Origin of the sequence: Flavobacterium faecale (assembly GCF_048320115.1) — a bacterium.
GTDB lineage: Bacteria > Bacteroidota > Bacteroidia > Flavobacteriales > Flavobacteriaceae > Flavobacterium > Flavobacterium faecale_A.
The window spans coordinates 519,043-576,713 of the sequence record NZ_CP182943.1; the positions used below are offsets into that span (position 1 = coordinate 519,043).

The 57,671-nt window shown below is 34.7% G+C and carries 54 protein-coding genes, 2 tRNA genes and 2 rRNA genes (1 of these 58 running past the window's edge); 32 read left to right on the forward strand and 26 right to left on the reverse strand.

What is annotated here, in order from left to right; genetic code table 11:
• From ACNH59_RS02000 to ACNH59_RS02010, 3 genes are all read right to left on the reverse strand, one after another.
• Positions 1-107, reverse strand: the start of a protein-coding gene (locus ACNH59_RS02000) for a hypothetical protein (protein WP_418263787.1). Its footprint begins 124 nt before the window's first position; 107 of the gene's 231 nt are visible here — the first part of the coding sequence; it begins with the start codon at positions 105-107; its stop codon lies beyond the left edge, outside the window.
• A 117-nt stretch (positions 108-224) separates the two neighbouring features.
• Positions 225-1,133, reverse strand: a complete 909-nt coding sequence (locus ACNH59_RS02005; protein ID WP_418263788.1) for a prohibitin family protein — start codon at positions 1,131-1,133, stop codon at positions 225-227.
• Between the two features lie 36 nt (positions 1,134-1,169).
• A complete protein-coding gene (locus tag ACNH59_RS02010; protein ID WP_418263789.1) occupies positions 1,170-2,543 on the reverse strand; it encodes an MATE family efflux transporter in 1,374 nt (457 codons plus the stop codon).
• A gap of 216 nt (positions 2,544-2,759) precedes the next feature.
• Between ACNH59_RS02010 and ACNH59_RS02015 the strand changes: the two genes are divergently transcribed.
• Positions 2,760-3,275, forward strand: a complete 516-nt coding sequence (locus ACNH59_RS02015) for a hypothetical protein (RefSeq protein ID WP_418263790.1) — start codon at positions 2,760-2,762, stop codon at positions 3,273-3,275.
• 136 nt (positions 3,276-3,411) lie between these two features.
• Here ACNH59_RS02015 and lpxK read toward each other — a convergent pair whose 3' ends face one another.
• On the reverse strand, positions 3,412-4,428 hold the full coding sequence (gene lpxK, locus ACNH59_RS02020) for a tetraacyldisaccharide 4'-kinase (protein ID WP_418263791.1): 1,017 nt from the start codon (positions 4,426-4,428) through the stop codon (positions 3,412-3,414).
• Positions 4,429-4,493: 65 nt separating this feature from the next.
• On the opposite strand from lpxK, the gene ACNH59_RS02025 reads away from it, so the two are divergent.
• The 5 genes from ACNH59_RS02025 (at position 4,494) to ACNH59_RS02045 (ending at position 10,578) form a co-directional block, all read left to right on the forward strand.
• The gene (locus ACNH59_RS02025; RefSeq protein ID WP_418263792.1) at positions 4,494-5,588 is read left to right on the forward strand and encodes a Nif3-like dinuclear metal center hexameric protein; all 1,095 of its coding nucleotides are present in this window, start codon (positions 4,494-4,496) and stop codon (positions 5,586-5,588) included.
• Between the two features lie 3 nt (positions 5,589-5,591).
• Complete coding sequence (locus ACNH59_RS02030) at positions 5,592-6,371, forward strand: zinc ribbon domain-containing protein (protein ID WP_418263793.1); 780 nt, start codon at positions 5,592-5,594, stop codon at positions 6,369-6,371.
• A gap of 39 nt (positions 6,372-6,410) precedes the next feature.
• The gene (locus ACNH59_RS02035; RefSeq protein ID WP_418263794.1) at positions 6,411-7,259 is read left to right on the forward strand and encodes an alpha/beta hydrolase; all 849 of its coding nucleotides are present in this window, start codon (positions 6,411-6,413) and stop codon (positions 7,257-7,259) included.
• An 82-nt stretch (positions 7,260-7,341) separates the two neighbouring features.
• Positions 7,342-8,154 carry a 23S rRNA pseudouridine(2604) synthase RluF gene (rluF, locus tag ACNH59_RS02040; RefSeq protein ID WP_418263795.1) on the forward strand — a complete coding sequence of 271 codons (813 nt, stop codon included), beginning with the start codon at positions 7,342-7,344 and terminating at the stop codon, positions 8,152-8,154.
• Between the two features lie 189 nt (positions 8,155-8,343).
• Positions 8,344-10,578 (forward strand): response regulator, encoded by a 2,235-nt coding sequence (locus tag ACNH59_RS02045; protein ID WP_418263796.1) that lies wholly within the window; start codon positions 8,344-8,346, stop codon positions 10,576-10,578.
• Positions 10,579-10,585: 7 nt separating this feature from the next.
• Here ACNH59_RS02045 and ACNH59_RS02050 read toward each other — a convergent pair whose 3' ends face one another.
• The 13 genes from ACNH59_RS02050 to argS all read right to left on the reverse strand — a co-directional run bounded on the left by ACNH59_RS02050 (position 10,586) and on the right by argS (position 25,237).
• The gene (locus ACNH59_RS02050; protein WP_418263797.1) at positions 10,586-10,729 is read right to left on the reverse strand and encodes a hypothetical protein; all 144 of its coding nucleotides are present in this window, start codon (positions 10,727-10,729) and stop codon (positions 10,586-10,588) included.
• Between the two features lie 164 nt (positions 10,730-10,893).
• Positions 10,894-11,724 (reverse strand): T9SS type A sorting domain-containing protein, encoded by an 831-nt coding sequence (locus tag ACNH59_RS02055; protein WP_418263798.1) that lies wholly within the window; start codon positions 11,722-11,724, stop codon positions 10,894-10,896.
• Between the two features lie 152 nt (positions 11,725-11,876).
• Complete coding sequence (locus tag ACNH59_RS02060) at positions 11,877-12,440, reverse strand: phage tail protein (RefSeq protein WP_418263799.1); 564 nt, start codon at positions 12,438-12,440, stop codon at positions 11,877-11,879.
• A gap of 29 nt (positions 12,441-12,469) precedes the next feature.
• Positions 12,470-13,405 carry a methionyl-tRNA formyltransferase gene (locus ACNH59_RS02065; RefSeq protein WP_418263800.1) on the reverse strand — a complete coding sequence of 312 codons (936 nt, stop codon included), beginning with the start codon at positions 13,403-13,405 and terminating at the stop codon, positions 12,470-12,472.
• Positions 13,406-13,697: 292 nt separating this feature from the next.
• Positions 13,698-13,982: a hypothetical protein gene (locus ACNH59_RS02070; protein ID WP_418263801.1), complete on the reverse strand. Its 285-nt coding sequence runs from the start codon at positions 13,980-13,982 to the stop codon at positions 13,698-13,700.
• Positions 13,983-14,242: 260 nt separating this feature from the next.
• On the reverse strand, positions 14,243-14,989 hold the full coding sequence (locus ACNH59_RS02075) for a LytR/AlgR family response regulator transcription factor (RefSeq protein WP_418263802.1): 747 nt from the start codon (positions 14,987-14,989) through the stop codon (positions 14,243-14,245).
• Between the two features lie 590 nt (positions 14,990-15,579).
• Positions 15,580-17,220, reverse strand: coding sequence for an ATP-binding protein (locus ACNH59_RS02080; protein ID WP_418263803.1), 1,641 nt, complete (start codon positions 17,218-17,220; stop codon positions 15,580-15,582).
• A gap of 109 nt (positions 17,221-17,329) precedes the next feature.
• Entirely contained in the window at positions 17,330-17,782 is a 453-nt protein-coding gene (locus ACNH59_RS02085; RefSeq protein WP_418263804.1) for a hypothetical protein, read from the reverse strand.
• 165 nt (positions 17,783-17,947) lie between these two features.
• Complete coding sequence (locus ACNH59_RS02090) at positions 17,948-18,835, reverse strand: bifunctional 5,10-methylenetetrahydrofolate dehydrogenase/5,10-methenyltetrahydrofolate cyclohydrolase (protein ID WP_418263805.1); 888 nt, start codon at positions 18,833-18,835, stop codon at positions 17,948-17,950.
• 145 nt (positions 18,836-18,980) lie between these two features.
• Positions 18,981-20,342 carry a signal recognition particle protein gene (gene ffh, locus ACNH59_RS02095; RefSeq protein WP_418263806.1) on the reverse strand — a complete coding sequence of 454 codons (1,362 nt, stop codon included), beginning with the start codon at positions 20,340-20,342 and terminating at the stop codon, positions 18,981-18,983.
• A 134-nt stretch (positions 20,343-20,476) separates the two neighbouring features.
• Positions 20,477-21,376: a mechanosensitive ion channel family protein gene (locus ACNH59_RS02100; protein WP_418263807.1), complete on the reverse strand. Its 900-nt coding sequence runs from the start codon at positions 21,374-21,376 to the stop codon at positions 20,477-20,479.
• 2 nt (positions 21,377-21,378) lie between these two features.
• Complete coding sequence (locus ACNH59_RS02105; RefSeq protein ID WP_418263808.1) at positions 21,379-23,268, reverse strand: mechanosensitive ion channel domain-containing protein; 1,890 nt, start codon at positions 23,266-23,268, stop codon at positions 21,379-21,381.
• A gap of 190 nt (positions 23,269-23,458) precedes the next feature.
• Entirely contained in the window at positions 23,459-25,237 is a 1,779-nt protein-coding gene (gene argS, locus ACNH59_RS02110; protein WP_418263809.1) for an arginine--tRNA ligase, read from the reverse strand.
• A gap of 459 nt (positions 25,238-25,696) precedes the next feature.
• Here argS and ACNH59_RS02115 point away from each other — a divergent pair, with 459 nt between their 5' ends.
• The 6 genes from ACNH59_RS02115 (at position 25,697) to ACNH59_RS02140 (ending at position 30,159) form a co-directional block, all read left to right on the forward strand.
• A complete protein-coding gene (locus ACNH59_RS02115) occupies positions 25,697-26,251 on the forward strand; it encodes a hypothetical protein (protein ID WP_418263810.1) in 555 nt (184 codons plus the stop codon).
• Between the two features lie 8 nt (positions 26,252-26,259).
• Complete coding sequence (locus tag ACNH59_RS02120; protein WP_418263811.1) at positions 26,260-27,384, forward strand: hypothetical protein; 1,125 nt, start codon at positions 26,260-26,262, stop codon at positions 27,382-27,384.
• Positions 27,385-27,751: 367 nt separating this feature from the next.
• Positions 27,752-28,432 carry an Abi family protein gene (locus ACNH59_RS02125; RefSeq protein WP_418263812.1) on the forward strand — a complete coding sequence of 227 codons (681 nt, stop codon included), beginning with the start codon at positions 27,752-27,754 and terminating at the stop codon, positions 28,430-28,432.
• A 343-nt stretch (positions 28,433-28,775) separates the two neighbouring features.
• Positions 28,776-29,075: a nucleotidyltransferase domain-containing protein gene (locus ACNH59_RS02130; protein WP_320889726.1), complete on the forward strand. Its 300-nt coding sequence runs from the start codon at positions 28,776-28,778 to the stop codon at positions 29,073-29,075.
• Positions 29,068-29,421, forward strand: coding sequence for a DUF86 domain-containing protein (locus tag ACNH59_RS02135; RefSeq protein WP_418263813.1), 354 nt, complete (start codon positions 29,068-29,070; stop codon positions 29,419-29,421). Before ACNH59_RS02130 ends, ACNH59_RS02135 begins: the two co-directional genes overlap by 8 nt.
• A gap of 336 nt (positions 29,422-29,757) precedes the next feature.
• Entirely contained in the window at positions 29,758-30,159 is a 402-nt protein-coding gene (locus ACNH59_RS02140) for a lysozyme inhibitor LprI family protein (protein ID WP_418263814.1), read from the forward strand.
• Positions 30,160-30,284: 125 nt separating this feature from the next.
• On the opposite strand, the gene ACNH59_RS02145 is transcribed toward ACNH59_RS02140, so the two are convergent.
• Both ACNH59_RS02145 and ACNH59_RS02150 read right to left on the reverse strand, forming a co-directional pair.
• Positions 30,285-31,292 carry a 3-oxoacyl-ACP synthase III family protein gene (locus ACNH59_RS02145; protein WP_418263815.1) on the reverse strand — a complete coding sequence of 336 codons (1,008 nt, stop codon included), beginning with the start codon at positions 31,290-31,292 and terminating at the stop codon, positions 30,285-30,287.
• Between the two features lie 349 nt (positions 31,293-31,641).
• Positions 31,642-32,586 carry an ABC transporter ATP-binding protein gene (locus tag ACNH59_RS02150; protein ID WP_418263816.1) on the reverse strand — a complete coding sequence of 315 codons (945 nt, stop codon included), beginning with the start codon at positions 32,584-32,586 and terminating at the stop codon, positions 31,642-31,644.
• Positions 32,587-32,698: 112 nt separating this feature from the next.
• Here ACNH59_RS02150 and ACNH59_RS02155 point away from each other — a divergent pair, with 112 nt between their 5' ends.
• Positions 32,699-33,292, forward strand: coding sequence for a hypothetical protein (locus ACNH59_RS02155; RefSeq protein WP_418263817.1), 594 nt, complete (start codon positions 32,699-32,701; stop codon positions 33,290-33,292).
• 60 nt (positions 33,293-33,352) lie between these two features.
• On the opposite strand, the gene ACNH59_RS02160 is transcribed toward ACNH59_RS02155, so the two are convergent.
• Together ACNH59_RS02160 and ACNH59_RS02165 are read right to left on the reverse strand one after the other, a co-directional pair.
• Entirely contained in the window at positions 33,353-34,048 is a 696-nt protein-coding gene (locus ACNH59_RS02160) for an OmpA family protein (RefSeq protein ID WP_418263818.1), read from the reverse strand.
• 16 nt (positions 34,049-34,064) lie between these two features.
• Positions 34,065-34,541 (reverse strand): hypothetical protein, encoded by a 477-nt coding sequence (locus ACNH59_RS02165; RefSeq protein WP_418263819.1) that lies wholly within the window; start codon positions 34,539-34,541, stop codon positions 34,065-34,067.
• A 181-nt stretch (positions 34,542-34,722) separates the two neighbouring features.
• Here ACNH59_RS02165 and htpG point away from each other — a divergent pair, with 181 nt between their 5' ends.
• The 8 genes from htpG (at position 34,723) to ACNH59_RS02205 (ending at position 42,943) form a co-directional block, all read left to right on the forward strand.
• The gene (gene htpG, locus ACNH59_RS02170; protein WP_418263820.1) at positions 34,723-36,609 is read left to right on the forward strand and encodes a molecular chaperone HtpG; all 1,887 of its coding nucleotides are present in this window, start codon (positions 34,723-34,725) and stop codon (positions 36,607-36,609) included.
• Positions 36,610-37,031: 422 nt separating this feature from the next.
• Positions 37,032-37,217: a hypothetical protein gene (locus ACNH59_RS02175; protein ID WP_418263821.1), complete on the forward strand. Its 186-nt coding sequence runs from the start codon at positions 37,032-37,034 to the stop codon at positions 37,215-37,217.
• A 41-nt stretch (positions 37,218-37,258) separates the two neighbouring features.
• On the forward strand, positions 37,259-37,384 hold the full coding sequence (locus tag ACNH59_RS02180) for a hypothetical protein (RefSeq protein ID WP_418263822.1): 126 nt from the start codon (positions 37,259-37,261) through the stop codon (positions 37,382-37,384).
• A gap of 805 nt (positions 37,385-38,189) precedes the next feature.
• Positions 38,190-38,465, forward strand: a complete 276-nt coding sequence (locus tag ACNH59_RS02185) for a hypothetical protein (protein WP_418263823.1) — start codon at positions 38,190-38,192, stop codon at positions 38,463-38,465.
• 382 nt (positions 38,466-38,847) lie between these two features.
• Positions 38,848-40,335 carry a DUF4339 domain-containing protein gene (locus ACNH59_RS02190; RefSeq protein WP_418263824.1) on the forward strand — a complete coding sequence of 496 codons (1,488 nt, stop codon included), beginning with the start codon at positions 38,848-38,850 and terminating at the stop codon, positions 40,333-40,335.
• A gap of 16 nt (positions 40,336-40,351) precedes the next feature.
• Positions 40,352-40,876 (forward strand): hypothetical protein, encoded by a 525-nt coding sequence (locus tag ACNH59_RS02195; RefSeq protein WP_418263825.1) that lies wholly within the window; start codon positions 40,352-40,354, stop codon positions 40,874-40,876.
• 228 nt (positions 40,877-41,104) lie between these two features.
• On the forward strand, positions 41,105-42,649 hold the full coding sequence (locus ACNH59_RS02200; protein ID WP_418263826.1) for an IS1182 family transposase: 1,545 nt from the start codon (positions 41,105-41,107) through the stop codon (positions 42,647-42,649).
• A gap of 147 nt (positions 42,650-42,796) precedes the next feature.
• On the forward strand, positions 42,797-42,943 hold the full coding sequence (locus tag ACNH59_RS02205) for a hypothetical protein (RefSeq protein WP_418263827.1): 147 nt from the start codon (positions 42,797-42,799) through the stop codon (positions 42,941-42,943).
• On the opposite strand, the gene ACNH59_RS02210 is transcribed toward ACNH59_RS02205, so the two are convergent.
• Positions 42,935-43,117 (reverse strand): hypothetical protein, encoded by a 183-nt coding sequence (locus ACNH59_RS02210; RefSeq protein ID WP_418263828.1) that lies wholly within the window; start codon positions 43,115-43,117, stop codon positions 42,935-42,937. The two genes, ACNH59_RS02205 and ACNH59_RS02210, sit on opposite strands and share 9 nt — an antisense overlap.
• A 66-nt stretch (positions 43,118-43,183) precedes the next feature.
• Here ACNH59_RS02210 and ACNH59_RS02215 point away from each other — a divergent pair, with 66 nt between their 5' ends.
• The 11 genes from ACNH59_RS02215 (at position 43,184) to ACNH59_RS02265 (ending at position 52,865) form a co-directional block, all read left to right on the forward strand.
• Positions 43,184-43,387: a hypothetical protein gene (locus tag ACNH59_RS02215; RefSeq protein ID WP_418263829.1), complete on the forward strand. Its 204-nt coding sequence runs from the start codon at positions 43,184-43,186 to the stop codon at positions 43,385-43,387.
• 304 nt (positions 43,388-43,691) lie between these two features.
• Entirely contained in the window at positions 43,692-44,294 is a 603-nt protein-coding gene (locus ACNH59_RS02220; protein ID WP_418263830.1) for an REP-associated tyrosine transposase, read from the forward strand.
• A gap of 227 nt (positions 44,295-44,521) precedes the next feature.
• Positions 44,522-44,863, forward strand: coding sequence for a type II toxin-antitoxin system RelE/ParE family toxin (locus ACNH59_RS02225; RefSeq protein WP_418263831.1), 342 nt, complete (start codon positions 44,522-44,524; stop codon positions 44,861-44,863).
• Positions 44,864-44,865: 2 nt separating this feature from the next.
• Positions 44,866-45,156: a helix-turn-helix domain-containing protein gene (locus tag ACNH59_RS02230; RefSeq protein ID WP_418263832.1), complete on the forward strand. Its 291-nt coding sequence runs from the start codon at positions 44,866-44,868 to the stop codon at positions 45,154-45,156.
• A 508-nt stretch (positions 45,157-45,664) separates the two neighbouring features.
• Positions 45,665-46,063, forward strand: coding sequence for a DUF2721 domain-containing protein (locus ACNH59_RS02235; RefSeq protein WP_418263833.1), 399 nt, complete (start codon positions 45,665-45,667; stop codon positions 46,061-46,063).
• A gap of 121 nt (positions 46,064-46,184) precedes the next feature.
• The gene (locus tag ACNH59_RS02240; RefSeq protein WP_418263834.1) at positions 46,185-47,570 is read left to right on the forward strand and encodes a DUF1800 domain-containing protein; all 1,386 of its coding nucleotides are present in this window, start codon (positions 46,185-46,187) and stop codon (positions 47,568-47,570) included.
• 12 nt (positions 47,571-47,582) lie between these two features.
• Positions 47,583-48,749: a DUF1501 domain-containing protein gene (locus ACNH59_RS02245; RefSeq protein ID WP_418263835.1), complete on the forward strand. Its 1,167-nt coding sequence runs from the start codon at positions 47,583-47,585 to the stop codon at positions 48,747-48,749.
• A gap of 62 nt (positions 48,750-48,811) precedes the next feature.
• Positions 48,812-49,702, forward strand: coding sequence for an EamA family transporter (locus ACNH59_RS02250; RefSeq protein WP_418263836.1), 891 nt, complete (start codon positions 48,812-48,814; stop codon positions 49,700-49,702).
• A 178-nt stretch (positions 49,703-49,880) separates the two neighbouring features.
• A complete protein-coding gene (locus ACNH59_RS02255; RefSeq protein WP_418263837.1) occupies positions 49,881-50,159 on the forward strand; it encodes a DUF2805 domain-containing protein in 279 nt (92 codons plus the stop codon).
• Between the two features lie 95 nt (positions 50,160-50,254).
• Positions 50,255-52,111, forward strand: a complete 1,857-nt coding sequence (locus ACNH59_RS02260) for a peptidase M61 (protein ID WP_418263838.1) — start codon at positions 50,255-50,257, stop codon at positions 52,109-52,111.
• 40 nt (positions 52,112-52,151) lie between these two features.
• A complete protein-coding gene (locus tag ACNH59_RS02265; RefSeq protein WP_418263839.1) occupies positions 52,152-52,865 on the forward strand; it encodes a DUF4369 domain-containing protein in 714 nt (237 codons plus the stop codon).
• 1,130 nt (positions 52,866-53,995) lie between these two features.
• On the opposite strand, the gene rrf is transcribed toward ACNH59_RS02265, so the two are convergent.
• From rrf to ACNH59_RS02285, 4 genes are all read right to left on the reverse strand, one after another.
• Positions 53,996-54,105, reverse strand: a 5S ribosomal RNA gene (gene rrf, locus ACNH59_RS02270).
• 183 nt (positions 54,106-54,288) lie between these two features.
• Positions 54,289-57,171, reverse strand: a 23S ribosomal RNA gene (locus tag ACNH59_RS02275).
• Between the two features lie 193 nt (positions 57,172-57,364).
• Positions 57,365-57,438: transfer RNA gene (locus ACNH59_RS02280), tRNA-Ala, on the reverse strand.
• 101 nt (positions 57,439-57,539) lie between these two features.
• Positions 57,540-57,613, reverse strand: a tRNA-Ile gene (locus tag ACNH59_RS02285).
• Positions 57,614-57,671 lie beyond the last annotated feature (58 nt).

Here is a 57,671-nt window from a genome sequence, read left to right on the forward strand (position 1 = left end):
TCATCATCTTTTAGGTTAATAATGAATCTTGGGTAATCTAAGTGAATGATAAAAATATCGTCTGGACAATCGGTGTTGTCACCTAGTAAAAATTTTGGTAATTCCATTTATGAGTTATGAGTTATAAATTATGAGTTATGAGTTACAGAATAAAAATCAATCCCGAAATATCGGGACGTTAATCCTAAATAAAAAATCCTGAATCCTTAATCTTAAATCCTTAATTATTTATCTGACAATATAATCGGCGCACCACCTTTACCGTTCATAAAAATAATTTTGGTATTAGGCGAAGCTGCTAATTCTTTTTGTGCTTTTATAGTTTCGTATTGCAATTGTTTATCGGTTAGACCCAATGAAATAATCCTTTGGTAATCAGCGATACCTTGTGCTTCCACTCTTTTACGTTCCGCCTCTTGTTTTTCTTTCTGGAGCACAAATTGCATTTTTTGCGCATCTTGTTCCGCATTGATTTTACTTTCGATTGTTGTTTTAACCGATGCGGGTAAGTTGATATTTCGAATCAACAACTGCTCCAAAATCAAACCTCTTTGCTTAAAATCAGCTTCAATACTTTTAAAAATCCGATTTTGAAACTCATTCCTTTTAGTAGAATACAATGCTACAGCATCATAATAAACAGCGTTGTCCCGAATACGCGTTCTAGTCACAGGACGCACAATTTTATCGATATAATTAACACCAAGTCCTTTTAAAATCTTGGGAGCATCAGTAGGCATCACTTTATACAAAACCGTCAAATCAATCACCACTTCAAGTCCATCATTAGACAAAACGCGAATGGCATCATCTCCCTCTTGGGCACCTTCTGCGTGATCAGCAGACATGGTGTAATTTTGAGTTTGCACATCAAAAATAGTGACGTCCAATAAGGGATTTATCAGATGCAAGCCACTTTCCAAAATATCAGGGTATACATTTCCATACAAAGACTTGACACCTACTTTCCCCGCATCAACCTGCTGAAAAGCGGTAGCAAAAACACCAACCAAGGCCAATAAAAAACCAATAATTCTGAAAACATTCGAAAATTTAGTCAAAGGACCAGGATTAGCATTGACAGAATAACTCACGATTATTAAGACGATGCCTATCAAGATAAATGCTACCATATTATACTATTTAAGGAGATTAAAACTTCATTTCACTTATTGATTTACAATCAACTTTTTAGTCAAATGATTGAAGCGAAGATACAAAAATAAAGCGGCTGTTGTTAATCCCGCCAAAAGTCCTAACCAAATTCCGATTGCTCTTAACTCGGTATACAAACCCAACCAAATACAAATAGGGAAACCTACTACCCAATAAGCGACAAAAGTAATATACATGGGTATCTTTACATCTTGCAATCCTCTCAAAGCACCTAACATCACTACTTGAATTCCGTCCGAAATTTGAAAAACAGCAGCTACAAGTAACAAATTCGATGCAATTTGTAAAACCTCTGTATTTTGAACAAGATCTGTTAAGCTGTCATTATCCACGAACCAATTGGGCAAATAATCGTGAAACAGCACAAAGAAAACTGCAAAGAACATTTCGAGTAAAATGGCTAACAAAAATATAGACAAAGCCACAATACGGAGTCTTTTATAATCTTTCAACCCTTTTTGGTTTCCTACTCTAATCGTTGCCGCAACACTCAATCCCATGGCAAACATAAACGTGAAGGAAGCCAGACTTAACGCAATTTGGTTTGCCGCCTGATTGGCAATTCCCAATCGACCAGATAACCAAACGGCACCTGTAAACAATCCAACTTCAAAAAACATTTGCATGGCCGATGGCGCACCAAGCTTGATAATTTCAACATTAACAGCTCTCTGAATCTTTTTTATTGAAAAACCTTCAAAAAAAGGATGGAATTTGGCATTATTCTTCATTTTGTAATGCAAATAAACCAGCATCACAAATCGAGAGACCAAGGTTCCTACAGCAGCCCCCATAAAACCCAATTCGGGAAAAATCCAAAATCCGTAAATTAAAACATAATTCAACACTACATTTATCACGTTACCCCATAAAGTTGCCCACATCGAATATTTAGTCTCACTCATCCCGTCGGCAAATTGCTTATACCCTTGAAATACGATTAAAGGCACCAAGGAAAAAGCAATAACATCCAGAAATGGTTTGGCTAAAACAACCACATTCTCTGGTTGCCCCATCAGGTTCATAAAAGGCTTTACAATCAATAGTAATCCAAAAAGCACTATCCCTAATATAGAACACAAATACAATCCATGATGAAAAGCCGTTCTCCCTTCTGAAATGTCTTTTTTTCCATCAGCTGCAGCGGCCATGGGTGTAATAGCTGTTGAAAATCCTATTCCCAATGACATGGCAACAAAAACCAAACTATTGGCCAAGGAAGCAGCTGCTAATTCAGTGGCACCAATATGACCCACCATCACATTATCAACAATTCCAACGATGGTATGACCTAACATTCCAATAATAATAGGATAAGCTAATTTGAAATTATATGAAAATTCTTGGGTGTAAGTAGATAAATTCAATTGTGTTTTTTTTGAGAGCGCAAAGGTAAGCAGAAGCTTTTAATTTCATTAACTATTAACATTATATCATTAGGAAATGATTTAGCCTCCTTTTACTCATCTAAAAATTATATAACAATCCGCATAAATCCTATAACACTGCTTTTAAACAATGCAATACATTTGCCTAGAAGATTCATTCAGCTAATCTTAAAATTATTAATCAAAATAGAAATTATGAAAATGACTTTAAATTTTAAAAACACAACTTTAGCCGTGTTTGCTTTATTATTAAGTGCAACTACTTTTGCACAACAAAAAACAACTCCAGATTACGACCAAGGTTTTCGTTTAGGATTTGGATTAAATGCCGGAGTCCCTACCAATGAAGACTTCTACAACTACGCCCTTGGTGCCGATGCCCGATTACAATACGATTTATCCAAAAAAACATCTTTGATTTTAACCACCGGTTTTACCAACTTATTTGTGAGTAACGACCGTAAAGACCTTGGCATTGTTCCAGTAAAAGCAGGATTCAAGGCTTTTGTTTGGGAAGATCAATTTTATGTTTTAGGAGAAGTTGGAGGTGCTTTTGCAGTAACAAACAAATCCAATCAACACACTTATTTGTTTGCACCAGGAATTGGCTATGCAACCAAATACATTGACGTAAGTTTACGCTACGAAGGATACACCGAATACGACACCAATCAAATCGCTTTGCGTTTGGCTTACGGATTTAAGTTGTAAAACAGCGTTTGGGTGAAAAAATTTTGTGCAGACAATAGATTCTGCAGATTTACTCTCAATAGTTATGATACAAAAAAAATCAACCTTGCCTAATAACTGACAAGGTTGATTTTTTTTTCAGAATAAGTAGTAAAATTTACTTATAGCTCTTTACAAATGCTAAAACGGAATTTTCAAATGGATCAGCATTCGCCAATAATCGACTTTGAATAGGCAAATAATAGAGCTGTTCCTGCAGAATACTATCTTTCAAACGCACATAATCTTTTTCGGTTGTGATGATGTTTTTTCCTTTAGCTTTATCCTGAATCGAACGCAAATCATTATCCGAAAAATGATGGTGATCGGGGAAGGTCAAACAAATATCTCTTTCATTTTTCAAATATTCAAAGAATGGTTTAGGTTTTGCGATTCCAGCTAATAAGACCTTTTCTTGAGTTTTCAGTGATTCTACATCAATTTGATTTGATATTCCATATACCACAGAATCATATTGGATAGTTGAAAAGTACAATTCTTGACTGGAAGCTAAATTGAGTTTATTGGCAATCTGGTTTTGTTCTTCAACTGAAAGTGTAGCTGGACATTTAGTGACTACCACAATTTTGGCTCTTTTGCCACCAGTCCTACTTTCACGCAAATTCCCCATGGGCAACATAAAATCATCTGCATACAAATCGCCATAGGCCGTCAATAAAATATACAAGCCTGCTTGTACTTTACGGTGTTGAAACGCGTCGTCAAGCAGAATGATTTCAGGTTTTGTTTTTTGCGAAAGTAATTGTTCAATACCGTTCGTTCGATTGGCATCTACTGCTACTTGAATTTTTGGAAATTTTTGATAATACTGAAAGGGTTCGTCTCCTAAAATCAAAGCATTGGCGTTTTCATTCGCCAATACAAAACCTTTGGATTGTCTTTTATAACCTCTACTCAAAGTGGCTACTTTATAAGAATCACAAAGCATTCGAACTAAATATTCAATTTGAGGCGTTTTTCCTGTTCCACCAACACTCAAATTCCCAACAGCAATAACAGCTAAATCAAAAGAAGTAGATTTTAAAATTCCTTTGTCAAAAAGGAAATTCCTAACAGCAGTAATTAGCCCATAAATTAAAGCAAACGGGAAAAATATTTTTCGTACCAATTTCATATTACGAAAGTAGAATAAATTATCTTTGAAATAAATTGTTTCAAGCCTTAAAAAGTATAAAAATAATGAAAATACAAAAAATCCTTTCTGTACTCGAAGAGATGGCGCCACTTGGTTATGCCGAAGATTTTGACAATGTAGGTTTGCTAGTAGGTGATGCTAATGCAGAAGCCACTGGTGTTTTGGTTTGTCATGATGCTCTTGAAACTGTGATTGAAGAAGCAATTTCCAAAAATTGTAATTTAGTAGTCTGCTTTCATCCAATACTTTTTTCGGGACTTAAAAAAATTACAGGTAAAAACTATGTAGAACGTGCCGTTATCAAAGCTATCAAAAATGATATCGCAATTTATGCCGTGCATACTGCATTGGACAACCATAGCGAAGGTGTCAATAAAATATTTTGTGAGGCATTGGGACTTTTAAACACCAAAGTTTTAATCCCGAAATCAAACTACATCAAAAAACTAGTCACCTACACCATTCTCGAAAATGTAGAAAAACTGCGAAACGCCTTGTTTGACGCTGGTGCTGGCAATATTGGCAACTATGAAAATTGCAGTTTCAATAGCAAAGGAATCGGAACTTATATGGGCAATGAGCATAGTAGTCCCGAGATTGGCGCTCGATTTGAATTTGTTGAAAGTGACGAAATTAAGATTGAAGTAACTTTTGAAAAGCACTTAGAAACTAAAATACTCAAAGCATTATTCAGTAATCATGTGTATGAAGAAGTGGCTTATGAAATTTACGACACCCAAAACAAACATCAGAACATTGGTCTAGGGATGATTGGCGAATTAGAAAAACCAATGAGCGAAAATGAATTCTTGCTTTTTGTAAAATATAAAATGCAAGCTGACGGTATTCGCCATTCCGCTTTATTAGGCAAAGAAATTAAAAAAGTAGCCGTCTTAGGTGGTTCAGGAAGTTTTGCTATCAAGCAAGCAATATCAGCTGGAGCGGATGCTTTCTTGACCGCTGATTTAAAGTATCATCAATATTATGAAGCCGAGAACCAACTAATTTTGGCAGATATTGGACATTTTGAATCAGAACGTTATACAAAAAACTATATTGTTGAGTATCTTAGAAAAAAAATCCTTAATTTTGCAATCATTTTATCTGAAGAAAATACAAATCCAGTTAAGTACTTATAGAATATGACGAATACGAAAGAATTAAGCGTTGAGGAAAAGTTAAGAGCGATTTATGATTTACAATTAATCGACTCTAGAATTGACGAAATTAGAAACGTGAGAGGAGAACTTCCTCTAGAGGTAGAGGATTTAGAAGATGAAGTAGCAGGCTTAACTACACGTTCTGAAAAATTAAAAAGTGATCTTGAGGTTATTGAGGACCAAATCAAAGCAAAGAAGATTGCTATTGACGACCATAAAGAGTCTATAAAAAAATACACCAAACAACAAGAAACGGTTCGTAACAACCGAGAATTCAACTCTTTGACTAAAGAAGTAGAATTTCAAGAACTTGAAATTCAATTGGCTGAAAAGCAAATCAAAGAAATGAAAGCTTCAATCGAACATAAAAAAGAGGTGATTGCTCAATCTAAAGAAAGATTAGAATTGAAATCAAACCACTTAAAACATAAAAAAGCAGAATTAGATTCTATTTTATCTGAAACAGCTAAAGAAGAAGCGTTCTTATTAGAAAAATCAGAAGAATTTAGAGCTCAAATTGAGCCACGCCTTTTGGCTGCTTATGACCGTATACGTTCAAGTGTTCGTAACGGATTAGCAGTAGTTTCAATCGAAAGAGGTGCTTCTGCTGGTTCTTTCTTTACAATTCCACCACAAACACAGGTTGAAATTGCTTCAAGAAAGAAAATCATCACTGATGAGCATTCTGGAAGAATCTTAGTTGACAGTTCACTTGCTGAAGAAGAAAAAGAAAAAATGGAAAATTTATTTGCCACTTTCTAAAATCAATATAAGCCACGCCTCAAAGCGTGGCTTTTTTTCATGAAAAAAGTATTCTATTTTATTTTTACCAAGTCCATAGGATTATACCTTAACTTATTAAGTTTTGCTTTCCCTCAAAAAGCAAACCAAAAGGCTTTTGACCTTTTTAGCCAACCCCGAAAAGGCAAGTTATCTCCTGATAAACTTCCTAAAACACTTTCTAAAGCGATTTTTAAATCCATCTCTTACCAAGGAGAATCCATTGCTACTTATACCTGGAAAGGCAACGACACAGTCATTTTACTCGTACACGGATGGGAAAGCAACTCCTCCAGATGGAAAAAAACCTTACCTTATCTTCAAGCAACAGGCTGTACTATTATTGCTTTAGATGCTCCAGCACATGGTCTTTCGGGTGGAAAAGAATTCTCTATCCCTAAATACGGTGAATGGATAAACGTACTTGTTCAAGAATACCACCCTAAATATCTTATTGGTCACTCTTTTGGCGGTAAAGCAAGTTTGTACTACCAAGCCCATTACGAAAACCATTCTATCGAAAAGACCGTGATCTTAGGAGCACCTGATGAATTCAAAACCATTCTTTACAATTACACCGATTTACTAAGTTTAAAATCCTCCATTATCAAAGGATTAGAAGCAAAATACGCTACGGTATTTCAAAAAGAATTAGACCAATTTACAGCGAAACATTTTGCTTCTAAAATCAAAACTAAAGGACTTATTGCCCACGACATCCACGACACCATTGTCCTTTTTGACGAAGGAAAAAAAATCGCAACTGCTTGGGAAAATGCTGTTTTTATACAAACAGAAGGATTAGGTCATGCCTTGCACGACGAAGACTTATACCAGCAAGTAATCGCTTTTTTATTTGAAACCGAATAAAAAACACTTTTTTAAAAGTTGATTCACTTTCATTTTCAACAGTCGTAGTTTAGGATCGAACTAATTTTGTTATTTTTGCACAATGGAAGATAATCTAAAAAGACTCAATAAATTCATTGGCGAAACAGGATTCTGTTCTCGACGTGAAGCCGACAAATACATTGAACAAGGGAGAGTTACTATTAATGGCACTGTTCCAGAATTAGGAACCAAAGTAGCTCCTGATGACGAAGTACGTATTGACGGCAAATTGATTCGGGAAAGTCGGGAAAAACCAGTTTACCTTGCTTTCAATAAACCTGTGGGTATTGAATGTACGACAAACTTAGAAGTACAAAATAACATTGTAGATTACATCAATTACCCCAAACGTATTTTCCCAATTGGACGACTAGACAAAGCCAGTGAAGGGTTAATTTTTATGACTAATGATGGAGATATTGTCAATAAAATTCTCCGCGCTCGAAACAACCACGAAAAAGAATATACCGTTACTGTAAACAAACCCATTACCGATAGATTTATCGAACGCATGGGCAATGGTGTCCCAATTCTGGATACCGTTACGCGAAAATGCAAGGTGGAACAAATTTCGAAATACACCTTTAAAATCATTTTGACTCAAGGGTTGAATCGTCAAATTCGTCGTATGTGTGAATATTTAGGTTACGAAGTTACCGCTTTGAAACGTATTCGGATTATTAACATCTCGTTAGATATTCCTCTAGGCCGCTACCGCGATTTGACCGATGCCGAAATCAAAGAACTTAACGAATTAATTGAACCTTCGAGTAAAACAGAAGAGGCCAGCTTACCCAAAATAGAACCTACCAATAGGAGAACAGAATTCATCAAGAAAAATGATCCGAGATTCAGAAAACGTGGGGATTATTAAAGAGTAACAGCTCTATAGGACTACAAAAAAGGAAAGCTCTGTTTTTCTTTTTTGCAGTCCAATTTCCAACTGTCTCAGCATTTGCATTTTAAAAGCTGAAAACAATTCGTTAACCTTTTCTTCGAATTCTTTTAATCTATTATCTATAGCATCCACATAATTTTGCGTACATAATTTAATATGTCGCAATTGAAATTTTCACTTCCAAATGTTCGTGATTTTAGAATTCAAATCTTTTTATCGTTCACAATAATGATTATTTTAATCATTATTTGGTTTCTATTTTACCTTGCCATTGACCGTAAAATCGACCATCTAAATGATTTTAGCTATAAATCTTATCGTGTTTCTCAAGACTTCAGCACCAATATAAAAAGATTTCAAACTTTTTTACTCTACGGGTACAAAGAGAAAGATTTTTATATTCAACAGAATCAAAAAGACCTCAAACAATACATTTCTAATTTAAAAAAACAACGGCAAGAAGTTGATTTAATCTATAAGGAATCCAAGGATCTCAACATTGAAATAAATCAAGAAGATACTTTTAAATTATTTACAAAACTAGATAGCCTCACCGCTACCATTCATGAATACAAAAAAATAGCCTTAATTCGTGGTTTTAAAGATTACGGAATTGAAGGCAAAATGCGTGAAAAAGCACATTTATTAGAAAAGGAAAAAAAATTAAAAAGCTCCATCATTTTGCAATTTCGACGCCATGAAAAGGACTTTTTATTGCGTTCTGAAAAAGCGTATATCCAAAAATTTGAAGACCTTTATAACAGCACCATTGCTGCTGATGAAATAGACACACAAACCAAAAAAACCATCAAAGCCTACAGGAGCCACTTTGAAAATCTAGTTTTACTAGGTGGTATTTTAGGAGACAATCAAAACCAGGGTTTGAATGGGAAAGCAAACCGATTGCACGACGAAATAGAAAATTTATTCCAACAAATAATCAATCATAACGAAAACAGAATCAACCATCTAAAAACAGTTCTGTTTTATTTCCAATTAGGACAAACATTTTTAATGATTGTGATTGCTTTACTATTATGTTTGTATATTTCTAAATATTTCACCAAAGACATCAAATTGCTTTCTTTGGATATTTCTAATTTTATTCTTTCGAACTTCAAAAAAAACACAGCAAGCATTGCACACCAATCTTCTATCAAAGAAGTAGATTTTTTACTAAAAAGTTACAATGTTCTAAAAGAACAACTAACCGAAAATTTAGAATCGCTACATAAAACGACAGAAGCTGCCCATAATACCGCGAAATTTAAAACGCAATTTCTCGCTAATATGAGTCACGAAATCCGATCGCCCTTGAATGGGGTCATTGGGATGTTAAACATTTTAAAAACAAGTCCTTTAAACAGCGAACAATCAGAGTATATCGAAATTGCTGAACATAGTGCCGACCACCTTATAGGAATTGTCAATATGATATTAGACCATTCTAAAATGGAAGCTGGCAAAATGAAACTGGAAGAACATCCTATCCATTTAAAAAAAGAACTATCAAAATTAATTCGGCTGTTTGAATACCGTATCAAGGATAAAAATATTGCCTTAGATTTTAATTTTGACGACGCCATCATTAACAACATTCTTTGTGACAATTTAAGACTACAACAGGTTTTGATTAATTTATTAGACAATGCAATAAAATTTACTTCTGAGGGAGTAGTCAAGCTAGAAGTGCAATTGGTTCAAAAAAAAGACAATCTTCAATATTTGAACTTCAAAGTCATGGATTCAGGCATTGGCATTGATGCTAAAAAAACTGAACAACTACTCCTGGCCTTCGAACAAGCGGATTTAACCACTACTAGAAAATACGGCGGAACAGGACTTGGCTTGACCATTTCAAATCAACTGATTTTACTAATGGGAGGAAGTAAATTAAATATTATTTCCCTAGAAGAAGGCGGCTCCAGTTTTAGCTTTGACATACCCTTTAAACTAAACAACAATTCAATACTTATTGAAAATATTGATCCAATTGCTAATCCTGTACAAGATATAACAGTTCATAAAGCTTTAATTGTTGAAGACAACATTATTAATCAAAAGGTATTGCGGAAATTATTAGACAAGTTAGGCATACCAACAGACATTGCTAATAACGGAAAAGAAGCCGTTACTCTATTTAATCAAAATGAATACGATATCATTTTCATGGATTTACACATGCCAGAAATGGATGGATTTGAAGCCACGAAAAAAATTCACGAGTCAATGAAATACAAAATAAAAAATATCCCTATCATTGCCGTGACTGCAAGTGCCTTTGACGAAGACAAAATCAAAGCAATTGCTAATGGCATGGACGATTTTGTAACCAAACCTATTGTTTTAAAACACCTAGAAGAAACCATTGCTAAGCAAATGCGACTGAGAGAAGCTTAACCTTTTTTTAGGTCATCAACAAAAACTCAATTGAAAGGACAAAAAAGACAATCAATAATACAATTGTACTTAAAACATTAACCTTAACCAATACACCCATTTCAGACAAAGAAGCGGATATCAAATGTAGTTTTAGAAAGTATTTTTTCATCTTAAAGTGATTTAATACTTTAAAACTACTTCATAAAAATAGCTGTTATCAAAAACATGTCACAAGAGCCTTATTGAATGTCATAAGGTTGTTTTATGATGCTATTATTTTAAACAACAAAGACTGCCCGAAGACAGTCTTTTGTTTTTTAAAGTTAAAAACAATTAGTGCTTAATAATTATTTTTTGTGACGGTAAAGCATTATTTTTTGATTTAACAAAATAAATACCATCATTCAATTCTGAAACAGTAACAGGATTAGCGCCTTCAACAATTGAAACCGTTTTTACAACCTGACCTAAAACATTACAAATTTCAAAATCACCTACAATTTGTGAGCCTATATTTAGTATATCATTAGCTGGATTTGGAGAAATAACAAATTGATTATTTGGTTTAAAATCATTAACTCCTAATGATGCTGGAGCAGTTAGATTTGCAAGTCTGATATTTCTTAACTCAAAATTACTAATACCACCAGATCCCTTAAAATCGATAGTAATTTCTATCTTGGCTACATTTGTTACAGTAGATGCTCCAGTAAAAATATTCAATATGGAATGATTAGCCGTAGTAAAACTAACATCTGCCTGATAAGTAGGCGTTAAAGAATTCCAAGTAACCATAGTATTATCTTTTTTAGTAAAAATAATTTTGGTAACTGAAGGCTCCAATGTTGAAGCACCAGTAAAATTCCCCCATATCATATCAACAACATCAAATGACCCAACATTAACACCATTTCCTTTTATAGTAAAAGTAACAGAGCCTGTTCCTGACACCGAAGGATAAAACAGATTAGGTTCGAATTGCATGTTATTACTAATTTCTATATTAGCACCTGTAGGGCTTGTAGTAATTATTTTATGACCAGAATTATTTCCTGAATCTGCACCTCCACTACCTGTAAAAGAATAGGTAGTTTGAGCTGACAAATTGCTACAAAAAAGCAATATAAGAGTAAACATAGAAACTAAAAGAGTAATTTTTTTCATAGTATTTAATTTTTAATTATTGGGATTCATTATTAAAGTCATTACATAAAACGTTACATTATTTTAAATGCAATGATTATAGGATACATTCAAAAACAAAGACTAGAATAACAATCAGAAGTTTTCTTATTGCTAGTCTAGTCTATAAAAAATTAACTTCTAGAAGGAAACACTCCTTCTAAAGCAATAATATAATTTACAGTTAAATAAGGAGACATATTATTAATAGGTTGATTCCCTCCATTATTACCTACAGTTACACTTACAGCATTTGAAGCCATGGCTGTATTTGCTGCCGCTGTGTAAATATTAGAATCTACAAAAGTAGCTCTTTCAACAGCAGTTTTCCCAGCTGCCAAAACATTACCTGCAGGGTCATTTGTCGTTCCATCAGCAGTTGAAGCTTTAATTGTCCCAGTTGCAATATGGTTATGAGAGGGCATTTGAGCAACATTCAAAATATTTATTTCTGCTCCTCCATTTTGTCCAAGTCTATAATCTGACAACCCTGGTCCTTGACCTGGATGCATGGAAACTCTCCCTCTTAAATCGGGTAAAGCAAATGATACACGACCATCACCTCCATAAATTGTTCCTAAAATTGAAAAAAGAGCCTGATTCTGAGCAATAGGCAAAATTTGCCCTTCACAGAAAGCCCAACCTCTTGGTGCAAAATTACCCCCAAACATTTTAATTTCTCCTATAAATGGATCCATAGTTTTTAAATTTTAATATTATTAATTTATTATTTACTTGTAAAACAGTGCCCTGTTTGAACACCTAAAGCGACATACTTTGTACCTGAAAGTACTCCTGCATCAGAACTCATCACATTAATTTGTAATATTTGTCCATCCATACAATTCACAAAAAGACCTTCAGTTGGGTGAGCATGTACAATTTCCCCATTTGTTTTTGATGTTTTACTTACTTGATTCCTAATGGATGTAACTTCCATTATTTTAATCACACCTCCTTGATAAAACGTTCTCGCTCCTCCAAATTTGGGATTGCATGCATTGACCAATTGTTCAATTTCAGTAGCAGTTTGTAACTCCCAATCTATTGTAGTGTCTTCTACCGATGGCTTAGGATTGTAAACCGCATTTACTGTCATTTGCTCTTTATAACTCACTCCTTGCGTTATTTTTTTTATTACTTGAGAAACCAAATCACCTAACTGTAAACTCAATTTAGAAAAAACCATTCCGTAAGTTTCCCCTAAAACTATAGCTGATTTAGATTCTAACAAAACAGGTCCTGCATCCCATTCCCTGGTAATTTTATGTATCGTTACATACGCTTCTTTTTCTCCCTTTTTTAAAGTCCAAAACACAGGATCTCCACCTCGATTTTGAGGTAATTGTCCAAAATGAATATTTAAAAAACCATAGCGTGGTATCTCTAAAATTTCAACTGGAATTTTGATGCCAAATCCACACACAATAACCAAATCCACAGATTGTTGTTCTAAATAGACTTTAAAATCCGTTTTAACATTAGACTGGTTGATTTCAAAAGTAGAAAGACCGCTCATTTTTATCCCGTTTTTCCAATATAACGAAACTTCATCCTCATAATCCAACTGTTGAAAGCAAACTGATTGCAACAAATTAGACTTTAATAAATATTGATATATTGTTATACATGTTGGAAAATTACCAATAAGCATTACTTTCATTTCTATATTTTTAATTAAAAATCGACTGCTACAATTTCAATTATACTTATGATTTGTTCCAAACATCTTTTCATTCTTTAAAATCAACATCAGTAGATTAAATACGTTTTTTATAGATAAAAGTCAAAAATACACAATTAAAGTAAGAATAATCAATTGTTTTTAAATAAAAAACAAAAGCACAACACTAATTTCACACAGAGCTAACATGTAATTAATCTTACACACTGATACAAAGAGGAATAGAATCATTAAAATGATTCTATTCCTTATTCTTATAGCTAAGAAAAAATTAGATTCTTACAATTCCGGTTATATGTGGTTGACCTTCTAGCGGAGCATAAATCTCAACTATTGCTTCCCAAATCACTTCTGAAGGTGCCATAGAAGCATTGCATTTGTAACGGTAGTTTGTTCCTGCAACAATTTGAGTAGACACTGCGGTAGGCGTATAACTCACACCTACAAAACCTTTCAATGCTTGATTAAAAATCTCTTGATCTTGTGGAGTCAATGCATGAAACGCTGACCATCCTCCTACTAATGTTGTTTCTTGAACTGGGGCTTGATTTAACATAATAATTATTTTTTGTTTTCCTACTCTTTAGGATTTTCGGATACCTCCCCGTTTTTTATAGTGGTTTCTGAACTCCACTTTGCTATATCTTAAAATTGAAATCGTTTCTTTAATTTGACTGGAATAAAATTAATCATAGCATAAGCAGACTTGGATAAAAATGGCATGAAGTACCAATTTCTTGTTATAAGATTTTCAAAAAAGAGCAAAAAAAAATCCCTCATCAACTGATGAAGGATTCGTAAATGGTAGTAGCACTTCTATTTTAAAATGCGAAATTGATTTGCAAAGTCTTTGTACTTGTCACTCAACAACACTTTATGATTATTTTGCAACAGAATCAAATTGTCTTGGGGAACAATCTCTATAATTTTTTCGACATTCACCAAGAAATTGCGGTGGGTACGATTAAAAATCTTTGGATCTAAAAGTTCCATGATTTTAGTCAACGACATCATTACTACAAACTTTTCCGTCTCGGTCACAATATTACAATAGCGATCCTCCACCTCAACATATAAAATAGATGTAAGCAGTACTTTCTTTAAAGTTTTATTCTTTTTTATAAAAAGGAAGTCATCGGCGATGACTGTATTTTGATCTTCGCTTAAAAAAACATTAGGTTGCTTATAGAATTTTTCAACAGCCATTTCTAAAGCATAGAGTATTTCTAATTCATTAAACGGTTTCATTAAAAAACTAAAAGGCTGTGCGAGTTTTGCCCGTTCAAATATTTGTCTGTCCTTTGAACTTGTTAAAAAAACAAAAGGTTTGGATGCATTAGGAACTAGATTAATCGTTTCGGCAAAATTAATTCCGTCTGGATTTCCATTCAAGAAAACATCAATGACCACAATATCTACAGGGTTATTATAAAATAATTCTAAGGCTTCGGCATTCGTTTTCGCCACACCTACTACGGCATAATTATTTTCTAATAGTACTTCTACCAGAGCATCACTCTCGGCAGGAGTATCTTCAATAACCAACACATTAATAGTATTCATCCGTCATATTTTAGTGAATTCATTTCTTGTCCAAGCGTCACAAATATAAAGAAACTTTAGCCTTCTCACTAATTAGAATGCGGAATTATGGGCTTTGGTTAAAAAAAACAATCTATAAATATCGTAAATTCGTTCATTTAAATTTTCGATAAAAAATGATTTAAAAAAATTAGTGCAATTGAATTTTTAAAATTCTGTAATTCTATCTAATAAAATATTTTTAACCGCATGAGACGCCAAGAATCATTTTAGCTTGTCCTTAAAAACGCAATGAACACAAAGCTTTGCGAACCTTGCGTTATAGTTTGTGTAATTTGTCTTAAAAAATTAGCAACTCTTTGTCAAAGTCCCAAACGCACTTTTTCTAAATTTGTGCTAATTTGTGTAATTCGTGTCTAAAAAACTGACGCATTTACCATGACTCATTTCGAGGTATATTTTTTTTCAAAACACGCAATATAAAATGACTTTATTTGAATATTTCTACATCTATTTCCCTTCTTGAGAAAGGCTAGAGGTTTGTTTTCATTAAATATTTGCAAATCCGTTATTTATTACAAAACGTCAATAGTAGAGAAAAACAGCCAGTATTAATCAGCAACCCCAGGCAATCTAAATTGTATTATCATCTTAGTCCCCACATTTATCACCGACTCAATATCAAATTTACCGCCATTTCTTTCGATCAAACTTTTACACAACTGCATGCCCAATCCTGTTCCTACACCTTCTTCTTTTCCTTTTTTAGAAAGCAAAACGGTAGGCTGTAACAATTCTAGACGTTTTTCTTCTGGCATGCCTGTTCCTGAATCTTCAACAACAAGGCTAACACAACCATCTTCAACTGGTTGCGAATATACTTTTACCGTTCCGTTTTCAGGGGTAAACTTAATCGCATTATCCAATACATTGCGTAGAATAATCTTAAAAGAATCGGTATCGACAAAAACAAAAACGGAACTGTTCACTTTGTTTTCAAATGCAATCCCTTTATTTTTCATAATGGGTTCGTAATTGTAAGCAACTTGATTCACTAAGGATAATAAATGCGCCGATTCTTGATAAAAAAAAGATTGTTGGGTTTGAAGCAACGCCCAGTTTAACAAATTATCCAGTAAATTATAAGCTCCATTAGCAATAGCACTATTGGTCTCTAACTGATTATGTAAAGCTGAATAATCTCCTGTAGAAAGATTTTTTTGAAGCTTACTATTGCTGCTTTTTAGCGCATTTACCGAAGAACGCAAATCATGACTTACTATCGAAAAAAGTTTGTCTTTAGTCGCATTCAAATCATCTAAAATGGCTTTTTGTGCAGATATAATTTTATTTTGTTTTATTTTTTGACGGTAAAAATAAGCAGCGCCAATTAACAACAACAGCATTAATGTCATTGACGACAACAGTCCTTTGCGCTCTGCTAAACGCGTTTTATTTTCAGCTGTAAGTACGTTTACTTCTTTTTGCTTTTGTTTGACTGCAAATTTCTTTTCCAGTTGAGCGACCGCCCACACTTTATTTTGGTCGTTAAGAGAGTCCTTCCATTGGTCAAACTCTTTACGATAAGCAATAGCTTTAGATAAACGATTGCGGTTTTCTTCTACAACTGCCATATTTAATGCAGCTTCTTTTTTAGTGGTAAATGATTTTATGTTCTGAGCCAAATGATAAGCTTTTTCAAAATATGGAATTGCTTTGTCATCTTTATATTGTTCATAATACAAAGTTCCCAAATTTTGATAAAGCATAAATAACCTGAACGAATCTTTATTTTTTTCTTCTATTTCCTCGTATTTAAGCAAATATTCTTCTGACAAAGCAAACTTTTTCAAATGCAAATAACATACCCCTAAACTATTTAAATTATCTTTATGTAGATAAGAGTAGTATTGATTGGTACTATCTTTTTGAATAGCCAAAAAAACGGGAACAGCCTCTTTGTATTTTTCTTGCTGGATTAAAGAAGTACCTAATCTATATTTGGTAATTGGAGCAAAAACAAAATCTGATGAAATCTTTAGCAACTCTAATTGTGCCTGTTTAAAGATTTTTTTTTGATAAAAAGCAGTTCCCCTCATAAAATGAGAATAATTATTTAACCCCGTATTTTTAGACTGTGCCAAATGTCTAGCAGTATAATACAAAGTAGAATCCCACTCTTTTTTAATATAAAAAGAATGGGATTTTATAAAGTCTTTTTCTTTAGGATAGATTTTAATTATTTTCTGCATTTCCTTTCCCACCAAATAATCCGTAGATTCTTCCTGAGAAAATAAAATGATCGGTAATAAATAAAAGCAAAAAAAGATTTTTTTAATCATTTTAAAAAACAAAAATTTATTAAGGTTGATTCACCACGGTTGTTGTCCCTCGAGAGGCAACAGGATCTGTATCCCATAAAAAAGTTTCCACAGTATGAACCATACTTAGCGACACCCCTTCAGGAAGTCCTTCTGTACTGGCTTCAAAATTCACCTCATAAGCTTTAAAATTTTTAGCTTCTGTTTCTGGCAAATCATAACTGATAAAAAACTGCAGTTGAGGAGTTCCTACATTACTAATCACATACAATTGATTTACGGAAAGCGTTGGGGCAGGCTGAGCCGCGTCAATAAAAACAACTGCACTAATACATATTTCAGAATGGGTTGGATTATTACAAGCTTCCACCAAAGCTGGCAAAGGAGTTTTAGATCGTGGTTCTGAAAATGAAATTTGGCCACTTAATTTTACTTCTACATTACTAAGTGCAATTCCTGGAGGATTCGAGGTGTAAACAGCTGCTGTTGGCATTTTTATTTAGAGTTTTAAAGTTAATAATCAGAATGACAATTCACCATTCTTTTCCTACCAAATATAAAGCTAAATTATCTAAGTAATAAAATTTTCCCTTGTTTAAAATCAAAACCTACTCCTACTTAATCAAAAAAAACCTACTCGTAAAGTAGGTTTGATTATTTATTGATTCTTTCGAGCCCTTATTTTTCGAGCTAATAGTGTGTTTTTTAACAGCATAGCAATTGTCATCGGACCAACACCACCTGGAACTGGCGTAATAAACGATGATTTTGGGCTAACCTCAGCAAAATCAACATCCCCTTTAATCACATAACCTTTTGGATTTGAAGCGTCTTCTACTCTGGTAATCCCCACATCGATAATCACAACACCGTCTTTGACCATATCTCCTTTTAAGAATTCTGGCACTCCCAATGCCGTAACAATAATATCGGCATTTTTGGTATATTCTGCCAAGTTTTTGGTTCTACTGTGCACCAAAGTAACTGTAGAATCTCCAGGATATCCTTTGCGGCTCAACAAAATACTCATAGGACGACCTACAATATGGCTACGACCAATAACAACGGTATGTTTTCCTGAAGTTTCTACTTTGTAACGCTCTAACAATTCCATAATTCCAAACGGAGTAGCAGGCAAGAATGTTTCCATTTCTAGTGCCATTCGTCCAAAATTAGTTGGATGAAAACCATCTACATCTTTTTCAGGGTTGATAGCTAAAAGGATTTTTTCTTCATCGATATGTTTAGGCAATGGCAACTGAACGATAAATCCGTCTAGGTTATCATCCGTGTTCAATTCGTGGATTTTATCCAACAACTCTTGCTCTGTAATTGTATCTGGCATACTCACTAAGGTAGATTCAAAACCAATTTGTTGGCAAGAACGTACTTTGCTTCCTACATAAGTCAAACTGGCACCATCATTCCCTACAATTACAGCCGCTAAATGAGGTACTTTTTCTCCATTAGCTTTCATTTGCAGCACTTCAGCAGCAATTTCGTTTTTTATATCGTCTGATGTTTTTTTTCCGTCTAGTATTTGCATTGTTTTTTTGTTTAAAGTTTAGAAGCTTAGAAGTTTAAAATCTTGAATGATTTTAAAATAAACTTCATAGAACAATTAAGGTAATATTAAAAATTGGAGTTCAAAACTTTAAACTAATTTAAACTTTTAAACCTTGAACTAATTATTATCTCATTCCTGGCATACCTCCCGGCATTCCGCCTTTCATACCACCCATCATTTTCATTAGGTTTTTACCTCCTGGCCCTTGCATCATCTTCATCATTTTGCTCATTTGGTCAAACTGTTTCATCAATTGATTTACTTGTTCCACTTTGGTTCCTGAACCTTTCGCGATTCGGGCTTTGCGTTTCACATCAATTATTGCAGGTTTTTTTCTTTCAATTGGTGTCATCGAGTAGATAATGGCTTCGATATGTTTGAACGCATCGTCTTCAATTTCTACATCTTTCATGGCTTTTGAAGCACCTGGTATCATTCCGACCAAGTCTTTCATATTACCCATTTTCTTTACTTGCTGAATTTGAGTTAGGAAATCGTCAAAACCAAATTCATTTTTAGCAATTTTCTTTTGTAATTTTCTAGCTTCTTCTTCGTTGAATTGCTCTTGTGCTCTTTCCACTAACGAAACAACGTCTCCCATTCCAAGGATACGTTCAGCCATACGCACCGGATAGAATACATCAATAGCATCCATTTTTTCACCTGTACCTACAAATTTAATCGGTTTGTTAACGACTGTTTTAATAGACAACGCCGCACCACCACGAGTATCTCCGTCTAACTTCGTTAAGATAACTCCATCAAAATTTAAGATATCATTAAAAGCCTTAGCAGTATTCACCGCATCTTGACCCGTCATCGAGTCCACAACAAATAAGGTCTCTTGTGGTTTAATTGCATCGTGTACACGAGCAATCTCGTCCATCATTTCTTGATCTACTGCCAAACGACCAGCGGTATCGACAATCACCACGTTAAAGCCATTGGCTTTAGCATGCTTGATAGCGTTTTGAGCTATTTCAACTGGATTTTTATTTTCTGGTTCTGAGTACACCTCAACACCAATCGAATCTCCTACTACATACAATTGTTGGATTGCAGCAGGACGGTAGATATCACATGCCACTAATAGTGGTTTTTTATTCTTTTTTGTTTGCAGATAATTCGCCAACTTTCCAGAGAAAGTCGTTTTACCAGAACCTTGCAATCCTGACATTAGGATTACGGTTGGCGCTCCCGAAAGATTGATTCCAGCAACATCACCCCCCATTAATTCGGTCAATTCATCTTTAACCAATTTAACCAATAACTGACCCGGCTGTAGTGTCGTCAACACGTCTTGACCAATCGCTTTTTCTTTTACTCTAGCAGTAAAGTCTTTGGCAATTTTAAAGTTAACATCGGCATCTAATAAGGCACGACGCACTTCTTTCAAGGTATCTGCAACGTTTACTTCGGTTATTTTTCCATGCCCTTTAAGTATGTGAAAGGCTTTGTCCAGTTTATCGCTTAAATTATCAAACATAATTTTATCTTTTTTGAAGTGCAAAGATAATACAAAGTTCCTTAGGTACAAAGGTTCTAAGTTTCAAACACAAACAAAAAAGCTACCTCAAAATAAATTTGAAATAGCCTTAATATATCCACTTTATAAAAAATCTATTTTTTGATATTCACATTAAAATCAGGAGCTTCCACCAAATGAAATGTAGCCGAAGCAAATTTTATCGCTCCATTGGTGGCTTCAAAAGACTTCAATATTTGAGTAAACAACTCCGTTTTGGTAGCCCGTCTCCTTTTATACATTACTACATAACGCAAAGTAAACTCCACCCAATTATCATTCGCAATAAGGGAAACCATGGGTTCTGTTTGCGCTTCTTCTAAACGAAATTTATTTTGTAAACCCATCCATTTTTCTCGAGATTGTTGGGTTAAATCACCAGCTACCTTACCTCCTATTTCCAATAGCAACGCTCTTGCCATATCATAATCACTACCGTATTGAACAGGGATTTTTATTTCGTCCCATAAAAAAGGAAAATCTCCTGAGTAGTTAAAAACAGGCTCTTTGAACACATAACTGTTGGCAATCAACACAATTCGTCCGTTGTACAAATCGCCATCCACCCATTGACCAGTTTCCATTATCGTAGTACGCAATACCCCAATATCCATCACATCGCCTCTAATTCCTCCTAATTGCACACGATCTCCAGTTTTGTAAAAATCTCCAAACATAATGGCTAGCCAACCTGCAAAGGAAGCAATCACCTCTTGCAAGGCAAAAGCAATTCCAGCACCTGCAACCCCTAAGGCTACAGTTAAACCTCCAAGTCTATCACTAAAAACTACAGTAACCAACACAATAGTTAATAGATAACCCGCATAATTGCTAATCTTCTTAGCGCGGTAACTATTATCATTGCCTTGAATTTTTGACAATAAATTACGTTGTATCAAACGTACAACAAGCCAAATAACACCAATCCCAATAACTATGGTAGAAAATTTACCTACAATGGGATCAAACAAATATTTCTCTATTGATTCATTCATCGTTATTCTTCTTTAGATAAACTCACATTAAATTTAGGCGCTTGATAGTTCTTATCCAAATAATCCTCAGGAATAGTGGTATGACTTCCATCTCTGGCTGCTCGGTAATGAGGAGAGAGAATTTCGATGCCATTTTCGTTGCAACAATCTTGGATATTGGCGTGTAAATTGGAATAAATAATAGCTTGTTTACCTACTTCTTTGGTATAAGCATTGATTTGGTAAGATACGTAAAAATCATCCAAACTCGTTTGCAAAACAAAAGGAGCTGGAGTTTCCTGTATCATTTCCGTACGAAGAGCCGCTTCTATTAAAGTTTCATGCATTTTTTTCCAAGGCACATCATAACCAATGGTAATGGTAGTATGCAAAATCAATCCGTTTTTTGGAGCATCACTACTGTAATTAATCGTATGACTATTCATTACAGTCGAATTGGGAATAGAGATAATTTCGTTTTTAATGGTTCTAACACGGGTCACGAGCATGGACTTCTCGATTACATCACCTAATACTTCTCCAATTTTCACACGGTCTCCTATGGTAAACAAACGCATATACGTCAACACCAAACCAGCTACAACATTAGACAACGAGCCCGAAGAACCAAAAGTAAACAACACCCCTAAGAAGACTGAAACCCCTTGAAATATGGGAGAATCACTTCCTGGCAAATAGGGAAAAATCACAATTGCCATAAAAGCGTACAAAATTACTTTTATGATTTGATAGGTGGGATTAGCCCAATCTGGGTAAAATCCTGAAAGTTGCAATTTTTCGTTTTCGACTTCAGTCTTTAAAAAATAGATGAATCGCAATACGTATCTAAAAAATACAACAATGACAATTATAGTTATTAAATTAGGCAAATACCCCCAAACGCCCATTATAATTTTTACGGCTGGACTTTTGATATATCCAATAAGAGTATTGGTAAAATGTTTGGTCCACGGAAAAATTCCAAATAAGATAGGCAAGGATAAATATATCGTAATAATGGTTAAAACCCATTTTACAAAATTACTTACTGCCACGAAAACTTTAACTTGCCTTGCAGCGTCAAATAATGTGTAGTTTTTGATGGTAATCCCTTTTAGGAATTTACCCTCTTGACTGCTTATTTTTTCGTTCAATAATCGGAAGCCTCTTCGTATAAAATAGATAATGGCCCCTACAACAAGAATAATGAAAAGCGCCAAAGCAATTTCTTTTCCTAAAGTTTCAAAACTGGTTTCAGCTTGGTACCTGATTACAGCGTTTTCAATGATTTCCTTGTATTTTTGTGCCAATTCTTTTTTGCTAGTATTGTTCCAAATAGCGTCATTCTCAGAGACACTAATAATGATACTTTCGCCAAAAATAAGATCAACCGTACTTTCTGATTCTGAAATTTGAAGATTATCTTTTTTAAATTGGTAGCTTTCAGACAGTTTTTCGATTCTATTGGTTATCGCATCTGCCCTATCTTTCACTGAAAAGCTTCCCAATTTGCTGTAAATAACAAACAAGGTGTCGTTAAAAAAACCTTTGACAGGAAATGATTTTGCCGTTTTTCGTAATGAATCAATGGCTCTTTTTTTGGCCTCAAAACGTTGGGTTTCTTTTTCTGAAATTTCTTTTAATTGATTCAGCAATTTGGATTTCTGAATATTATCCGTTGTGCTCAGCTTCTCTAATTGATTTTGCAATTTAGCCTGAGCTGTAGAATCCTTTATACGCTGTAATTCTAAATCGCGTAACTTTTGATTATAAGCATTTAATACAGCTGAATTAGCCGAATCAACCTGTCGCGCTACCTGAACAGCTTGACTTTCTTTTTTTTCATTTTTATCTTGGGAATAGCCTAATTGCGTAAAGAAAACAAAAAGCAGAAGACGAGAAAACAATTTCATAGGTACAAAATTTAGGAGCAAAATACTGTTTTTAGCTTTTGTAAAAATAGTTCTTTTAATTAACCAAAAGTTTTGCCCATAAAAAAAGATTAACCCGAAATCTTCCGGATTAATCTTTTTATTAACTTCTCAATATATACCACTTTTACTAGAAAAAATGATTTTTTAGAGACTTTTATTTTATCAAAAATTACATTCTCTCTGGAACATTAATCCCTAATAAACTAAAAGCATCCGCTATCGTATCGGCTACTCGCTTAGAAAGTTGTACTCTGAATGTTTTTTTGTTTGATTCGGCTTCTCCAAGGATAGGCACCGCTTGGTAAAACGAGTTGTATTCACGTACCAAATCATAAGTATAATTCGCAATCAAAGCAGGACTGTGATTCTGAGCTGCGTTTTGAATTACTTCTGGAAACAATTCTAGTTGTTTGATTAATTCTTTTTCTTTTTCGTGTAACTCAACTATTAGAGCGTCTTTAGTATAGTCAAAATCAGCTTTACGAATGATAGACTGAATACGAGCGTAAGTATATTGAATAAAAGGCCCTGTATTTCCAGCAAAATCTACTGATTCCTCAGGATTGAACAGAATACGTTTTTTAGGATCTACTTTTAAGATATAATATTTCAAAGCCCCTAAACCGATAGTATTGTATAATTTGGCTTTTTCTTCAGCTGAATAACCGTCAAGTTTTCCTAAATCTTCGGAAATTTTTTGAGCTGTATCAGTCATTTCTTGCATCAAATCGTCGGCATCCACTACAGTTCCTTCACGAGATTTCATTTTGCCCGATGGCAAATCGACCATTCCGTACGAAAGGTGAAATAAATTAGCCGCCCAATCAAATCCTAGTTTTTTCAAAATCAAAAACAACACCTTAAAGTGGTAATCTTGCTCATTCCCCACCGTGTAAACCATTCCGCCTACATCCGGCATGTCTTTCACACGTTGAATCGCAGTACCAATGTCCTGTGTCATATAAACCGCTGTCCCGTCAGAGCGCAACACGATTTTACGGTCCAGTCCTTCGGCAGTTAAATCAATCCAAACCGAACCATCAGGGTCTTTTTCGAAAATCCCTTTTTCCAGTCCCATTTGGACAACATCTTTTCCTAATAAGTAGGTATTGCTTTCGTAGTAATAGCTATCAAAATCAACACCCATAGCCGTATAAGTAGCCGCAAAACCATCATACACCCATTGGTTCATGGTTTTCCACAATGCAACCACTTCTTCATCACCCGCCTCCCATTTGCGAAGCATGTCTTGGGCTTTTAGGATAATGGGCGCTTGTTTTTTAGCTTCTTCTTCGGTTTTTCCTTCTGCCATCAATTGATTGATTTCTTCTTTGTACGCCTTATCAAAAGCCACATAAAAGTTCCCTACCAATTTATCTCCTTTTAAGCCCGAAGTTTCAGGCGTTTGGCCTTCGCCAAATTTTTGCCAAGCCAACATCGACTTACAGATATGAATACCTCTGTCGTTGATGATTTGGGTTTTATATACTTTTTTACCCGAAGCTTTGATAATCTCCGCCACTGAGTATCCTAATAAGTTGTTACGTACGTGTCCTAAATGCAGAGGTTTATTGGTATTAGGCGACGAATATTCAACCATTACTGCTTTGTCATCTGGACTTGATGTTACAAAACCGTATTTTTCAACCGTTCTGATTTGGTTAAAGAAATTCAAATAATACGCATCCGAAATCACGATATTCAAGAACCCTGAAACCACATTAAATTTGGCTACCTCCGTTACATTTTCGACTAAGTAGTTCCCAATTTTATTTCCTAATTCTACAGGGTTGCTTTTTACCAATTTCAATAACGGAAAAATCACCATCGTAATATCGCCTTCAAACTCTTTACGAGTGGCTTGAAACTCCACTTTTTCAATAGTAACCTCAAATAAATCTTGAACCGCTTTCTGGATAGAAGGCGTTAGAATTTCGGATAATGTCATTTTGTTGCTTTTTTAATGGCTGCAAATATAGGCATTATGGAGCAAATGGGAAAAGAGTGTCGTGTTATTTGTTCAGGGTTGTAAGAGAGGGAAAATTAAAGAAAACTGACCTAGCCGAACTCTCATTTCAAACGCTTTAATTCTTTTTTTGGAGCAGAACGATTCGTGCAGTTTAGTTGCGATTGTTCCTGCTCTCTGCTCTATCTCTTGTGCCTGCTATCGCTGCACAAGAGGATGCCGCTTCGATCAGGGCTACAAATGGCGTTATTATTTTCATATTAGCTTAAATAAATTTGTAAGAAAAAATGAATATATTAGCCGTAAAAATAAAACGAAACTAGAGTTGAGCCTGTCTAAGCAAAATTGGTTATATAAGCTCAACTAAAAGAGAAAAAATGAAGATGTAAATGAGTTGGCGGCAAACTCGCCAAAAAAACCTCATAAAAAAGATACCTTAATATGGAAAAAACAATTAAAGAAATTAGCAGTAATGCAGTTATTCCTTTACAAAATGTATCGGAAAATGGGGCAAAAAGAACAAAAGAATTCTATATTAATTGCTCTGAATTAGAAGACTTTAACCATATTGATATCACTAATTCAGACAAACACCAAAAAATGTTTACTGAATTAAAGGAGTTTGTTGGACCTTGTTTATATTACTTTGAAATAACTTCCGAAAACTTATCTTCCGAAATAATTGATAGAATAAAACAATATTCAACTAGCGAAAATTCTAAATCAATTCCTGCGATTAAAACTAAAATCATAGAAAGCAAAATACTTTATGTGGGGAAAGTTAAACGACATTTTTGGGGAAGACTTATTCAGCATTTAGGTTATTACAAAGTAAATAGAACTCAAGGTTTACAATTGTTTTATTGGGCAAAAGAACTTAATTTGAATTTAAAACTAACTGTTTTTGAATTTGAAACTGAAATGATTAATCTAATGGAAGTTTTAGAAAATGATTTAGCAAAGCATTTAAACCCAATTTTAGGAAAACATAAATAACTTAAAAAATGAATAAAAAAATATTATTCACATTTATTGCGTCTCTATTTACCATATCAATCTTTTCACAAATCGAAATCGGAAAAATTGAAAAAGTTGTAGAAGTCGGAAAAAAAGAAAACTGCCCTCCATACAATCAAACCGAAAATTTCATCGAACATTCAGAATATTATCGAGCAAAAGTTACTCAAATACTTGGAAGCGGTAGTGGGAAAAATCCATTTGATGAAAAACAATGTGAAGCCAATCAATATTACAATAGATATAACGGTTTAAAAATATATTATCCTACATATTCAGACAATTACCAAAAAAACAACATACTATTTTTCAAGAAAACTGACAAAATTGAAATTCTAAATTGGTCACAAATTGGCAATAAATATTTTACTATTGTTAATATTAATCCTGAATTTGAAAAATCAGAAATATATAACGATGTCAAAAACAATCTTGGCAAAGATTTTTTTGCAGATATATTTTTTGAACTAAAAGATAATATAAATAATGAAACTATTTATGTAATTGAATCTTCATCAAATCCACAATTTATTTTATCACCTTATTTTGAAAAAAAGAAAGAATTAATAAATGGTAAAACCTTTATTGCTATTAATGATTTTAACGCAATTAGAAATCCTATTTCAAAAACTGACTACACAATGTATATTGATAAAGGAAGTGAATGGAAAGGAGAACTCACATTATTAAGAAAAAAAGATTTAAAAATAGAAGAAAGCAAAAATGCTGATGACGAAGAAATTTTATATGCTGTTATATTAAACAATGAAAAAGATAAAGTCATTTTTGATTTAAAAGGTAGTAGATGGAATTTTGAAGATGTGCTTTTAACGAAAAATGATTTTGAAAAACTAAAAAAAGGAAATTCAAATAAAAACAAATTAGAAGAAAACGTACTTGTCAAAAAATATGGTGAAAAGTTTGGAAAATTAGTCTACCAAAAGAAACTGACAATAGGAATGTCAAAAGATATGTGTTCAGACATTTTAGGAATAACACTAAATAGAAAAAATTACAAAAATGCAAGCGGAGAAATAGAAGTTTGGGAATATACAGGAATATATAAACTGTATTTTAAAAATGGAAAATTATCCGAAAGCGTTAAATACTAAACCCAAAGAGCCAGCTGCCAACACACGTAGCCGTTCCACACCCACAAAAATTTAGGATTTAAAAAATTAATCATAAAACAAGCTCGTTAAAACTCCCAAAGTTTCGGAAGAAAACACTATTTGATTCAGAGGAATTCCTGTGATATCTAGCACACTTAAACACGCAACTTTTCTTACTAACGATAAAATTATTTACTTATATTAGATTGAAATAAATGCCAGTTTTTTCACAGGCTGAAAGCTGTGGAAAAGAAACACGAATGGAAAGTGTATAAAAAACGAAAACCCGGTAGCTTGACGAATCAGGGGCTATCGGGAATAATGTGAAACAAAGTTAGTTACTTAATTTATAAATACCAAATTAAACATGAAATATGTTGAATTCGAAGATGTAATGTCAAGCGCAAGAATGCATAGATACCTTGTTGCAACTGGAAATAACTCAAGAAAAGCAATGACTTTATATCGTAAAAATTTACAACTTTCTCAAGAAATGTTCACGGTAATAAGTTGCTTTGAAATTGCTTTGCGAAATAAAATAAATGAGCAATATGTAGCACTACATGGAAATGATTGGTTAAGAGATAGCATTTCAGCAGGTGGAATTTTTAGCACAAGCAAATGTATAAACACTAAAAAATTAATTCGTAAATCATTAAATAAGCTAACAGCATATACTCATCCGAAGCTTTTGGCAACATTTGATTTTGGCTTTTGGAGGTATCTTTATGCTCAACCACAATTTTTTGCAGGTGGCCAAACTTTGTTAAGAGTATTTCCATCAAAACCGACAAGTACGCCTGCAATTCAATACAATCAAACTTATATCTTTAATCAACTAAAATTGGTCAACGACTTTCGTAATAGAATTGCTCATCATGAGCCTATTTGTTTTCAACCCGGTACAGCAGTAATCAGCACAACAAATACATTACAACACTACAACCTGATAATTCAATTGTTTCAGTGGATGAATATAAATGAAAGTGCACTTTTATATGGATTAGACCATGTATCAACTTTGTGTCACGAAATTGACAATATTTAAGCCTTCAACTAGTCGAGTAGACGGCTCTGCTAGAAACTAACGGAGTACGCCTCGCATACCACCGAGGCCTTCGGCTTCGCTCAGGACAGGCCAAGCGGGTCATCCCTCGAATCGAAACAGGCTAGACTCGGCGGTTTCCCGAAGCTTCTAAAGAAAACACCATTTGATTACGAGGAATTTCTCTGACACACTACATACTTAAACACGTAACTTTTCTTACTAACGATAAAATTATTTACTTATATTTGATTGAAATAAATGTTAGTTTTTTCACAGGCTGACATTAGCAGTAATTATTCGGCTAATATAAAATTTAGAAAATATTTTTGTTTAAATTAGCTTTATGAGAATTATTGATAAAAATATAGATAGCTTAAAAAAACTTTGTTTAATACACAACGTGGAAAAACTATATCTTTTTGGTTCTTCTTTAAATTCAAGTTTCAACGAAAAAAGCGATGTAGATTTATTAGTTAAGTTTAAGCAAATTGAACTTTCAAAATATTTTGATAATTACATAGATTTCAAAGAAAAACTAGAATCTTTATTTGGTCGTGAAGTTGACCTACTCGAAGAACAGACTTTAAAAAATCCAATCTTAATTAAATCAATCGACAAATCAAAAGAATTAATTTATGGATGAAAGGATTCTTAAATGGTTATTTGATGTAAAAATGTCCATCGATGAAATTAATGAGTTCTTCCCTAATGAAGAAAGAGATTTTTTCAAATACAGAAACAACTTAATGCTAAAAAGAGCTGTCGAAAGAAATCTTGAAATTATTGGTGAAGCAATTAACCGAATAATTACTCGAGACGTTTCTTATATTGAGAAAATATCAAATGCAAAAGCAATTATCGGACTCCGAAATCATGTAATTCATGCTTATGATAATATTTCCGACGAAAACATTTGGTCAGTCTTAATACACCATTTGCCGAAATTGAAAATCGAGATTGATAATTTAATCCCAAAGGAAGAAAAATAACTACTGCTAGTCGAGTAATCGGCTCTGCTAGAAACTAATAGACTACACCTCTTACACCACTCCCGAAATAAATTCGGGATAAACTCCAAATAATGGATTCAATTCGATATAAACATCAGTTAAAGACTGATAGACTTTCTGCCTTAGACTTTACAAAGTAATGGTTGAACCTAAAATAGGAGTTTTTGCAATTGCTCAACCGCCTTTTCGAGTGCAACTAAAAGTTAGTATGGATTAGAAATCCTTACACTCAATAAAATAAATTCACCCAGAGCAGCAACATCCGAATTAAAGATAACCTATATAGAATCTCATCACTAATAAAAAATCTAAAACATGAAAAGCAAAATTCTAATTTATATCCTTTTCTTAACCTCTATGTTTTGTTTTGGACAAACACAAACTGAAATGAACAGTAATGAATACCAAAAATATGTAAAAGCAGACAAAGAACTTAACCAAGTCTATAGTGCGATTTTAAAAGATTACAAAGAAAATCCTGTTTTTATATCTAAACTTAAATTAGCTCAAAATCTATGGATTAAATTTCGTGATGCAGAGATGAATGCTTTATTTCCTGAAATTGATAAACAATTGAATTATGGGTCTGTTTTCCCCATGTGCTGGAATAGCCATCTAACCAGACTTACTGAAGAAAGAATAAAAACTTTGAAAATTTGGCTAACAGGTATTGAAGAAGGAGACGTTTGTTCAGGTTCAGTAAAAATGAAAGAGTAAAAACAATCAATAGCAGATTGCAACCCTACTCACAACAAAAAAAGGAACTATCCCCTTTGCCTTCAAACCCTTAAACCTCTTAAACTTTTAAACCTTTAAACTCTTAAACAATTCACCACTTAAATTCACCACTTAATAATCGCACTCGCCCAAGTAAAGCCACTACCAAAAGCGGCTAAAACAACGGTATCCCCTTCTTTTATTTTTCCTAGTTCCCAAGCTTCAGTCAAAGCAATAGGCACAGAGGCTGCAGTGGTGTTTCCGTATTTTTGAACATTGTTGTGTACTTGGTCGTCGGATAAGCCAAATTTTTGTTGGATGTACTGAGAGATTCTAAGATTAGCTTGATGCGGAATCAGCATATCAATATCCGAAACGGTTAAATTATTGGCACGCAAACCTTCGTTGATGACTTCACTAAAACGGACTACCGCATTCTTAAACACAAATTGTCCGTTCATATACGGGTAGTAACTTTCGTCTTCGGGATTGTTATCGTCGAGTATGTCCGTCACCCAGCGTCCGCCCATTCCTGGGGCTTTCAAAACCAGTTCTTCGGCATGAACGCCTTCTGAGTGTAAATGTGTCGAAAGGATTCCTTTGGTCAAATCCGTTTCTTGACTCAAGACCGCAGCACCCGCTCCATCACCAAAAATCACTGATACTCCTCGTCCCCGAGTGGTCATATCCAAACCTGTTGAATGCACTTCGGAACCAATGACTAGAATATTTTTATACATTCCTGTTTTGATATACTGGTCGGCTACTGACAACGCATAGATAAAACCCGAACATTGATTACGAACATCTAAGGCTCCAACTGTGCGCAAACCCAAATCACGTTGCACCAACACTCCCGGACCTGGAAAATAATAATCAGGACTCAAGGTGGCAAAAACCACAAAATCGATAGCTTCCTTAGCCACACCAGAACGCTCAATGGCAATTTCAGCTGCTTTGACTCCCATGGAGGTGGTGGTATCTTCGCCTTTGATAATATGACGGCGTTCTTGAATCCCTGTGCGCTCCTGAATCCACGCATCATTCGTATCCATAACTTTTGACAAATCATCATTAGTCACCACATTAGAAGGAACATAAAAACCTAAACCTGATATTTTTGAATGGAACATAGTTTTAAGAATAAAGATTAGCACCACACAAATTACTACTTTTTATGCAATTATGAACTTTATTTTTAAAATTTGGAAATTAATTGATGAGCATCCTTTGAAAGGAACACAGATTAGAGAAATTGAAGAAAACTAGAAAAATCTTTGTGGCTTTGTACCTTAGCTCCTTTGTATCATAGCGGCTTTCAATCTTTATAGCTTTGTAACTTTGTACCTTAGTACCTTAGCACCTTTCAATCTTTGCGTCTTTGCGGTTAATTAAGGAACACAGATTAGAGAAATTAAAGAAATCTAAAAAATCTTGGCGCCTTTGCGGCTTTGCGGTAAAAAAAAAACCCTTGCACCACAACTAAGCAATCATCAAACTTACTTCCTGATTATGCTCTAAGGCTACATCATGTTCAAAAAAGACCACCTTCCTATTAAAAACGGCTTTAATCAAATAATAACTTCCTTTAAAAAAAGATTGCTTAACGGTTACCTTCATCAATCCGTTCTCTACTAATTTCAGTTGATGTGGGTACAACAATACCGTCTCATCTTCTCCTTCAATAGGGACCAAATTAGACAATTGCAGTTCGTTAATTTCGCCAAAAAGTGAAGCTACATACTTATCAATAGGCGTATTATACAAATCTACAGAATTTGCCATATCTACTATTTGCCCGTCGTATAAAACAATCGTTTCATCAGCAAATGAAAGCGCATCGGTACTATCGTGAGTGGCTACAATACAGGTGATATTTTTGGCTTTTAAATAAGCAAACAGATTGCGACGCAAGGCATTTTTTCTAAAATTATCAATATGACTAAAAGGCTCGTCCAGTAATAATATTTCGGGTTCTAAGGCCAGTGCTCTCGCTAACGCCACACGTTGCTGCTGTCCTCCACTGAGATATTTGGCTTTCACATCAGCATATTCGGTCATTTCAACAATCTCTAGCAATTCTTTTATTCTTGCCTTTTTTTCAGCTTTATAAATATTCGACAAATGCTTCCCAACATTCTCCGCAACAGTAACATAAGGCATTAAATCAAAATCCTGAGACAGGTATTTGATAAATGGCATTCCGGGAACCAAATGAAATTTTGGCCCCAAAATTTCACTATCATTCCAAAAAATATTACCTTCATCAAGGTCGTGTAGTCCATAAATCATTTTTAATAAGGTACTTTTACCGCATCCACTTTCGCCAATAACAGCAATATTCTGCCCTTTTTCTATGGTGAAATTGATATTTTTTAAAACAGGTCTATTGGTATAGGAAAAAGATATATTTTGAACTTGAAGCATTGTAACAAATTATTTTTTTAAGTGTACAAAGATAGATTTCTTTCATCAATTACTGTATTATTACTTGACATACTTAACCAAATTCGATTTAAAAAAAACAAAAACCAGGCTTATGAAAACCAAAAGAACTCATTTTCAAATCAGTTTAAATTTAGTCTTATTGATAATCTTTTCTAATTTTGGATATGCTCAATTTTTTATAGAAACAAATATTGGACTAAATGGGGCACTCGACCCTAGAATTTACAATACAGGACATACAGGTTTTGGTGCTGGATACATGTACGAAGGTTTAATTGGGCTAAAATTAGACTATGCCAAGGATAACTTTAGCAACGATATCGGTTCTTCAAATAGTAAAAGAGCGGATATGCAACTAATCGCAAATTTATCCAATGCCTTTTTTGACAAAAGCTATTACGATCCATTTGCACTTCTAGTCCATGCCGGAATGGGCATTTCTAATTTACGCCCTTCATCTGCAAACACTTCAGATACTAATATTAATTTTATGATGGGAATAACACCCAAATACAGGATAATAGGAGATCTAGACATTACTGCAGATGCATCATTAATAATGAATGCCAACCAAAATTATAATTTTGATGGAAGTCCTACCTATCAAAATCTTGCCGTTCCTCAAACGGGATTTCTTTTTAATTTAAGCCTAGGCTTATTGTACACCTTTCATAATTACCGCTAAAAAAAAAGGATTTTCAACTAAATGAAAATCCTTTTTTATACAAACAATGATTGCCTGTTTTTATTTTCCTGCTTCTTTTTGAGCGTCTTCCAACATCTTCTCATTTGCTGTGATGGCAAACTCTACACGACGGTTTTTACTTCTACCCTCAGCCGTTCCATTATCAGCAATTGGATCAGCAATACCCAAACCTGTCACTTGAAATCTTGAAGAAGACAACCCTTTACCAACCAAATAATTTTTCACAGAAGCTGCTCTTTCACCCGATAATTTCAAGTTGTAATCAGCTGGTCCTGTACTATCTGTATATCCAAAAATAGTAATATTAGTATCTGCATATTCTTGAAACACTGGAATCAATTTATCTAAATTAGCTTTAGCTGCTGCTGTCAAAGTTGATTTGTTAGTATCAAAACGAACCGCATTTTCATTCAATACTAATTTAATCCCTTCTCCTACTCTTTCTACTTCTGCACCTGGAAGTGCTTGGTCAATTTGACGCGCTTGCTTGTCCATTTTGTTACCAATTACACCACCAGCAACTCCTCCAACAACTCCTCCAAGAACAGCACCCATGGCACCGTTACCACCTTTACCAAGGTTGTTTCCTAAAACACCACCAATAATTGCTCCTGCAGCGGTCCCTATGGCGGCACCTCTTTGTGTTTTATTAGTGTTTTTAATAGACTCACAACTCGTAAACATGGTTCCAATGGACATTACTAATGCCAAAGCTATTACTGAAATCTTTTTCATATCTTATTTATTTTAATTAATTTGTTTTTTGGAATTGGTACACAACATCAGTCATTTTTCCTCCTACATTGATTTTATCAATCAATTGAAAAGAAGTTTCTGTTTGATTAGCCACAGTCAATACATAACCGTCTCTCACTTTTTTAGCCTTTTCTCCTGCATTTAAAACTTTCAGAACAAATTGACCTTCTTGGTTTACAAACCATGTAATTGGCGAACTGAAAGCCGCACAATTGGCACTTGTTAAATCCATAGTTCCTTTATTATTATTGGAAACTAATTTCCAAGCACTTCCTTCAAAACATTTAGAATCTGCCAATTGAAATGAATTTACTTTTATATAATCTGACCCCGGATAGCTTACGGAAGTAATTACCCAATTTCCTTTCATGGCAACTTCTGCTTTCTTATCCAATTTTGTATTCGTAATCGAACTTGTTTTGCAAGCAAACAACATTAAAGACATTGCTCCGATTAAAATAATTTTTCTCATTATGATTTCGTTTTATAGTTAAACTCACACAAAGATACAATCCTACTCACTAATTAAGTTTCAAAATTCCTTTTTTTTATTCCATTATTTTCAGTACGACATTTTGTCACTTTGTATACAATTGGTATTTTATTTGAGTACAAAGGAGATAGATTGTAAAACCCATATAAAAATTTTAAATATGACAACAGGAAAAATTAATGTTTCAGTAGAAAACATCTTCCCTTTAATCAAGAAGTTCCTTTACAGCGATCACGAGATTTTCTTACGTGAATTAATTTCTAATGGGACTGATGCAACTTCCAAATTAAAACACCTAATCAGTATTGGCGAAGCCAGCGTAGAATACGGCAATCCAATTATTGAAGTTAAAATTGACAAAGAAGGAAAGAAACTCCACATCATTGACCAAGGGATTGGTATGACAGCAGATGAAGTAGAAAAATACATTAACCAACTCGCTTTTTCTGGTGCTGAAGAATTTTTAGAAAAATACAAAGATTCTGCTAAAGAATCAGGAATCATTGGTCATTTTGGTCTTGGTTTTTATTCGGCTTTTATGGTGGCTTCAAAAGTGGAAATCATCACTAAATCATACAAAGACGAACCAGCAGCACATTGGACTTGCGATGGTAGCCCAGAATTTTCATTAGAACCAGCAGACAAAACGTCACGTGGTACTGAAATCATCTTACATATTGCTGAAGATTCATTAGAATTTTTGGAAGAATTTAGAATTCGTGAACTTTTAAATAAGTACAACAAGTTCATGCCTATTCCAATTAAATTTGGAACTAAAACAGAAACCTTACCTAAACCAGAAGACGCTCCAGAAGATTATGTAGCCGAAACTATCGAGGTAGATAATATCATCAACAATCCTAATCCAGCTTGGACCAAAGCGCCAACAGAATTAACCGATGAAGATTACAAAGGTTTTTACCGCGAAATGTACCCAATGCAGTTCGAAGATCCATTATTCAACATTCACTTGAATGTCGATTATCCATTTAACTTAACGGGTATCTTGTATTTCCCTCGTTTGGGTTCGGATATGCAAATTCAAAAAGACAAAATTCAATTGTACCAAAACCAAGTATACGTTACAGATAACGTAGAAGGTATCGTGCCTGAATTCTTGACGATGTTAAAAGGGGTGATTGACTCTCCAGATATTCCTTTGAACGTGTCTCGTTCTAGCTTACAAGCGGATGGTGCAGTGAAGAAAATTTCAAACTACATCACGCGTAAAGTAGCCGATAAATTGAAATCGTTGTTCAATGAAAACCGTGCCGATTTTGAGAAAAAATGGAATGATATCAAAATCGTTCTAGAATACGGAATGCTTTCTGAGGATAAGTTCTACGAAAAAGCAGGTTCATTCGTATTGTACCCAACGGTTAATGATAAATTCTATACTCTTGAAGAATTAAAAGAAGCTATCAAGGAAAAACAAACCGACAAAGACGGAAAAACGGTTGTACTTTATGCAGGAAACAAAGAAGCACAACACTCGTATATCGAAATCGCTCAAGAAAAAGGATACGAAGTTTTATTACTAGACTCTCCAATTATCTCCCACTTGATTCAAAAAATCGAGGGTGATAACCAAGGATTGACTTTTGTACGTGTAGATTCTGACCATATTGATAACTTAATCAAGAAAGAAGAAAATGCAATTTCGAAGTTGTCAGAAGAAGAGCAAAACAATCTAAAATCAGTTGTCGAAACGATTGTTCCAAAACAAAAATATACCGTACAATTGCAAGCGTTAGACAGTCAATCAGCACCATTCATCATCACGCAACCAGAATTTATGCGTCGTATGAAAGAAATGAGTCAATCCGGTGGTGGCGGAATGTTCGGAATGGGTAATATGCCAGAGATGTACAATTTAGTGGTAAACACCAACTCTGAATTGGCAACCAACATCCTGAACAATACGGATAAAGCAGCTCAAGAAAGTTTGGTAAAACAAGCACTTGACTTGGCTAAATTGTCACAAAACTTATTAAAAGGAGAAGATCTAACTGCCTTTGTAAAACGTAGTTTCGAAATGATCAAATAAGTATCCAATAAACAGAATTAAGTATGAAGACCTGCTAGTGCAAACTGGCAGGTTTTTTTTATTTAGGAGCAGAACGATTTGGTTTCTATTGACTAATCCTCCCGCTATTCGTTACAATCTCTTGCATTGGCTACCGCCATACAAGAGGATTTTCACTGCTATCGGGGCTAAAAATCATGGTTATTACAATCAATTACGGTTTGCCGTACTAATGTATTTAAAAAAGAATATACTTTTGAAAAGTGTCAAAAGAAAACTTAAGTTAATTCTTAATTTTAATTATATTTGAAAACAAATGAAACGCAACTCAATTGCGTAAATCTAGCTTAAAATAGTTCGATTGCCGCAATTGAGTTGCGGATATTTATGAGTTGTAGGTAATTGTAAAAGAACCAAAGCGTTAAAAAACAACTAAATAGAAAATGAAAAACGTAGAAGAGAAACTGATTGAAAAACTAAAGCTTCAGACAAACGAACTTTGGCAGACAATACAAGAAGCTAAAAAATCCAACCTAAAGGTTTATGTTGGATTTGATGACTACAGAGTTTGCCCTGAAATAGTAGTTACGGAAGTGTTATTTTCGCAAGGTCAATTCGGAGTGCTTTAGCTAATTTATATAGATTATAATTAACATTATGACTCTCTAGTATGTTAATTATTGTTTTACAAGAGTTGCATCTACAATACATCATTGGAAATGTAGAGTTTGTTGGCGTGTCATTTACCACTTCAAAAGATTTATTTTCACATTTTGGACATTTAGTCCCTGAATAGTTTTCTGTAAACATTTTATTTATATTATTAGGTTAAATTAAGTTCTTTGAAAATTTTGAGAAAAAGTATTGTTTATTAGTTGGTTGTGTTTATATTTGCACCATCGTAAAGAATAAAGATTTTGAGAAGCCGTCATCGTCGAAAATAGACGACCTCTCAAGTTGAACAAATACGACTAACGACTTTCGTTAGAAGAAGGTAAGTTAATTATCGCAGTTGCATCCGCATTTATTTAACTTATAGGTCTTATACGCATACTTGCACGCAGAGCATAAGAAGTTTGAACCGCCTATTATGCCGACTAATTTTAGAAATGTTTCCAAATTAAACAGGTTTAAGATTATTAAATTACAGCTAACATCTTTTGTTAGAAGCGTAAGACAAACTTACTCATAGAATTGTTTCATAAGCAATACTTGTTTAAGTTTAGACAATAAAAATTTTAGCTACTCGAAATAGCTAACAGAAAGACAATAAAAAACACGACCTCTGCTGAAATCGTGTACCGCTAAAAATTACTACGTCAATTACTTTTTCTCAATTATTTTCATTTTACTGCAAAAATAGTGTTTACTTAAACACAAACCTAAAACTTTAACATAAAATATTTGGAATTGCGGAATATTTAATAACAACTACCTACAACAGCGGTTTGAAGCAAGTGGAGATTTGGTGGTAAAATCAACAGTTGTTTTCGCTATGAAAATTAAAGTAAAAAGAAATATTAACGGTCACGAAGCCTCCACCTGCTTCAAGCCACAAAACGTTATGCCTCAGTTTAACAGAACCGTAAACAAACATAAAAATGAAAGAATATAAAATACTAGCCGAAAAAGAAATTGAATCGGTAAAAAGAAATTTTACAGACAATACTAATTCATTAAAAGGATTAGCCGAGCAATTAGAATCGTTCAAAGAAATACTTGTAGATTTAGATGTTAAGTTAAAGGACTTAGGAAATGATTTTGTTTCTAAAAATTCTTTATCTGAATCACAAATAGAAGAAGTAAAAGACATTAACTACAAACTTGTTACTGAATTTGTTAACGGAACAGGATTGCCATTTATTGGAACTAAATAGATTTTCAAACCGTGTTCTAGAAGTTTTTTATCTAATTCAATAGACTCTTCTAAAAGTTTAGACAAAGAATCAATTTTTACATAAAATTCCGAAGGAATAACTAAGTTAATTTTTTCTGACATAATAATTTAATTTTATATTGTTTCCGACTTAAAAACGGTGCGGAAACGTAACCGAAAATTGAAACGTGAAAATTGGAATAAATAAAAAACCGAAGGCATAACCGCTGTTTTGAGCTAGCTGGAGTTTAGTGGAATTATCGTTTCGCAATCGTATTTTCGTTAAGCCGAAAACTGAGCGTTTACGAACTTCCAGCCATCTCAAAGCAACATAACGTTACCAGCCATTTTGGGCGACCGAATAAAAATTTAACAGACAGTTAATGGAAAAAGAATTTTACTACTTGGACGAAAAGGAACAAAAAGGTCCTTTCACAATTGAGAAATTAAAAATAATTGGACTAAAACCTGAAACTTTAGTTTGGGCAGATGGATTTGAAAATTGGAAACAAGTCAAAGATGTTGATGAGTTGAAAATTGTATTAAAAAAAACGCCTCCACCTCCACCAATAATAGACACTTTATCATCATCTTCAATTAAAGATAATGAGAATGAAATTTTAGACGAAAAAATGAATAATGTTGAAGATAGCAACATAAAATTTTGGGCTTCTTTTAAAATTTTCAGTTCCATTTTAGTCTTTATTCTTTTAGCAATATTTGTAGGCTTTTATATTGTAAACTCTAAAAAAGCAAAACTAAAAGATGATATTTCATTAAAAATCAATAATGTCCTTGACAATAAAAGTCTAATTTTAGACGGGACAATAACTTTAACAGAAGGCAAATTAAAAAACACAGGTTACGGAACAAAAAAGCAAAAAGACACCGATGACATTTTTGCGAGTTTTGATTGGTGGGAAACAGAAAAGCTTTACACAATTTTCACCGCTGAAAGTGGAGGTTTTACAATCAAACAATTAACAAAACAAAGTGATGAAAGTTTTGATGTTTTGACATCATATTCTGGAGATATGGGATATAAAAAACCAAGTTCATCATATATTGCTCCGCAATATATGGATGATGGTTGGGGTGGTAAATTTAAAATTAGTGGAGGTTACCAATCTTCAAATTATAGAACTTCTGTCCGTGATGCTTACCGCAGTGCATATGAATATTTCACGAAAGAAGATAAAAAATCACCAGGAGCATATTCTCCAGGAAAATTTATTGATATAAACAATTTTCCAGATTTAAGAAATGAATATTTTTATTTAGAAAATAGAGAACCTAAATTATATTCTTCATCAGGTACATTTGCATCTTCTTGGGAAAGTTCTGGTGACCACGGAGCAAATATTAATAATGAAAACTGGGTTGTATATTATAAAACATACGGAAAACATTATGAACTAACAGAAAACGACAGCAGAATAAACAAAGATTTAATGACCAATATTGGAATTGCTTTTGGTTTAATATTCTTGATACTATTAATCGCTTTTATATCTAAACCGAAATATTTTAGAAACTTGAACTTGTACGGTAAAAGATGGCAAAACCTACTTTATAAGGAACAAATATTTTTCTTTGAACACTCATTTTTTGGAAAACAAACATTTACTGAAGTAATTAACGACAAAGTTTATAAAGGAACATTAAAAATTACCGACAAAGGGAACACAATTAATTTATCATATCCAAACAAAGAATTATTTTATAAAATTGACAAAATTGATGTCGATAATTTATCTCTAATCTCAATAAAAGATAAAAGCGTTGTTACTTTAAAAAGAATTGGAGCAAAAGAAACTATAGAAATAAAAAACGAAGATATTAGCACACAAAAAGAAGAAACTAATCAGTAATTTAATAGTAAACACAATGCCAACTTTTGGAGAAAAATCTATGTATAGTCTTGAAGGCGAAGAAGCCAATCATTTAAAATCTTTAAATGAACGCTTTATACGTTGGCAAGAAAAACAAATTGCTTTACTTACATTTTCAATCAACCTACTGTTTACTATTTCAATTGCATCGGTAGGTTTAATAATCAATAACTTTGACAAACCGATATTCAAAGAAAAATATGCTTGGGGATATTTACTTCCACAGACAGTAGCATTTATTATTACAATTTCATCAATTTTTGGTATTGTCGCTTTGTTTTGTCGACTTTTTGATTTTCGCCTCACAAAGACAATTATTCGCAAAAGAATATTATTGTTTAAAGTGGAAAATAAAATTAAGTATGAGAATTGTGAAGAGCTAAATCAAAAAAAACTTAATGACAAAATAAAAAGTCTAAATTGCTTTACAAAATATTTAGGTAAGGGAACTTGGTGTTTTTTCATTCTGCAAACGGTAACATTTGTGATTGCACTAATACTATTAATTTACAAGATATAACAGAAATAAAAACGGCTGGTAACAGCAGTTTGGCAATATGGCGGGTTTAGGCTTAATTTAAAGATGGTTTTGTACTTGGGAAATTAGTCATTAACCGAAAGTTTAGGCTTCCTTAATCCGCCACATCGCCAAGCTGCGAAACGTCAGTCTGTGAAAAAACTAACATTTATTTCCATCAAATATAAGTAAATAATTTTATTGTTAGCAAGAAAAGTTGTATGTTTAAATATGCAACATATCACAGGAATTCCTCGTAACCAAATGGTGTTTTCTAGTTTCGAAGACACTATTTTACCCAATAATCCCGTTCGTTTTGTAGATGCTTTTGTGGAGGCATTAGATATGGAATCTTTGGGTTTTACTGTTCAGACTCTCAAAGTCGAGGGTCGCCCCAGCTTTGATACTAAAATCTTCCTTAAAATCTATTTATATGGCTATTTGAACGGGCTTAGAAGTTCGAGAAAACTGGAAAAAGAATGTGTAAGAAACATCGAATTGCAATGGCTTTTGTGTGGTCTTATGCCGAATTACCACAGTATTTCTGATTTTAGAAAACAGAATCCATCAGGATTGCGAAAACTCTTCAAACTCTTTGTTTCCTTTCTTAAAGATACCGATTTAATAGCAGGCGAAATCATCGCTATTGATGGGACTAAAAGCAGAGCACACAACAGTAAGAAAGCTAATTTTAGCCAAAAGAAAATAGAAAGACATTTGGCTTATATCGAAGAAAAAACACAAGAATATTTAGCGCAATTAGACCAAAACGACTCGCAAGATAATGGGATTTCAATTACTAACATTCAAGAAAAAATAGAACGATTAAAGCAGAACAAAATAGGTTATGAGCTACTAGAAGAAAAACTAAAAGTTAGTGGAGAGCCTCAGATAAGTACCACCGATGAAGATGCTCGAGCCTTATTGGTTCAAGGCGTAGTGGTAGAAGTAAGCTACAACATACAAGCGGCGGCAGATAACAAACACAACTTGGTTGTTGCCACTCATACTATCAATCGAAATGATCTCAACGCTTTGGGAGCTATTGCTGTTGAAGCAAAAGAAAATTTGGGAGTAGAAACCTTTACCGCTTTGGTTGACAAGGGCTATCATAATGGTCGAGAAATTACCCAATGTAAAAACCACAATATCACCACCATTGTCGCACATCCTACCCCAGGAAGGAGTAAAGATAGTGTTACTCAACCCGACTATTTGGTAGCTCAATTTCAATATAATAAATCGGATGATACTTATACCTGTCCCCAAGGGAAAATCTTAAAAACCACGGGGAAATGGCATAAAAAAAGTGGTCGAACAGAGCAAAGTGGTTATCAATTCAAGAAATACCGAACATCAGCCTGCAAGGACTGTCCCGTAAAACACCTTTGTACCAGTAGAGCGGGAGGACGGGAAATAGATAGAAGTGAATATGCCGATGCCGTAGAAGAAAACAACCAACGTTATCAAGAAAACCCACAACTATACCGAACTAGGCAAGAAATAAACGAACACATTTTTGGGACAATCAAGAGGCAATGGGGGTATAACCATACCAATTTAACAGGACTGGAAAAAGTAAATGGCGAACATAGTCTAATTATGTTGGTCTATAATATCAAACGCACGATAAATATTCTTAGCGTTCCCGATTTGATTGATAAAATCAAGAACTGGAAGTCACCTTACAAGGCAAAAACCTTGTTTTTACTAAAAACGGCTTATTTAAAGTTAAATACAGCCTCCAATTTTTATCAACTGAAATTTACAGCCTAAAAAAAAGAGCCTTTATTGGGGTTGTAGTACTGTATAATTTATGGATTTTTGGAGAAAATCGAGGTTTTTTCACAGCCTGACGTTGGCGGTCAGCTTAGAGCAGAACCGAACGAAAAGAAATATAATTTAACACTAAATAAAATAAAAATGAACGAGAAACTAATTGAAGCAATTGAGGAACTTGCCCACGAAATTAAATTATTGAGAAATGAAAACGAAAAACTTCGAGAAGTTAACGAACAAATAAGTGCAAAACTATATATTCTAAACGAACGCATTAGTACATTAGAGTAACTGACAGTTTTGTTCTGAAAGAACTCTAACTAATTGAAGTAAGTCTTTTATTTCTGCGTTTGATTTTCCTTTAAGTTTTGAAAGAATTTCACATGCTAAATTAATCTCTTCTTCTTTTCTGTACTGTTTAGTTTCTTCTGAAACTTTAAATTCATTGATTTTAAAATCTGACATAATAAATAATTTAAAATTTATTCCCTTAAAGTGGCGGAATAATTAACCACATACACATTAACTAAAATGAAAAAATTATTATTTTTATTCGCTTCTATTGCTTTACTTTCCTGTTCTAAAGATGATGATTGTCCAAACGGTAAAATAAAAGGACACTCTACAATTCAAGACCGAAATTTCATCACTCTTGATAATGGAAGAGAGATTACCATAAAAGCCAGCGATTTTGATTTGTATCCTATTAATTCCTGTTACGAAGGAACTAAATAAATAAAAAGCCGAACCGCCAACAGCTGTTTTGATATAGCTGGAGTTTAGTGGAATTACCGTTTCGCATCAAGTTTTCGTTAAGCCGAAAGTTGAGCGTTTACGAACTTCCAGCCATCCCCGCTCTTCGAACTGTACCTAAACATTATTATAAGTGCTGCGCAAATGTCTCTGACTTTGCGCAATTTTAAAATGTTGTTATAAACGAAATCGTTAAAAAAGTCTCCCGACTTTTACACAAAATATTGTTTTAAAAAATTAAGAGTACTATGTTTTTTTCGATATAAAACAATTAAGAAGATTTAAAATGAAAGAAGGTTACGTAATTAGAGACCAAACATTGCCGCATTTCATAACAGCAACAGTAGTAGATTGGGTCGATGTTTTTACAAGACCAGCATATAGAGACTGCGTTATTGACTCTTTGGATTATTGCATCAAAAACAAAGGAATGATTTTGTATGGATATGTAATCATGAGCAATCATATTCATCTCATTGTTCAATCAGAAAGCGGACAATTATCGGATTTAATAAGAGATTTTAAAAAATTTACTGCCAAAACAATTTTAGAAAAAATTCAAACAGAACCAGAAAGCCGCAGAGATTGGATGTTAGAAAGATTCAAATTAGCCGCCGAAAAACACACACGGAATAAGAATTATCAGTTTTGGCAAATTGGCAATCATGCCGAGGAGATCTATACTAATCCCTTTATGTGGTCAAAATTAGATTACATACATCTTAATCCTGTTAGAGCAGGAATTGTAGATAAAATTTCACATTACCTTTATTCAAGTGCTAGTAATTATATAAATGATATGGGCTTAGTACAAATAGAAAAAGCTACTAACCCCGTTGTTGACGTTTTGAGTCCATTATCATTCACAAAATACAATCAACAAGAGTAGTTAAAAGTCAGGAGACTTTGGGACGAATTTATTATACAACACGATTTTTAAAATTTCGCAAAGTCAGAGACTTTTGCGAAGCAGGTTTTCGTTAAGCCGAAAACTGATAGGTTACGAACTTCCAGCCATCTCAAAGCAGCGAAACGTTGGCAGATATAGCCCCTCACAACGAAAATAAACAACTAAAAATTTGGAAATAAAGTAACTTTTAAGTTACCTTTGAAAAAATGAAAGTACGTGAAGTAATAGCATATGAAAATCACTTTGAAAGTTTTCTGTTAAAACTACCAAAAAAGGTTCAAGATAAAATATTCAAAATAATTGAAGCTATCGAAACTTTAGAAAGAGTTCCTTCAAACTATTTAAAATCAATGGAAGGAACAAACGGCTTATATGAAGCACGAATCCAACTTGGTTCTAATATCTGGAGAGTGTTTTGTTTCTTTGACAATGGAAAACTTGTGATTCTGTTAAATGGATTTCAAAAGAAAACGCAGAAAACACCAAAAAATGAAATTGAAAAAGCTTTGGGCTTAATGACAAAATATTACAACGAAAAATCTAAATAATTATGGAAACTAAAAGTTGGAAAGAAATTAAAAATAATGTTTACGGTGAAAAAGGAACCGAAAGACGTGACGAACTTGAAAGAGAATTCCAAGGTTTTAAAATTGGTTTACTTTTGAAAAAAGCTCGTGAAGAAAAGCATTTGACGCAAACTGAATTGGGCGATTTAGTTGCAAAAAAAAGAGAATATATCTCTAGAATTGAAAATAACGGAAGTAATTTAACTCTTAAAACTTTATATGACATAGTTGAAAAAGGACTTGGAGGAAAAGTGAAAATCCAAATCGAACTATAAAGCTACATCTGCCAACACACGTAGCCGTTGCGCCCCCCACAAGAATTTAGGATTCAAAAATCAAACCTAAAAACAAGCTCGTTTACCCTGCTTTCGCCTTTATCTCTTCCCAGCTCTTCGAAGAGTAACTAATATTATAAGTGCTGCGCAAATGTCTCTGACTTTGCGCAATTTTAAAATGTTATTATAAACGAAATCGTTCAAAAAGTCTCTGACTTTTAAATAAAGGGTTATTTTTAAGAGGTTACAAATCGATAAAGCTACAAACCGCTCTTCGAACAGTACCTAAACATAATTATAAGTGCTGCGCAAATGTCTCTGACTTTGCGCAATTTTAAAATGTTGTTATAAACGAAATCGTTCAAAAAGTCTCCTGACTTTCGTGCAAAATGTTGATTTAACCAACCTACTAGTTTGCACTAGCAGATTTTTTTTTTGTTTTATGGACATGCTTTTTTTAAAATAGAATCACGAACTTTGAACAACACGCAATCCTTTAAAAAAAATCATGAACTTACATATAGAAACACCTGCCTTACTTTTCTCAGCCACTTCCTTAATATTATTGGCTTATACAAATCGTTTTTTGACTGTTGCAACCATCGTAAGGAGCTTGAAGGACACCTATGAGAAAGAAGAAAGCAGAATTATCTTGCTAGAAATTAAAAACCTTAATTTAAGACTAACACTTATTCGTTACATGCAATTATTTGGTGTTTGCAGTCTGTTTCTATCGGTATTTTCCATGCTGTTATTATTTATCACCCAACAAGAAATTGCACTCTATTTATTTGGTTTTAGTTTGTTGAGTTTATTAATATCACTAGGACTTTCCTTCTGGGAAATTAGCATTTCCGTTCAAGCTCTAAAAGTACATTTGAGTGGTATTATCAAAAAAAATTCATAAGGCTTAAACCTTTTTCACAAATTAGCATCCTATAGAGCAACCTATTAACAACACTGTTCTATAAAAACGTCCCATTTGACTTTTCAGACAACAGTACCATTAACCTAAAATTAAAAAAGTCATGAATAGCAATTCACTTTGGTCGCTACGCTTAGGTTTTTCAAACAAACAAGCGCCTACAATTGAGAAACTAGGCCTGAAAAAATTCCTAGAACAATCTTTCCAAATACCCTTTGACAAATCAATTCCAAGCCTGCTGGATAATAGCCCTAAAACTTATGCAGATTTAAGAGAGCAAAGGCAAAAAGCAAAAGATGGCAATGCTGAAGTAAAAAAACTCATCCAAAGAGAAGGAATCCAAACCAACCTCGAAATGAAATCTTGGTGGATTGACAAAATGCTCTCGGATGAATTTCCATTAAGAGAGAAAATGGTTTGCTTCTGGCACAATCATTATGTTGCTACCTATCAAAAAGTAAAAGTCAATTACTGGATCTTTCAACACAATCAGATACTAAGAGAACATGCATTTGGTAATTTTAAAGAATTAACCAAACTCATGATTCAATCCAATGCGATTGTTCGATACTTGGACAATCAAGACAACAAAAAAGATAAAATAAACGAAAATTTAAGCAGAGAACTCCTTGAACTGTTCACTATCGGTATTGGTAATTACACCGAAGAAGACATTCAAAACGGCGCCAAAGGTTTAGCAGGTCTCGGTCTAGGCGAGGAAAAAGCGGTCTATCGCAAATCAGCTATGGACAACGATCCTATCACCTATTTTGGTAAAAAAGGCGTTTTTAAGGCCGATGAGATGGTAGACATTATCTTTCAACAAAAAAATGCGCCCTATTTTATTACTCGTAAAATCTTAAAATGGTTTATTTATGACGAACCTAGTGAAAAGCTAGTTACCTATTACGGTGATTATTTAAAATCTGTAAATTTTGAAATCAAACCTTTTTTGACAAAAATTTTCACCGAAGAGTTCGAAAAAAACACAGCCGGCTCTAAAATTAAAAATCCATTAGAATATAGCTTACAACTGGTTTCAGAACTAAATTTGGATTTGAAAAACAATAACTTCCTCGCCTTTTTCTTAAAGCAACAAAACATGGATTTATTTAACCAGCCCAATGTCAAAGGTTGGGATGGCGGAAAATCTTGGCTCACCTCTCAAATTTATTTGCAACGAAACAACCTTGCTTTCTTGTTAACAAATGGTAGAGTTCTCAATCAAAGGCTTATGAAAGATTTCTCCAAAGCCGATAATCCAAAATTAAAAGAAATACAAGTAAACCTAGAATGGAAAAAAACCGATAACAAACAAATCATCAAGGAGCTATCAGACCGCTTATTGTTTCAAGTGGAAGACAGCACCCAAAAAGATTTGGAATCCATACTTAAATACGATTTTGATGTCAATTCCAAAAATGCAGATCAAGCAGTTCTACGGTTGTTCAACACCATCATCAAATTACCTGAATTTCAATTAATCTAAAAATCCATCATTATGAACAGAAGAAATTTTTTAGCCTTAACAGGAACTTTCACTGGTGGTTCGTTGCTTCTACCAGATTTTTTACATGCTTTTGGAACGCAACAAAACTTAATCATTGGTGATCAATGTGTGGTATTTGTACAACTCAATGGCGGAAACGATGGATTGAACACCTTCATACCTTTTGAAGATCCCAACTATTATTTTTTACGCCCAAAAATTGCAATTTCTAAAGAAGAAGTCATTGGAGCTGATAAAGGAATGGCATTTCATCCAGCACTTAAAGGTTTTGCACAAATGCTGCAAAATGGAGATTTATCGGTTTTGCAAAACGTAGGCTATCCTGAACCCAATCGTTCTCACTTTCGTTCCCAAGAAATCTGGCAAACGGCTTCGGCTTCCAATCAATATTTAAATGATGGATGGCTCGGACGCTATTTAGACCTACAATGCAAAGAACACAATCCAATTGCAGGAATCAATATTGACAATACAGACAATTTATCATTAAAAGGACAAGAACCTAATTCTATTACGGTAAAAGATCCAAACAATTTTAAAATCAAAAGAAATAAAGAGGATAATGCACAACTATCCAAAAACCCCTCTTTAGATTTTGTTCGAAAAATCGCCGACTCAGTAGTAGAAGGCTCTGATGAAATTCAGAAAGCTTTAGCCAAATCCACAACAGAAAGTAGCTATCCAAAAACAGGATTGGGTAAAAATCTGGAGTGGATTGCAAGATTGGTCAAAGGAAATTTAAATTCCAAGGTGTATTACACATCCCTAAATGGTTTTGATACCCATGACAATCAATTGCCTACACACAAAAACAAACTAACAGAGTTAAATGATTCGGTATACAGTTTTTATGAGGATTTAAAGAAGGCCAATTTGCTTCAAAATGTAACGGTTGTTGTTTTCTCTGAATTCGGACGCCGTGTCAAAGACAATAAAAATGGTACTGATCACGGAAAAGCAGCTCCTATGTTCATCATTGGCGGCAATAACAAAGGGAAGGTTATTGGCCACAACCCTAATCTAACGGATTTGGATAATGGCGATTTGAAATATGAAATTGATTTCAGAAGTGTTTATGCGGCTCTCTTACAAGAAAAACTGAATTTTGACTACACTAAAATAGGCATCAAAAATAAACCTTTGAGTGGGTTATTTTAATAAATCATACATACAAACTTCCTAACAAAACCCCTATCTTTACCTGCATTTAAATAAAAAAAATGTTTAAAAACAGTCTAATAAAAGGGGTTTTCTTGGTAGGTTTAGGAGCTAGTAGTTATGGAATACTAGCCACTTTTGTCAAAATAGCATACAAAGAAGGCTACACTACCGCCGAAGTATCGACTTCACAATTTATTCTAGGCATCATTGGATTACTACTTATTAATGGATTTCAAAAAATAACTTCCAAGAAAAAAATTCCCAAAACCTCAAAAAAGGAGATTCTAAAATTAATGATTGCAGGAACTTCCATGGGTTTCACTAGTATTTTTTATTATTTATCAGTGCACTATATTCCTGTCTCTATTGGGATTGTACTTTTAATGCAAACAGTATGGATGGCCGTAGCTCTAGAAGCCATTCTTTTGAAAAAAGTCCCCACACTACAAAAGACTTTTTCCGTTTTTATTGTGCTATTAGGGACGTTCTTTGCTACAAACCTCCTAGACAACAATTTTCAGATTGACTGGAGAGGCATACTATTTGGCTTACTTGCAGCTGCTTCTTTTACCACCACCATGTTTACCGCCAATAGTATTGTGACAACTATTTCTACAGTACAACGCAGTCTGTATATGCTAATTGGAGGCGCACTAATTGTATTAACGTTTGCTTTCTTCTATCAAAACACACCCTATAATTTCGATATATTTCTAAAATGGGGATTGCTATTATCGTTTTTTGGCACCATTATCCCTCCATTGCTGATGAATGCAGGTTTTCCGCTAACAGGTATAGGCTTAGGCAGTATTGTATCCTCCATTGAGCTCCCCGTTTCGGTTTTTATGGCCTATATCCTTCTAAATGAAAAAGTTTCTATAGTACAATGGCTTGGAATCATCCTTATTCTTTTTGCAGTAGTATTGATAAATCGCAACAAAAAGAACTAAAAAATTCTATTTTGACACAAATACATTTCAAAAAAAGCACCTATATCCCTATTTCTGATAAAATTTATAAAAAACATTAGGGTTTCTCTACAACCAATAATAATTTTTATTAATATTGGTATATAAATAGAATCATCTATACAAACATTTAAAACCAATTTGAATTAATTTTCGCGTGATGAAAAAGAGTAGCCGCAAAGAACTGAACTGGGAACAAACAGAAAAACTTGTTACATTAGCCCTAGAAGAAAAGAATCCTTTTGAAATTATCAAAAAAGAATTTGGTCTAGTTGAAAAAGAGGTTCTAGAAATTATGAAAAAAAAGATGCCCGTTGAAAAATTTGAAATGTGGAAGAAAAAAGCAACGGCAACTAAACCAAAACCCAAGCCTCTAAAAATTGATGATTTTGATGATGATTTGGACGGAAAATATTATATAAAAAATAAATTAGATTAATAATTCTTGCCAAAGCACTCCCATTAGGAGTGCTTTTTTTTAACCAGAAAAAATATTTCACCTACTCATACGGTTAAAAAAAACACCTTACAAAAATGAAAAAAATTTTCTTACTACTTGCCGCTACAACTTTATTTTGGAGTTGTAAAACAAACCTTAACAACCAATCCTCTAAACAAGAAATACAGGTCAATATAAACCTAAAAGAAATAAAAAATGACAAAGTACTGGTGACTCTTGCTCCACCAAAGATCACTAGCGAAGAAATTACTTATTCCATGCCCAAAATAATACCAGGCACTTATTCCATAGACAATTACGGGAAATACGTGGATGATTTCAAAGCCTTTGACAAAAAAGGAAACTTATTAGCCGTTACAAAAACAGATGATAATTCATGGTCTATAAAAAACGCGAAAGCATTGACTAAAATCAGTTACTGGGTCAACGACACATTTGATTCTGAAAAAGGAACCGAATTTGGTGAAGGTGATATCTTTTCTCCGGCAGGATCTAATATATTAGCAGACAAAAATATCCTTTTAAATACACATTGTTTCGTTGGCTATTTCTCCAACCTAACTACAAATCCCTATAAATTAAACGTCTCTCATCCTTCACAATTATGGGGAGCCACTTCCATGACCGATAGGGATACCAGTGATACCAGCGATGTATTTATCACTTCAAAATACTCCGAGTTAGTAGAAAATCCAATAATGTATGCAAAACCTAACTTCACTACCTTCACTGTGGACGGAATGGAAATCCTTATTAGTGTATATTCTCCCACTGGCAAAATAACCGCAGAAAGCATTACACCTGCTATGAAAACTGTCATGACGGCTCAAAAAAAATTCTTAGGCAATATCAACACCACTAAGAAATATTCCGTTCTACTTTATTTATCCGACATTGAAGGTCAGGACGCTCATGGATTTGGTGCATTAGAACACCCTACTTCAACCACTGTAGTCTTTCCTGAAGTAATCCCAATCGACCAATTAAGTGAACAAATGAAAGATGTCGTTTCTCATGAATTTTTCCATATCGTAACGCCACTAACCATACATTCTAAAGAAATTCAATTCTTTGACTACAATGCCCCAAAAATGTCTCAACATCTTTGGTTGTATGAAGGAGTTACAGAATACTTCGCTAATTTATTTCAAATCAATCAAGATTTGATTTCTGAAGAAGAATTCTATTCCCGAATAGCTGTGAAAATTGAACGTGCCAGCACTTTAAATGACTATATGCCATTCACTACAATGAGTGCCAATGTCTTGCAAAGCCCTTATAAAGAACAATACCTTAATGTATACGAAAAAGGTACTCTTATAGGGATGTGTATCGACCTCATTATCCGAGAAAAAAGTAATGGCGAAAAAGGAATATTAGACCTTATGCACCAACTATCTCAAGAATACGGAATCACAAAACCATTTGATGACAACGAACTTTTTGACAAAATCACAGAGCGCACCTATCCAGAAGTGGGAACTTTTCTAAAAACACACGTATCTGGCCCAACACCAATACCCTATAATGACTACCTTGCCAAAGTGGGAGTAACTACCACAACCGTAAAAGTGGTGGCTCCTATATTTATAAAAGGACAATCTCCTTATATCAATATTATTCCAGAAACTAAAGAAATCATTGTGCTTCCAGAAATTGAGTTAAATGACTTTTTTAAAGAATTAAATCTTAAAGGTAACGACATCATTTTAAGTATCAACAATACAAACTACAATCTTGATAACATCTATGACCTTTTAAATGAAAGCCAGAACTGGAAAGAAAATGACATCATAACAGTAAAAATAAAACGTGATGGTAAAGAACAACAAATTAAAGGCAAAGTAAAACTACCATACGAGGACCAAGAAACATTCAAACCAACCGATAACAGTAAAGAAAAGCTGAAAAATGCTTGGCTAAAAGGATAATAAAATCAAAAACAACTTTAAATAAGAACCAATACAATTCATGAAAAAATTAATTTTTACCATCACTACAATAGTATTACTAGCCGCTTGTTCCAAAAAGGAACCTAAAGGCAACTTACAAATAACAGGAAACATAAAAGGATTAAAAAACGGGAAATTATATATTCAACGCTATAATGATACTGCCTTAGTAATCATTGACAGCATTCAAATAGATGGCCAATCAAATTTTGAAACCGCCATAAATATTGATTCCCCTGAGATGCTCTACCTGTTTTTAGACCGAGGGGTAACTAACTCTATGGATAACAATATTGTGTTCTTTGCTGAACCTGGTAAAATAAATATTGAAACCGAATTAGATTCTTATTTGTTGTCAGCAAAAATTACAGGATCTAAAAACCAAGAAATATATGAGGATTATAAAAAATTAGCCACTAAATTTAAAGATCAAAATTTAGATTTAATAGAAGCAAAATTCTATGCCACTAAGTATAAAAACTTACCTAAACTTGATAGTATTAATCAAAAATTAGATCAAAACACAAAACGAAAATACTTGTACACTGCTAATTTCGCATTAAGTCATCCAGAAGCAGAAGCTACTCCATATATTGTGTTATCTGAAATCCATGACATCAACATCAAATACCTCGATACCATTCAAAAAACAATGTCCAAAAAAGTAGCACAATCACTTTATGGTAAAAAACTAACACAATATGTAAACGACTTAAAAAAACAATCCAATTAAACCCAAATGAGTATAACATGAAACCTGCTTTTTTAAGCAGGTTTTTTTTGACACTGTTTTGGGACTACGGCGGGCTTAACTACTCTGTTCGGAATAACTTTTTTCTTATTTTTTTTTAAAAAATGCTCTAAAACAAAAAACCCCGTTTCGTTAGAAACAGGGTTTTAAAGACACGAGGGCAAAGCCCGAACTGAGCGAAGCTAAAGGCGACGACATACGCTCCCACATAACTGCAGTACTCCCTATGTTTCGGGACTCCGGCGAGCTTAACTACTCTGTTCGGATTAACTTTTACCTTATTTTTTTAAAAAATAAAACAAAAAAAGCTATAAAACAAAAAACCCTGTTTCTAACGAAACAGGGTTTTAAAGACACGAGGGCAAAGCCCGAACTGAGCGAAGCTAAAGGCGACGGATCGAACGTAGCGACACGTCGCACCTATAAAAAAAGCCTGTCTTAAAAAAGACAGGCTTCAGCTAAAAAAAAGGCGACGACATACTCTCCCACATAACTGCAGTACTCCCTATGTTTCGGGACTCCGGCGAGCTTAACTACTCTGTTCGGATTAACTTTTACCTTATTTTTTTAAAAAATAAAACAAAAAAAGCTATAAAACAAAAAACCCTGTTTCGTTAGAAACAGGGTTTTAAAGACACGAGGGCAAAGCCCGAACTGAGCGAAGCTAAAGGCGACGGATCGAACGTAGCGACACGTCGCACCTATAAAAAAAGCCTGTCTTAAAAAAGACAGGCTTCACTAAAAAAAGGCGACGACATACTCTCCCACATAACTGCAGTACTCCCTATGTTTCGGGACTCCGGCGAGCTTAACTACTCTGTTCGGATTAACTTTTACCTTATTTTTTTAAAAAATAAAACAAAAAAGCTATAAAACAAAAAACCCTGTTTCGTTAGAAACAGGGTTTTAAAGACACGAGGGCAAAGCCCGAACTGAGCGAAGCTAAAGGCGACGACATACTCTCCCACATAACTGCAGTACTCCCTATGTTTCGGGACTCCGGCGAGCTTAACTACTCTGTTCGGATTAACTTTTACCTTATTTTTTTAAAAAATAAAACAAAAAAAGCTATAAAACAAAAAACCCTGTTTCGTTAGAAACAGGGTTTTAAAGAAAGGCGACGACATACTCTCCCACATAACTGCAGTACCATCTGCGCAGGCGGGCTTAACTACTCTGTTCGGGATGGGAAGAGGTGAGCCCCGCCGCAATAACCACCTTAAGATTATAGCCCCCTCCAACTCCCCCAAAGGGGGAGAGCCAACCGCGTGATGTTTGGCGTTCCTTTACTAAAAAAGGCATGGAGGGACAAATATCTTAACATACTGAGATAAAGAAAATTTTATTTATTAGAAAGTTTCGCCAGCCCTCTTGTTCCCCCTTCGGGGGTTAGGGGGCTGACCTTGTACATAAGCTTACAGGTTATTAGTACTACTCGACTATGACATTACTGCCTTTACATCTATAGCCTATCAACGTGGTCATCTCCCACGACCTTTAAAAGAAATCTCATCTTGTGGTGGGTTTCGCGCTTATATGCTTTCAGCGCTTATCCCTTCCAAACGTAGCTACTCTGCAGTGCCACTGGCGTGACAACAGATACACTAGAGGTTTGTCCAATTCGGTCCTCTCGTACTAGAATCAGATCCACTCAAATTTCTTGCGCCCACAGTAGATAGAGACCGAACTGTCTCACGACGTTCTGAACCCAGCTCGCGTGCCACTTTAATGGGCGAACAGCCCAACCCTTGGGACCTTCTCCAGCCCCAGGATGTGACGAGCCGACATCGAGGTGCCAAACCCCCCCGTCGATATGAGCTCTTGGGGGAGATCAGCCTGTTATCCCCGGCGTACCTTTTATCCTTTGAGCGATGGCCCTTCCATGCGGAACCACCGGATCACTATGCTCTACTTTCGTACCTGATCGACCTGTATGTCTCTCAGTCAAGCTCCCTTATGCCATTGCACTCTTCGCACGGTTACCAAGCGTACTGAGGGAACCTTTAGAAGCCTCCGTTACTCTTTTGGAGGCGACCACCCCAGTCAAACTACCCACCAAGCAATGTCCTCCGCAACGCGGAGTTAGGCCTCAGATAAACAAAGGGTTGTATTTCAACAATGACTCCACAACGCCTAGCGACGCCACTTCACAGTCTCCAACCTATCCTACACATCATTTATCCAAGGTCAATACTAAGCTATAGTAAAGGTGCACAGGGTCTTTTCGTCCCACTGCGGGTAAACGGCATCTTCACCGTTACTACAATTTCACCGAGCTCATGGCTGAGACAGTGTCCAGATCGTTACACCATTCGTGCAGGTCGGAACTTACCCGACAAGGAATTTCGCTACCTTAGGACCGTTATAGTTACGGCCGCCGTTTACTGGGGCTTCAATTCAATGCTTCTCCGAAGATAACATCTCCTCTTAACCTTCCAGCACCGGGCAGGTGTCAGGCCCTATACTTCATCTTACGATTTTGCAGAGCCCTGTGTTTTTGATAAACAGTCGCCTGGACCTCTTCACTGCGGCCAGCATTGCTGCTGGCGACCCTTCTCCCGAAGTTACGGGTCTATTTTGCCTAATTCCTTAGCCATGAATCTCTCGAGCACCTTAGAATTCTCATCTCGACTACCTGTGTCGGTTTGCGGTACGGGTACTAATTACCTGAAGTTTAGAGGTTTTTCTTGGAAGCCCTTAGGCGCACTATCTCTTTGTCCGAAGACTCCGAGTACTATCGTATTTCCCCAAAAACCGTGGATTTGCCTGCGGTTCTTATAGGTAGGTACTTCAACGAACTATTCCGTCAGTTCGCGGCGCTTTCATCACTCCGTCACCCCATCACAGTAATTAGTAGTACGGGAATATTAACCCGTGGTCCATCGACTGTCCCTTTCGGGTTCGCCTTAGGTCCCGACTAACCCACAGCTGATTAGCATAGCTGTGGAAACCTTAGTCTTTCGGTGTGCGGGTTTCTCGCCCGCATTATCGTTACTTATGCCTACATTTTCTTTTCTAACCAGTCCAGCTCTCCTTACGAAAAACCTTCAACCCTGTTAGAATGCTCCCCTACCACTTTGTATTGCTACAAAATCCATAGCTTCGGTAATATACTTATGCCCGATTATTATCCATGCTCGTCCGCTCGACTAGTGAGCTGTTACGCACTCTTTAAATGAATGGCTGCTTCCAAGCCAACATCCTAGCTGTCTGGGCAGACAAACCGCGTTCTTTCAACTTAGTATATATTTGGGGACCTTAGCTGATGGTCTGGGTTCTTTCCCTCTCGGACTTGGACCTTAGCACCCAAGCCCTCACTGCTGGTAAACATTATATAGCATTCGGAGTTTGTCAGGAATTGGTAGGCGGTGAAGCCCCCGCATCCAATCAGTAGCTCTACCTCTATATAACTTATAACCAGCGCTGCACCTAAATGCATTTCGGGGAGTACGAGCTATTTCCGAGTTTGATTGGCCTTTCACCCCTACCCACAGATCATCCCAAGACTTTTCAACGTCAACGGGTTCGGTCCTCCACTTTGGGTTAACAAAGCTTCAACCTGTCCATGGGTAGATCACACGGTTTCGCGTCTAACACTACTGACTAAAGCGCCCTATTCAGACTCGCTTTCGCTACGGATCCGTGGCTTAACCACTTATCCTTGCCAGCAACGTTAACTCGTAGGCTCATTATGCAAAAGGCACGCCGTCACCCCACCAAAGGGCTCCGACCGCTTGTAAGCGTATGGTTTCAGGATCTATTTCACTCCGTTATTCACGGTTCTTTTCACCTTTCCCTCACGGTACTGGTTCACTATCGGTCTCTCAGGAGTATTTAGCCTTAGCGGATGGTCCCGCCAAATTCAGACAGGGTTTCACGTGCCCCGCCCTACTCAGGATACCACTATTTATTATACTCGTTACCCATACGGGGCTATCACCCTCTATGGCGTCACTTTCCAGTAACTTCCGGTTCCTTGTACATAAAATCTCGTGGTCCTACAACCCCAACATTGCCGTAACAACATTGGTTTGGGCTAATCCGCGTTCGCTCGCCACTACTTACGGAATCACTTTTGTTTTCTTCTCCTCCGCCTACTTAGATGTTTCAGTTCAGCGGGTTTGCCCACCTATCGGTGTACTATGTCTTCAACATAGTGGGTTGCCCCATTCGGATACCTACGGATCAATTTGTGTGTGCCAATCCCCGTAGCTTTTCGCAGCTTATCACGTCCTTCTTCGCCTCTGAGAGCCTAGGCATCCCCCATACGCCCTTATTTTGCTTATTGTACCAATCATAAAATTAATTATGACCGTTATTTTTTGTCTTTTGCTATCACTAGCAAAAAACTCTTTCTACTTATTTTTTACTTTTCTTATCTCAATATGTCAATGAACTTTAAGCCCCCTCCAGCTCCCCCGAAGGGGGAGAGCCGATTGCTCTGTATTCCTCCCTTTTGGGGAGGTTAGGAGGGGCCTTTGTGGAGAATAACGGAGTCGAACCGTTGACCTCCTGCGTGCAAGGCAGGCGCTCTAGCCAGCTGAGCTAATCCCCCGTATCTAGTTGTCAGTTAACAGTATTCAGTTAACAGTTTTTTGAAACGGTTCACTTTTCGTGTAACTCAACCTCTAAAATTTCCTCTTAAGTATAAAATAGTAGTCCCGGGCAGACTCGAACTGCCGACCCCTACATTATCAGTGTAGTACTCTAACCAGCTGAGCTACGAGACTCTGTTTTTACTTAATTCTTTTTTCAATTTCTTTAAATTAACAGCAAGAGTAATAAATT

Excerpts from the sequence above, each read along its gene's own strand:
- ACNH59_RS02005 (WP_418263788.1), bottom strand. The coding sequence starts at position 1,133 with ATGGTAGCATTTATCTTGATAGGCATCGTCTTAATAATCGTGAGTTAT.
- ACNH59_RS02015 (WP_418263790.1), top strand. The coding sequence starts at position 2,760 with ATGAAAATGACTTTAAATTTTAAAAACACAACTTTAGCCGTGTTTGCT.
- lpxK (WP_418263791.1), bottom strand. The coding sequence starts at position 4,428 with ATGAAATTGGTACGAAAAATATTTTTCCCGTTTGCTTTAATTTATGGG.
- ACNH59_RS02025 (WP_418263792.1), top strand. The coding sequence starts at position 4,494 with ATGAAAATACAAAAAATCCTTTCTGTACTCGAAGAGATGGCGCCACTT.
- ACNH59_RS02030 (WP_418263793.1), top strand. The coding sequence starts at position 5,592 with ATGACGAATACGAAAGAATTAAGCGTTGAGGAAAAGTTAAGAGCGATT.
- ACNH59_RS02035 (WP_418263794.1), top strand. The coding sequence starts at position 6,411 with ATGAAAAAAGTATTCTATTTTATTTTTACCAAGTCCATAGGATTATAC.
- rluF (WP_418263795.1), top strand. The coding sequence starts at position 7,342 with ATGGAAGATAATCTAAAAAGACTCAATAAATTCATTGGCGAAACAGGA.
- ACNH59_RS02050 (WP_418263797.1), bottom strand. The coding sequence starts at position 10,729 with ATGAAAAAATACTTTCTAAAACTACATTTGATATCCGCTTCTTTGTCT.
- ACNH59_RS02055 (WP_418263798.1), bottom strand. The coding sequence starts at position 11,724 with ATGAAAAAAATTACTCTTTTAGTTTCTATGTTTACTCTTATATTGCTT.
- ACNH59_RS02060 (WP_418263799.1), bottom strand. The coding sequence starts at position 12,440 with ATGGATCCATTTATAGGAGAAATTAAAATGTTTGGGGGTAATTTTGCA.
- ACNH59_RS02065 (WP_418263800.1), bottom strand. The coding sequence starts at position 13,405 with ATGAAAGTAATGCTTATTGGTAATTTTCCAACATGTATAACAATATAT.
- ACNH59_RS02070 (WP_418263801.1), bottom strand. The coding sequence starts at position 13,982 with ATGTTAAATCAAGCCCCAGTTCAAGAAACAACATTAGTAGGAGGATGG.
- ACNH59_RS02075 (WP_418263802.1), bottom strand. The coding sequence starts at position 14,989 with ATGAATACTATTAATGTGTTGGTTATTGAAGATACTCCTGCCGAGAGT.
- ACNH59_RS02080 (WP_418263803.1), bottom strand. The coding sequence starts at position 17,220 with ATGCAGAAAATAATTAAAATCTATCCTAAAGAAAAAGACTTTATAAAA.
- ACNH59_RS02085 (WP_418263804.1), bottom strand. The coding sequence starts at position 17,782 with ATGCCAACAGCAGCTGTTTACACCTCGAATCCTCCAGGAATTGCACTT.
- ACNH59_RS02090 (WP_418263805.1), bottom strand. The coding sequence starts at position 18,835 with ATGCAAATACTAGACGGAAAAAAAACATCAGACGATATAAAAAACGAA.
- ffh (WP_418263806.1), bottom strand. The coding sequence starts at position 20,342 with ATGTTTGATAATTTAAGCGATAAACTGGACAAAGCCTTTCACATACTT.
- ACNH59_RS02100 (WP_418263807.1), bottom strand. The coding sequence starts at position 21,376 with ATGAATGAATCAATAGAGAAATATTTGTTTGATCCCATTGTAGGTAAA.
- ACNH59_RS02105 (WP_418263808.1), bottom strand. The coding sequence starts at position 23,268 with ATGAAATTGTTTTCTCGTCTTCTGCTTTTTGTTTTCTTTACGCAATTA.
- argS (WP_418263809.1), bottom strand. The coding sequence starts at position 25,237 with ATGACATTATCCGAAATTCTAACGCCTTCTATCCAGAAAGCGGTTCAA.
- ACNH59_RS02115 (WP_418263810.1), top strand. The coding sequence starts at position 25,697 with ATGGAAAAAACAATTAAAGAAATTAGCAGTAATGCAGTTATTCCTTTA.
- ACNH59_RS02120 (WP_418263811.1), top strand. The coding sequence starts at position 26,260 with ATGAATAAAAAAATATTATTCACATTTATTGCGTCTCTATTTACCATA.
- ACNH59_RS02125 (WP_418263812.1), top strand. The coding sequence starts at position 27,752 with ATGAAATATGTTGAATTCGAAGATGTAATGTCAAGCGCAAGAATGCAT.
- ACNH59_RS02130 (WP_320889726.1), top strand. The coding sequence starts at position 28,776 with ATGAGAATTATTGATAAAAATATAGATAGCTTAAAAAAACTTTGTTTA.
- ACNH59_RS02135 (WP_418263813.1), top strand. The coding sequence starts at position 29,068 with ATGGATGAAAGGATTCTTAAATGGTTATTTGATGTAAAAATGTCCATC.
- ACNH59_RS02140 (WP_418263814.1), top strand. The coding sequence starts at position 29,758 with ATGAAAAGCAAAATTCTAATTTATATCCTTTTCTTAACCTCTATGTTT.
- ACNH59_RS02145 (WP_418263815.1), bottom strand. The coding sequence starts at position 31,292 with ATGTTCCATTCAAAAATATCAGGTTTAGGTTTTTATGTTCCTTCTAAT.
- ACNH59_RS02150 (WP_418263816.1), bottom strand. The coding sequence starts at position 32,586 with ATGCTTCAAGTTCAAAATATATCTTTTTCCTATACCAATAGACCTGTT.
- ACNH59_RS02155 (WP_418263817.1), top strand. The coding sequence starts at position 32,699 with ATGAAAACCAAAAGAACTCATTTTCAAATCAGTTTAAATTTAGTCTTA.
- ACNH59_RS02160 (WP_418263818.1), bottom strand. The coding sequence starts at position 34,048 with ATGAAAAAGATTTCAGTAATAGCTTTGGCATTAGTAATGTCCATTGGA.
- ACNH59_RS02165 (WP_418263819.1), bottom strand. The coding sequence starts at position 34,541 with ATGAGAAAAATTATTTTAATCGGAGCAATGTCTTTAATGTTGTTTGCT.
- htpG (WP_418263820.1), top strand. The coding sequence starts at position 34,723 with ATGACAACAGGAAAAATTAATGTTTCAGTAGAAAACATCTTCCCTTTA.
- ACNH59_RS02175 (WP_418263821.1), top strand. The coding sequence starts at position 37,032 with ATGAAAAACGTAGAAGAGAAACTGATTGAAAAACTAAAGCTTCAGACA.
- ACNH59_RS02180 (WP_418263822.1), top strand. The coding sequence starts at position 37,259 with ATGTTAATTATTGTTTTACAAGAGTTGCATCTACAATACATCATTGGA.
- ACNH59_RS02185 (WP_418263823.1), top strand. The coding sequence starts at position 38,190 with ATGAAAGAATATAAAATACTAGCCGAAAAAGAAATTGAATCGGTAAAA.
- ACNH59_RS02190 (WP_418263824.1), top strand. The coding sequence starts at position 38,848 with ATGGAAAAAGAATTTTACTACTTGGACGAAAAGGAACAAAAAGGTCCT.
- ACNH59_RS02195 (WP_418263825.1), top strand. The coding sequence starts at position 40,352 with ATGCCAACTTTTGGAGAAAAATCTATGTATAGTCTTGAAGGCGAAGAA.
- ACNH59_RS02200 (WP_418263826.1), top strand. The coding sequence starts at position 41,105 with ATGCAACATATCACAGGAATTCCTCGTAACCAAATGGTGTTTTCTAGT.
- ACNH59_RS02205 (WP_418263827.1), top strand. The coding sequence starts at position 42,797 with ATGAACGAGAAACTAATTGAAGCAATTGAGGAACTTGCCCACGAAATT.
- ACNH59_RS02210 (WP_418263828.1), bottom strand. The coding sequence starts at position 43,117 with ATGTCAGATTTTAAAATCAATGAATTTAAAGTTTCAGAAGAAACTAAA.
- ACNH59_RS02215 (WP_418263829.1), top strand. The coding sequence starts at position 43,184 with ATGAAAAAATTATTATTTTTATTCGCTTCTATTGCTTTACTTTCCTGT.
- ACNH59_RS02220 (WP_418263830.1), top strand. The coding sequence starts at position 43,692 with ATGAAAGAAGGTTACGTAATTAGAGACCAAACATTGCCGCATTTCATA.
- ACNH59_RS02225 (WP_418263831.1), top strand. The coding sequence starts at position 44,522 with ATGAAAGTACGTGAAGTAATAGCATATGAAAATCACTTTGAAAGTTTT.
- ACNH59_RS02230 (WP_418263832.1), top strand. The coding sequence starts at position 44,866 with ATGGAAACTAAAAGTTGGAAAGAAATTAAAAATAATGTTTACGGTGAA.
- ACNH59_RS02235 (WP_418263833.1), top strand. The coding sequence starts at position 45,665 with ATGAACTTACATATAGAAACACCTGCCTTACTTTTCTCAGCCACTTCC.
- ACNH59_RS02240 (WP_418263834.1), top strand. The coding sequence starts at position 46,185 with ATGAATAGCAATTCACTTTGGTCGCTACGCTTAGGTTTTTCAAACAAA.
- ACNH59_RS02245 (WP_418263835.1), top strand. The coding sequence starts at position 47,583 with ATGAACAGAAGAAATTTTTTAGCCTTAACAGGAACTTTCACTGGTGGT.
- ACNH59_RS02250 (WP_418263836.1), top strand. The coding sequence starts at position 48,812 with ATGTTTAAAAACAGTCTAATAAAAGGGGTTTTCTTGGTAGGTTTAGGA.
- ACNH59_RS02255 (WP_418263837.1), top strand. The coding sequence starts at position 49,881 with ATGAAAAAGAGTAGCCGCAAAGAACTGAACTGGGAACAAACAGAAAAA.
- ACNH59_RS02260 (WP_418263838.1), top strand. The coding sequence starts at position 50,255 with ATGAAAAAAATTTTCTTACTACTTGCCGCTACAACTTTATTTTGGAGT.
- ACNH59_RS02265 (WP_418263839.1), top strand. The coding sequence starts at position 52,152 with ATGAAAAAATTAATTTTTACCATCACTACAATAGTATTACTAGCCGCT.